This is a genomic window from Aeromicrobium sp. Root236 (assembly GCF_001428805.1).
Classification (GTDB): Bacteria; Actinomycetota; Actinomycetes; order Propionibacteriales; family Nocardioidaceae; genus Aeromicrobium.
Genome location: NZ_LMIS01000001.1, coordinates 2,957,698 through 3,013,915, shown reverse-complemented (window position 1 = coordinate 3,013,915; position 56,218 = coordinate 2,957,698). Strand labels below are relative to the sequence as shown.

Below are 56,218 nucleotides of genomic sequence, written 5' to 3'. Positions count from 1 at the left end.
GAACGCGAAGCACCAGGCGATCGACTGCACGTTGTCGGGGTCAGCCTTGTCGGGCGCGCTCGGCTCGCCGGTCTCGGCGCGCGACTCGGTGCCCACGACGTACGCCGTGCCGGTCAGCGGCAGCAGGTCGCCGGTCTCGGTCGCGTCGAGCACCATCGCTGCCTCGACCACGACCTCCTCGCCGGTGTGGAGAGGCGCCAGCGTCACCGAGCCGACGACGTCGTCGGACACCTCGGCGGCCACCGGGGCGTACGGCTGGAGGATCGTGAGCCGGCCGCTCGACAGGTGGGGCGCCAGCATCTGGGTGATCACCGCGAGCGCGACCCGCGGCTCGTGGCACAGCCTGCTGACGCGACCCCGCCCGGGGTTGAGCTGGAGGTCTCGCCGGGCGAGGTCGGTCAGCGGATAGTGGTCGCGGTAGTAGCGACGGATGCCCTCGCGCAGCGCTCGGTAGCCGGCGGTGACACCGAACTGCTCGACCCAGATGTGCTCGTCGGGCGGCACACCCTGGGAGGTGAGCTGCCCGCCGAGCCATGGGTACTGCTCGGTCAGCACGACGCGCTGGCCGCGGCGCAGCACCGCGAGGGCGGCCGCGACGCCGCCGAGCCCGCCGCCGATGACGGCGACGTCGGTGTGAAGAGTCCTCATGCCCGCTGGACCAACGTCTCGCCGAGCTCGAGCTGGCCGGGCAGCAGGCGCTGGGTGTCGAGGCCGGACCACTCGTCGGACGGTGTCGTGACGAGCTGCTGGAGCAGGTTGAGCGCCTCAGCGGCGACCTGCTGGCGCGGCACCTGGAAGCCCGACAGCGGGTGACCGTTGGCGCGATGTCCCCGCACCTCGCCGAGCGCCGTCAGCGACACCTGCTCGGGCGCGGCGATCCCGGCCTTGCCGAGGGCGAGCGCCACGTCCTCGGCGAGGAACGCGTCCTCCGCGAACACCAGGGTCGCGCCGGTCCGGGCCAGGTCGTCGACGATCGTGTCCACACCGTCGACCAGCGTGAAGCGCGGGCCACCGGACGCGTTCGAGGCGTGGATCTCCTGGAGGCGGTCACGGGCCGTGGGGCTGTTGCGGCCGCGATGCACGTAGAGCGCCTCGCGGTGTCCGAGGTCGGCGGCGCGCGCGATCAGCTCGGCGGTGAGGCTGACGTAGTCGATGCCGACGTACGGCACCTTGGCCGTGGTCTCGTCGCGGCGGCCGACGGCGACGAACGGGAACTCCTCGTCGACGAGCCGCTTGAGGTCGTCGCCGTCCATCTGCTGACCCAGCAGGATGCAGCCGTCGGCCAGGCGCAGCCGGGTCTTGCGGTGGAACAGGCTGCGCGTGCCGTCCTCGACGGGTGAGCTGGTGAAGAACAGCAGGTCACAGCCGACCTGCTCGGCGGCCCGCTCGAGCCCGTTGAGCAGCGGACCGTAGAAGTCCATGCTCTCGGGCGACAGCGCCGCCTCGTACGTGAAGACGCCCATGATCTGGTTGTCGAGGCCGGCGAGGCGGCGGGCGGCCGGATCGGCGACGTAGGTCGACTGCTCGATCGCCCGCTTGACCCGCTCACGGGTGGCTTCGGGGATGCGCACGTTGGAGCCGTCGCGGTCGTTGAGGACCATCGAGACCGTCGTCTGACTGACCCCCGCGATGCGGGCGATCTCGCGCTGCGTCACGTTGCGCGCCTTGGGTGCCATGCCGTTCCCATCCCTCGTCCGTACGAATAGGCCGAGACGCTAATACGTATTTTCAGATCCCGCAACCCCCTTGACACATTCCTGTAACCCCGCGCAGCATGGCACCCACGCTCATCGCTAATAGGGATTATCAAATGGGCGCGGAACGGCAGGCCTTCCTGCCCTCAGGAGATGATGATGACGTCCGAGACCCCTCGATCCCCCATGTCCAGACGCGGCTTCCTCGGCGCGACGTTCGCCGCCGGGGTGCTCCTCGCCGCCGAGCCGAGCCGGGTCGTCGCGGCCACGGCGGCGGCCGGAGACGTGACCCTCAGTGCGAGCGGGGTCAGCATCCTCGCGAGTCCCGGTGGCCGCCTCGCGATCCGCGACGCGGCCGGAGTCGTCCGCTCGCAGGGCTCGAAGTTCCAGGTCAAGGACAGCGCCGCCGGTGTCCAGATCTCGACCGGTGGCACGCCGAGCCTCGTCACGCTGGCGGACGGCACCCGGGCGATCCGCATGGACTACGTCATGCCGGCGACGGCCGGCGCCACGACGGTCTACGGCCTGTTCTGGGTGTCGACCAACCACGTGCACCTCGAGTGGCACACCACCGGTCCCTCAACCCTGGTCCCCGACGGGTTCCTGTTCAGCCGGGCCATCGCCGGCGCGACCGAGCCCGACCGGTTCGTCCCGATCACCGAGTGGGTCCGCGACACCGGTGGCGGCATCCCGTACGAGGACACCGTCGGCATCGCGCACGCGTCGACGTGGGGTGCGCTGCACGGCATGTTCCTGCTCGAGCGGTCCAAGCAGGACTGGACCAACGCGACCTGGATCCACTGCTCGGCGAAGCCGCAGGCCGACGGCAGCCTGCTCAGCCAGGCCGACTTCTACTTCAGCGAGACCCGCCCGTCGGCGACGGCCGTGATCGGCACCAGCCGCGAGCTCGGCGTCGAGCTGTGGACCGACCGGGACTTCAACATCTGGGACGCCGCAGGTCAGACGATGTCGGTCACGGCTCTCGTCGCGAACGGCAGCTCGAGCGCCCGCAATGTCGTGCTCTCGTGGTGGGTCAAGGACTTCAACGGCGCGACCCTGAAGACCGAGTCGGTGACGGCGCCGGTCTCCGCAGCCTCGACCTGGGAGCACACCTTCACCCTGCCCGCGCCCGCCTACGGCATCTCGGTCGCCGAGGTCACCGCCGCGAGCGGTGACGACGAGGCGTTCGCGCGCACGAACCTGACGGTGCTCCCGCCGGCGGACTACGCGGCGGGCGAGCAGAGCATGTTCGGCATCGCCAACTACCCCTGGCTGCAGGTGCCGTCGGCGACCGCCCTGCTCGACCTGTGGCAGAAGGTCGGCATCAACTGGGTCCGCATCTCGTACGCAGGAGGGCCCGGCCTGCCGCCGTCGGCGTTCGACCAACGCGGCATGCTCCACAACATCGAGCTCCAGCCGAGCCTCGACGTCACCGACGCGGTCGCTGCCCAGTGGGCGGCGGACAAGCTCGCTGTGGCCGTCGCCGCCGGTGCGACGTACTTCGAGGTCGGCAACGAGCTCAACCGGCCATTCAACACCGGCGTCGCCGCCCAGGCGTACATCGACAAGGCCCTGCGACCGGTCGTCGAGCGCCGTGCCGCGACCGGCGCGGACATCAAGATCCTCAACAACGGCCTCGCCGGCATGGACAAGCCGTGGTTGGAGAACTTCCATGCCGCCGGCGGCTGGGACCTGATCGACGGCTTCGCCTATCACCCCGGCCGCGGCAACTTCACGCCCGACTACGACCCGCCCGAGCCGTACGACGCCACGAGCGAGGGCCGCTACTGGAACTTCGCAGGCGGCCTGCGCCAGCTCAAGGCGCTCATGGCGGACTACGGTGAGAAGGAGATCTGGCTGACCGAGGCGTACGCCTGCACGCGACCCAACGGGTGGTGGAACGACACCTATCGGCACGCCGCCGAGAACGTCTTCCTGACGCTCGCTCTCGCCAAGGCCGAGGGCATCCGCAACGTGTGCTGGTACCAGTTCCACGACAGCGTGCTGGGCAACGCGCAGGCCGCCGACCCGGACAACGTCGAGTACCACTTCGGCCTGATGAACCGCGACGTCAGCGCCAAGCCGTCGCTGCTGGCGTACGCCACGGCGGCGCGGACGTTCGACCAGGCGACCTACCTCGGACCTCTGGCGTTCGACGACGCGAAGACCAAGGGGCTGGTGTTCGACACCCCCGACGGTCACGCCGCAGTGCTGTGGAACCGCGCCGACGGCTACATCCTCAACCCCGACCACGAGCCCTCGCCCGAGCGCAACTTCCCTGCGCCGGAGGTCTGGGTCGATCCGTGGCCGACCAAGACCAGCCTGACGGTCGCGACGTCGGGCACGAGCGCGACGCAGGTCGACGCGATCGGGCAGCGGACCTCGCTCGCGGTGACGAACCGCCGCACCACCCTGACGCTCGACGGCGCCCCACGGATCATCTACGGCCTGGAGCTCTCGGGCAACGGCACGGTCAAGAAGGGCGGAGTCTTTCGCCTGAAAGATCGAAAAGGGGCTTGAGGCTGACGGTCACAGGGACGCGGCGGCCACCGACGTCGAGCTGGTAGGTGCCGGCTCGCACGTACGCAGCATCGGCGGTCGCGCCGTCGGGGGCGTGCACCCAGGCGAGACCGACCCCGGCGCCGACGGTCGCACCCCACGCACCGGACGTGGCCTGGCCGGCGGCGACCCCGTCACGTACGAGCAGCTCACCGCCCCAGGCCATGACCTCCGGGTCCTCGAGGACGAACGAGACGAGGCGGCGTGACGGTCCGGCAGCCTTGGCCTTCTCGACGGCGGCACGGCCGAGGAAGTCGATGTCGGTGCCGAGCTTGCAGGTGAAGCTCAGCCCGGCCTCGACGGGATCGACCTCGGGCGTGAGCTCGCGGCCGTACGCGCGATAGCCCTTCTCGAGGCGCATCGACTCGATCGCGTAGTAGCCGGCGTCGACCAGCCCGAGTTCGCGGCCGTCCGCCTTGAGGACGTCGTAGAGCTGCAACGCGTCGGGGGTGCGGACGTACAGCTCCCACCCGAGCTCGCCGACGTACGTGATGCGGGTGGCCCGCACGGTGATGCCGGCGAGCTCGATCTCGCGGCTGGCACCGAACGGGAACGCGTCGTCGCCGACGTCGGACTCGGTGAGGCCGGCCAGCAGCTCGCGCGAGCGCGGTCCCATGAGACCGAAGACGGCCAGTCGGTCGGTCACGTCCTGGATCTGCGCGTCGAGCCCGGCCGGGATGTTGCGCCGGATCCAGTCCTGGTCGCGCTCCGTCGTCGCCGAGCTCGCGACGAGGAAGAACTCGTCGTCGTGCACCCGGGTCACCGTGAGGTCCGACTCGTAGCCGCCGCGCTCGTTGAGCAGGGCGGTGTAGACCGTCTGGTCGGGTGCGACCGCGACGTCGTTGCTGCAGATCCATTGCAGGGCGGCCTCGGCGTCGGCGCCGTGCACGACGTACTTGGAGAACGACGACTGGTCGAAGATCGCCACGGCCTCACGGCAGGCCCGCTGCTCGGCCGCCGACCACGGCAGCCAGTTCTGCTTGCCCCAGGCGTACTGGATCGCCGGGTCCACCGCGGGCGGGGCGAAGAAGTTGGCACGCTCCCAGCCCATCTTGCTGCCGAAGCCGGCGTTGGCGTCGGCGAGGCGTTCGTAGACCGGCGAGGTCCGCAGGGGGCGCGCGGTGTCGTACTCGCGGTTGGGCCACGGCACGGCGTAGTGGAGGCCCAGCACCTCGGTGACCCGGGCGCGCAGATAGGCCTTGTCGTTCTGGAACGGCGCGAACCGGCGGATGTCGACGGCCAGCAGGTCGACCGTCGGCTCGCCCTCGAGGATCCACTCGGCGAGCGCCCGCCCCGCGCCGCCGGCCGATGCGATGCCGACGGAGTTGAAGCCGGCGCCGACGAAGAACCCTCGCACGGAAGGCGCCTCGCCGAGGATGAACTGGTTGTCGGGCGTGAAGCTCTCGGGACCGTTGTAGAACTTGCGGATGCCGGTGTCGTGAAGGGCGGGGATCCGTTCCAGGGCGCTGTCCATCAGGATCTGGAAGTGGTCCCAGTCCTCGTCGAGCAGCTGGAACTCGAACGGGTAGGGGATCTGGTCGGGTGCGACCCACGGCTTGGCCTCGGGCTCGAAGCCGCCGACGACGAGCCCGCCGACCTCCTCCTTGAAGTACGTGTAGCCGTCGGGGTCGCGCAGGATCGGCAGGTCGGGGCGGACGCCGTCGATCTGGTCCGTCACGACGTAGAAGTGCTCAGCGGAGTGCAGCGGTACGGCAACGCCGAGCTGCGCCGCCAGGTGGTGCGCCCACTGGCCGGCGCAGTTGACGACGATGTCAGCCTCGATGTCGCCCTGGTCCGTCCGGACGCCGGTGACCGCGCCGCCGTCGACGAGGACCTCGGTCACACGTACGTGCTCGACGACAGTGGCTCCTCGTTGCCTGGCGCCCCGAGCCAGCGCCTGGGTCAGGTCGGTCGGGTTCGCGGTGCCGTCGCCGGGCAGCCAGATGCCGCCGACGAGATCACCGGTCTCGAGCAACGGGTAGCGCTCGCCGGCCTGCTCGGGCGTGAGCAGCTCGCACTCCAGGTCGTACGCCGCGGCGGTGGCGACCGTGCGGCGCAGCTGCTCCATGCGGTCCTCGGTGCGGGCGACCGTGACGCCGCCGCACCGCTTGAAGCCCGAGCTCAGCCCGACCTCGTCCTCGAGCTGTTCGTAGAGCGCCGCACTGTACTGCACCAAGGTCGTACCGGCCTGCGTCGCGCGGAGCTGGCCGACCAGCCCAGCGGCGTGCCACGTCGTGCCCGAGGACAGCTCGCCCTGCTCGAGCAGCACGACGTCGCTCTCGCCGGCCTTCGTCAGGTGGTAGGCGACGCTCGTCCCGACGACGCCTCCGCCGATGATGACGATCCTGGCCCTGCTGGGGACGCTCATCCTGCCGCCGCCTCCAGCCAGGTGCTGAACTCCCGGCTGCGGAAGTCGGCAACCGCCTTGTCGAACCGCTCCTGGCCCCAGCCGTGGAAGTCGAAGTCGTCGTCGTTGGTCGCGGCCTGGATGAAGCCCCACAGCGACCAGCCGTAGCGCGACACCGTCGCCTGCAGCCGGGCCCGCGCGACCAGGGCCGGGTCCTCGTGGCCGACGTACGCGGTGACGAGCTCGGCAAGGTGGTCGTCGTCGAGCTCGCACTCGGTCCAGGAGTTGCCGAGCTCGAAGTAGGCGTCGTTGTTGCCCGCGTAGTCGTAGTCGATCAGCCAGATCCGGTCACCGTCGTCGACGATGTTGCCCGCGAGCAGGTCGTTGTTGCACGGCACCGTCGGCAACGGCCGCGACGCGAGGGCGCCCTGGATGCGCAGGAAGTCCGCGCCGTACGAGACGTAGTCGTCCGGGATCGGGAAGCCCTTCGTCACGCACGTACGCAGGTAGGTCGGCTGGCGGACGAACATGTCGAAGTCGGTCGAGAAGCGGGGCCCGGAGTGCAGCATCCTGATCGCGGCCGCGACGCGAGGGATCGTTCCCGGCGTGCGGAGGTCGGCGTTGACGTAGCTGCGACCGCCCACGTACCCGATGACCAGGACGCCCAGGTCGGGTCGGTAGTCGACGAACGGCGCACCGGCTCCGGACGCCTCGGCCGCCTTGGTGTTGTAGGACTCGGCCTCGCGGTCGATCCCGAGCAGCGAGCTGTCGCTGCGCGCAAGGCGTACGACGTACTCACCCGTGGGTGTCGTGACCTTGAGGTTCTGGTTGGTCAGGCCCCCTGACAGCTCCTCGACGGTCCGCGGGGACTCGGCGAGCACTGGCACCTGGTCCAGCACCGCATCGATGTCGACCATCCCCAAACCCTACCCGCGGGCCCGGCAAAAGGTCTAGACGGATCGCGCTCGTCGGCCCGGCGTGGCGCCGAGCCGTCAGACCGGCTCGATGTTGAGCTCGGGGACGGAACCGGGGTCGATGCCGGTGTTGAGGCTGATGCGGGTGCGATCGGGGCGGTAGCGGTCGTGGGCGTACTCCACCGGTGTGCCCGTCACGGTCGACGCCTTGCGGGTCACGAGCATCAGTGCCGAGCCCGGCTCGACCTCCAGCAGCCCCGCGTGCTCCGGCGTCGAGATCTCCGGCTCGAGCCACTCCTTGGCCTTGTGCGGTGCCAGGTCGTAGTGCTGGCGCATCAGCCCGTACAACGACCCCGTGAGCCCGTGGTCGAGGAACCCCGGAAAGAGGTGAGCCGGCAGGTAGGTCTCCTCGAGCGCCAACGGCACCCGGCGCGCAGAACGTACGCGGACGACCTCGATGACGTCGCGATCGCGACCGAGCTCGAGCGCGGTGGCCATCTCCGGCGAGGCCGTGACGATGCCGGCCCGCACGATCCGGGCACCTGCGCGTACGTTGGCTCGGCGCATGAGCTCGGTAAACCCGGGCAGCCCGCTGAGGTCGACCTCGATGCGAGGCTCGCGGACGAAGTTGCCGCCCGAGCGGCCGCGACGGCGCTCGATGTAGCCCCGGGCCTCGAGCGATCCGAGCGCCTGCCGCAGCGTCATGCGGCTCACGCCCAGTCCGGCGGCCAGCTCCTCCTCAGGCGGGAGCTTGTCGTCAGCTCGCACCTTGCCCGACCCGATGCGACCGAGGAGCCAGGACGCGATACGGGCGTGTGAGGGACCATTGTCCGTCATCGCCGAGAGGTCGGGCTTGTCGCCCAACGCCTCGTCATCGACTTGCAAGGTCCTCACACGCCCGACCGTATCGCGCCGTGACTAGTCGTCGAACGCCTCCACCACCGCGGTGTCGATCGTGTGCTTGGGACCCGTGAACCACTTCTTCGCCGAGGCGTGCCACCAGACAGTCAGCAGGATCAATGCTCCACCGGTCAGGATCGGGGCGTAGTTCACGAACTTCCACGAGAAGCCCTCGTGCCCGGGGATCGCCAGCGGCGTGAACGGCAGGACGAAGTAGACACAGATGATCGCGATCTCCGCGACCGCCACGAGGTTCATCCACTTGTACTTGTCACCGTTGTTCCAGCTGCCGACCTGGAACGAGTCGCCCATCTTCCAGCGCAGCCAGATCGGGATCAGGAAGGCGAGGTAGAGCCCGATGACCGCGACCGAGACGACGGCGTAGAAGGCGATCGGCAGGATGATCGGATCCTTCGCGGTGCCCGTGTTGACCTCGATGAGCGCCGGCAGGGTGATGAGCGCACCGATCACCGAGACGAACATGACGGCGTTGGCCGGCACCTTGGACGCCGAGACCTTCGACCAGATGCCGGAGCCGGGGATCGCACCGTCGCGACTGAACGCGAACGTCATGCGCGAGGCGCTCGTCAGGCAGGCGACTGTGCAGAAGAACTGACCCGCCGTGGAGATGATCAGGATGATCGCGTGCCACGGACCGTCCGGAAGTGCCTGACTGAAGATCGTGTCCACTGCCGATCCGCCCGCGTTGATCGCGTCCGTCACACCTTGCGGCTCACCCACCGCGAACAGGAAAGCCAGGAGGAGCAGCCAACCGCCGATGGCCGAGTACGCGATCGAGCGCCAGATGCCCTTTGCGGCACCCTCGGATGCTGCCTGCGTCTCCTCGGAAAGGTGGGCCGAGGCGTCGAACCCGGTGATCGTGTACTGCGTCAGCAGGAATCCGAGAGGCAGGACGAGGAACCAGAAGTGCGCACCGTGCGTCGCTCCACCGTCGTAGCCGGAGTTGTTGATGTGCCCTGACACGACCCAGTCGAGGGACTGGTGCGCCTTCGGCACGAACACGAGGATCCCGATCACGAGGGCGACGCCGAACACGTGCCACCACACCGAGATGTTGTTGATGATGGCCATCAGGTGACCGCTGAAGATGTTGAGCAGCGCGGCCAGGACGAGCAGGATGACGAACAGCACGAAGACCCGCTTGAGGCTGTAGTCCTCCGCCCAGGAGTCGCTGATCGTGCTCAGGGTGATGTCGAGGAACGTCGCACACCCGTACGCCACGGATGCCGTCACGGCGATCAGGCCGATCAGGTTGAGCCAGCCGGTGAAGAATCCTGCTGCAGGTCCGCCCATCTTGGACGCCCACCAGTAGATGCCGCCCGACGTCGGGTAGGCCGAGACGAGCTCCGACATCGTGAAGCCGATGATGAGGATGAACAACGAGATGACCGGCCAACCCCACGTGATGGCGATGGGACCACCGTTGCTCCACGCCTGGCCAAAGGTCGTGAAGCAGCCCGCGAGGATCGAGATGATCGAGAAGGAGATCGCGAAGTTCGAGAAGCCCGACCAGGAGCGGTCGAGCTCCTGCTTGTAACCGAGCTCCGCAAGGCGCTTCTCGTCCTCGTTGAGGGGAATCTCTGACATGTGACGCACCCAACTCTCAGAAGAAGTTGGTGCATGCTAGCGCGGGTCAGAGGTATGAATCTAGACCTTTGTTGCTTTCGTTCTCAGGTGTTCACACGACGGAAATCGAACGCGACTTCGCCGACGTCAACTCGATTCGTCGTCGCGTGCCTTGTCGGCCTGCGCCCGCTTGAGCTCGTCGCGCTCGCCACGGAGGCGCTTGACCTCGTTCTTGCGGTGCTTCATCTGCATGCTCGTCCCGGTGATGACCAGCGCCAGCAGCGCGCCGGCGATCACCCCGCTCAAGGTCCCGGCGCGGAAGCCTGGCGCCTCGACGTCGAAGATCCGCTCCCCCGCGTGTGCGGCCTTGCTGTTGCCCGCCACGACCGAGAGCGTCAGCCAGTTGGGCGCCGCGAGCAGCAGCGCCATCACCACGACAACGATGCGCCACGACCAGCTGAAGAAACGCCGGCGGATCTGGAAGAGCAGCAGCAGCGGAACGAGCGTGAACACGAATCCGTAGAACAGCCCCCACAGCGTGCCCTTGGTGAGGCTGTCACCGACCTGGTCACCCACCCGGTGGGCCCACCACCGTGGGAAGAACGCCGCCGAGATCCGGAAGCCGATGTACGCCACGACGAGCAGCACGATCGCCAGGACGATCCGCTTGACCCAGGTGCCCGGCGCGATGTCGGGCTGCTCCCGGATCTTGCGATCGAGTGCGTCGTCCTCATGGGGCTCGTTGGTCGCCGCCGACTCGTCCTGGGTCATGGCCACATCATGGCAGTGCGGAGCGTTCCCTGCCCATCATCGGAAGGCGTCGGACATGGCCTGCCACTCCTCGGCGTCGACGACGCCGTCCTGCGTCAGCCCCGCCGAGGCCTGCAGCTTCTCGACGGCCGCCCGGGTCACCGTGCCGAAGTAGCCGTTGCGGTCCGCGCTCGGCATCCCGAGAGCGGTCTGGAGGAACAGCGACGCCCGGCCGACGTACCCGGGCTTGATCGTGCTGCCGGAGTAGTTCTCGACGCCGTACGCGACGGCCTCGCTGCGCGTGATCCCGGCCAACGCGTTGTACGTGACGCTGCCCGGGCTCAGCGACGCCCAGGTCGGCTGGTCGAGGGCTCCGGTGTACGGGATGTCGTGGGCCGCTTGATACTTCCGCACGGCGGTCCAGGTGGCCGCGTCGAACGTCGAGGTCTTGGCGACCTTGAGCAGGGTCTGCGCCTTGGCGACGGTGGCCCCGGTGTGCCCGTACGCCCGGTCGCCCAGCGAGGTCTTCTTGAGCAGCGACGAGGCCTTCTGGCACGCGCCGAAGCGCGGTGTGCTGGTGCGGGCGGCGTACGTGCCGGTGAAGCGGATGCACGGACCGAGGTCGATCGCGCCGACCTTGCCGGTCCAGAACGAGGTGTTGCCGCGGGCACCGTTCCAGCTGAACGAGATGTGCACGTGGTCGGTGTGGTCCGAGCTCGCCCGCCAGCCGTCCGCGGCGCGGTAGATCGCCCAGATCTTCTTGTTGTAGATGATGTACATGATGCCGAGGCGCCGGGCGTTGCGACCGTTGTTGGCCGTCGCCCAGCCGATGAAGTTGGCCGCCGCGGCGCGTTCGCTCGTGTCGCCGACGTCGACCATCCAGTCCCACGCCCGGCCCTCGCTGTGCTCCGAGACGCCCTCGGTGCAGCCATGACTGATCGCCCCGGCGCCACCCTCGCCGTACGTCGCGAGGACCAGGGCACGCAGCTTGGTGACTCCCGGGAGGTCGATCGGGCTGCACGAGACCTGGGGCAGGTAGGGCGAGGCCGGGTCGAGCTCCGCCGGCAGGGTCACCGGAGCCTGCAGGCCCTTGGGACTCGACGGCAGCGTGATCGGTGGATCGCCGGCCACGGCGGGCGACGCCAGCAGGGCGAGCACCGCGACGCACGAGGCGAACACGACCAGCAACCTGCGCATCGTCTCCCCCGATCTCCGGACCCGCGTTCCATCATGCGTCGCATCCGTCCCGTGTGTCACTCAAACCGCGGAATCCTGCCGCGCGGGCGCCAGGAACGCGACGACCACCGCCGTGACGGCGACGATCGCCGCGGCGATCAGCAGCGCGCCGCCGATGCCGTCGACGAACGCGTGCTGTGCGGCCGACACGAGCTGCTGGCCGGCCGCTCCCATCTCGTGCACGTGGGGCGACTGGGTGAACGCGATCGAGCTCTCCGCACCCTCCGCCACGGCCGGCGGCAGCCCGTGAACGGCTTCGGTCATGCCGTCGCGGTACTGCTGGTTGAGGACGCTGCCGAGGATCGCGATGCCGAAGGCACTGCCCAGCTCGCGGGCCGTGTCGTTGACGGCGGATGCGACACCCTGCTTGCTCTCGGGCAACGACTCGGTGATGGCGGTCGTCGCGGGCGTACCGGCGAGTCCCATGCCGGCGGCGAACAGCACCAGGCCGAGGGCGAACGACCAGTACGTCAGGTCGGCGCCCACCTGCGAGACGACCATCAGCCCGCTGGCCGTGAACAGCAGACCGAGCGGAGCGAGCCGGCGGAACCCGACCTTGTGCGCGATACGGGGCGCGTTGCGGGCGAGCGGGATCATGACGACGGGCAGCGGGAGCAGGGCCACGGCGGCCTCGAGCGGCGAGCGCCCGACGACGAACTGCAGGTACTGGATCACGACGAAGAACAGGCCGAACGTCGCGAAGAACTGCACCATCACGGTGAGCGACCCGGCGCTGAAGCTGCGGTTGCGGAACAGCCGTGGGTCGAGCATGGGCTGATCGATCAGCAGCTCCCACACGACGAACCCGACGAGGCCGAGCACGCCGATCGCGAGACCACTGAGGGTCAGCGCGTCGCCCCAGCCGCGGTCGGACCCCTCGATGATCCCGAAGACCGTGCCCGCGACAGCCACGAGCGACAGCAGCGCGCCGACCAGGTCGAGCCGCGGCGGGTCCTCGTCGACCGAGCTGGGCACCACGACGAGCGTGCCGAGCAGGGCGAGCGTGGCGAGGGCCACGTTGAGCCCGAAGAACGAGCTCCACGAGTAGAACTCGAGCAGGATGCCGCTGCCGAAGAGGCCCAGCACCGCGCCACCGCCGGCCATGCCGACCCAGACGCCGATCGCCTTGCCCCGTTGCTCGACCGGGAACGACGTCGTGATGATCGACAGGGTCGTCGGCATGATCGCCGCGGCACCCATGCCCATCAGGGCTCGCAGCGCGATCAGCTGCCCCGGGTCGCTCGTGAGCATGCCGAGGCCGGCGGCGATGCCGAACACGGCCAGCCCTGCAGCGAGCAGCTCACGGCGACCGAAGCGATCCCCCAGCGCGCCGGCGAACAGCAGCAGCCCGGCGAAGACGACGGTGTACGCGTCGACGATCCAGGTGATCTCGGTCTGGGTGGCGCCGGTCTCCCGCGCCAGGTCGGGCAGGGCGACGTTCAGTCCGCTGACAGCCGACACGACGGTCATCAGCGCGAGTGAGACGACGGCGAGCACCGGGCCCGTCCGTACGCGGGTCCCGTTCCGGGTGTCGTGGGTGGTCATGGCGATCTCCTCAGATGAATTCTACGTTCGATGAATTGTTATTCATCAGGTGTTGAATTGTCAACCGCGGGACGACATTTCACCCTGTCCGGGCGACCGAGTAGGTTCGTCGTGTGCGTATCGCGACCTGGAACGTCAACTCCATCCGCAGCCGCATCGACCGGGTCACCGGCTGGCTCGAGCGCAACGACATCGACGTGCTCGCCATCCAGGAGACCAAGTGCCGCGAGGACCAGTTCCCCGGCCTCGAGCTGTCGGCGATGGGCTACGACTACGCCCACTTCGGGCTCAACCAGTGGAACGGCGTCGCGCTGATCTCGCGGGTCGGGCTCGACGACATCGCCACCTCGTTCGCCGATGACCAGCCCATGTTCGGCGATCCCGAGATCGTCGAGGCGAGGTCGATCGGCGCGACGTGCGGCGGCGTGCGCGTGTGGAGCTTCTACGTGCCCAACGGCCGCACGCTCGACGACCCGCACTACGTCTACAAGCTCGCGTGGCTCGAGCGGCTCCGGCTCGCGTCGATCGACTGGCTCGCCGACAACCCCCAGGGTGAGATCGCCCTGACGGGTGACTGGAACGTCGCCCCGCAGGACGAGGACGTCTGGGACATGACCAGGTTCGAGGGCCACACCCACGTCTCCAAGCCCGAGCGTGACGCGTTCCAGGCGATCCTCGACGCCGGCTACGCCGATGTCGTACGCCCGCACACGCCCGGCGAGTTCACCTACTGGGACTACCAGCAGCTGGCATTCCCCAAGAAGCGCGGACTGCGCATCGACTTCATCCTGGCCTCGGAGGCCCTGGCGGCCCGCGTCGACCGGGCCTGGATCGACCGCGAGGAGCGCAAGGGCAAGGGCGCCAGCGACCACGCCCCCGTCGTCATCGAGGTCTCCTGACCATGCGGCTCGGCATACGCACGACGGGCCGGCGCGTGCGGGCCCGACTTCGGCGCCGCGCCCGCGAGCGTCATCCCGAGCGGTTGCGGCTGCTGGTGCCCGACCTCCGCGCCGCGTCGGCCGCCAACCGGATCGGTGCCACCCGTACGCTCCTCGACGCCGCGCTCGCGACCACCGATGCCAGCGGTGTCGACCTCGACGTGCTGCTCGACGCCGGCTACACCGCCGACGTGGCGCACGAGATGCGGCGCATCACGGCGTACGTCCGAGAGCACGGCGACCAGGCCGCACGCACGAGCGCCTCGCAGTTCCCACGACTGCCGTCCCTTCTCGGCACCCTCGACGGCCCGCGCGAGGACCTCGAGCAACGGCTCGACGCCTGGGCGCAGACGCCGGCCGACCGCGTGCTGGCCTTCAAGGTCGCGCTGGCGATGAAGCTGTCGCCGGCCCTCGTGCTGCTGGCGCCGCACGTGACACCGGCCGACCTGACCGTCCCGCAGCTGTCGCGCGCCGCCCTCGCCCTCTGGCGGGCCGGCGCCAACGATCGCGGCCTCGAGCTGGCTCGGGCCGTCCCGCCCGGCAGCACCGCCTCCGCCAAGCGCGCCCGCATGGTGACCGGCGAGCACGAGTCGTTCGCCCTCATGGAGTCCGGCTGGACGGTCCCGCCGCGGCGCGACGACGGGCCGGTCTACCCGCCTCAGGCCGGCTCGGTCCTGCACGTGCTCCACAACTCGCTGCCCTACCGGCGCACCGGCGCGGCCAATCGGACGCAGGGACTCCTGTCGGGCCTCGTCCGCGAGGGCTACGCGATCACGGGCGTGACACCCCCCGGCTTCCCCTACGACGACCTCACCGGTGAGGCAGCCCGCGCGGTCGTGGCCCGCCACGAGATCGATGGCGTGGTCTACCAGCACCTCCTCAACGACGGCGTCGTCCTGCCGCGTTTCCCGGTGCAGGAGTTCATCGCCACCTACTCCGCCGGCATCATCGAGCACGCCCGCAAGGAGTCGGCCGCGCTGATCCACGCCGCCAGCAACTCCTACAACGCACTCTCCGGGCTGACCGCCGCCCGCGAGCTCGGCATCCCCGCGATCTACGAGGTGCGTGGCCTCTACGAAGAGGTGCGGCGGTCCAAGAACCCCGCGCACGCATCGACGCCGCAGTACGCGTTCGCGAGCCACCTCGAGACCCTGGCGGCGACCGAGGCCGACCACGTCATCGCCATCACCGACGGGCTCAAGGACACGCTGGTCGGTCGTGGCGTCCCGGCCGACTCGATCACGGTCGTGCCCAACGGCGTCGACACCGAGCGGTTCCGCCCCCTGCCGCGCGACGACGAGCTGGCCCGCCGCCTCGGCCTCGAGGGCAAGGTCGTCATCGGCTACCTCGGCTCCCTCAACTGGTACGAAGGCCACGAGCTGCTCTTCGAGGCGTTCGCGACGCTCCACGAGCGGCACCCCGACGTACGCCTGCTGGTCGTCGGCGCCGGAGCACGCCTCGACCACCTCAAGCGCGTACGCGCCAAGCTCGGCCTCGAGGACGAGATCCTGATGCCCGGCAGCGTGCCGTTCGAGGAGATCGAGTCCTACTACTCGATCGTCGACATCGCACCGGTGACCCGGCTGTCGTCCCCGGTGACCGAGACCGTCTCGCCGCTCAAGCCGTTCGAGGCGATGGCCATGGGCAAGGTCGTGGTGTCGTCCGACGTGGCGATCATGACCGAGATCGTCGACGACGGACGGACGGGGCTGTTGTTCCGCAAGGAGGACGCCGCCTCGCTCGTCGAGACGCTCGAGCGACTCGTCACCGACCCGGAGCTGCGGGCCCGGCTCGGGTCACAGGCTCGCGAATGGGTCGTCGCCGAACGCGACTGGCGGATCCTCGCCGGACGCGTCGCGGGCGTCTACCGGGCGCTCGGCATCGAGCCCGGACCGATCACCCAGCGCGTGTAGCATCGTGAGTCGGCCCGGGCGCGAGACGCCGGCCCCGTGACGTTGCCAGACCACCACAGATTGGATCGGACGTGACCCTTCGTTCCCGGCTCGGCCTCGTGCGACTTCGTCGGCAGATCGCCGCACATCTCGACGGCCATCCCGACTCGGACGGCAGCCAGCTCACGGAGTGGGCCAGCCGCGGCGAAGGGCATCGCGAGGCCGTACGCCGCGAGACCGAGACGTACGCCGCGAAGCACCTGTCCCTCCACACGTTCCAAACGGCCGAGGCGCTCCTGACGCCGCTCGCCAACCGGCAGACCATCGCCCGGCTCGCGGCCCAGCTCAAGGCCGCACAGCCGCGGCTGCTCTACCCCTATCTCGCCGACATCAAGGTCGGCATCGCCGTGCGGCAGGCCGTCGTCGGCGCCATGGCGTGCGACGACTTCACCGACGCCGACCTCAACGTCCTCTACGACGGGGCGCACGCGCCGCTCAAGCCCGAGTACCTGCGCATGGTCCACGACTTCGTCAGGGAGCACGCTGCGGACTCGGTCGCCCAGGTCGTCCCGGCGCCGGCCCGCATCGACCGCCTCCTCGAGCTGTTCGAGTCTGACCTGACCTCCCGCACCGCCGACATCGCCGCGTGGGCCCAGACGCCCGACGAGCACCTCTTCGCGTTCCGCACGGCGATCACGCTGCGCGACCCTGCCCTGATCGAGCACCTGCGCTCGACGATCGACATCGAGCAGCTCACCGACCGGCAGAAGTCCCGCGCGGCCTCGCTCCTGTGGCGCGGCGGCACCGAGGAGCTGGCGCTGCCGTTCGCGCGCGCGGTCACCGCAGGCGGCAACAGCGGCCGGCGCGCGCGGGCGATCATCGACGAGTACGAGTCGTTCGACTACATGGATTCCGGCTGGACCCCGCCGGCCCTCAACCCGACGCCGCTCTACACGCCCACGCCGCGCTCGATCCTCCACGTGCTCCACAACTCCCTGCCCTACCGCACGACGGGCTCGGCCAACCGCACGCAGGGGCTGCTGGCCGGACTTGCCGGCAACGGCTACTCGATCTCGGCGATCAACCCGCCCGGATTCCCGTACGACGACGTCCCGCCCGACAAGCGCGACACGATCAAGGCCGACTTCGAGGTCGGCCCCGTCCGCTACCACAACCTGCTCAACGGCGGAGAGGTCATCCCGCGCTTCCGCCTGGGTGAGTTCCTCGACGCCTACACGGCCGGCATCATCGAGCAGGCGCGGCGCGACCAGGCCGCCCTGATCCACTCGGCCAGCAACGGCTACAACGGACTCGCCGGCACGGTCGCCGCGCGCACGATCGGCATCCCCAACATCTACGAGGTGCGCGGCCTCAACGAAGAAGGCCGCCGCTCGCGCGACGAGCACTACGCGACCACCCGCCAGTACGCCTTCGCGCACCACCTCGAGACGCTCGCAGCCAACGAGGCCGACCGCGTCATCGCGATCACCGAGGGGCTCCGCAACACCCTGGTCGAGCGCGGCGTCGACCCGGCCAAGATCATCGTGGTGCCCAACGGCGTCAACACCGAACGTTTCGGCCCCCTGGAGCGCGACGAGGAGCTGGCCCGCCAGTACGGCCTCGAGGGCAAGCTCGTCATCGGCTACATCGGCTCGCTCAACTGGTACGAGGGCCACGACCTGCTGTTCGAGGCGGTCCGCCGGCTCCGGCCCCGCCACCCCGACATGCGAGTCCTGATCGTCGGCGGCGGCCAGGAGTACGAGCACCTGCTGGCCCTGCGCAGCGAGCTCGGGCTCGACGACATCATCGTGATGACCGGCCGCCTGCCGTTCGAGCAGGTCGAGGCGCACTACTCGCTGATCGACATCGCGCCGATCACGCGCAGCTCGTCGCCCGTCACCGAGTCGACGTCGCCCCTCAAGCCGTTCGAGGCCATGGCGATGGGCAAGACCGTCATCTCCTCCGACGTCGCGGTGATGAAAGAGGTCTTCAACGGCGACAACGGCCTGCTCTACACCAAGGACGACGCCGACTCGCTCGAGAGCGTGCTCGAACGCGTCCTGCTCGACGAGTCGCTGCGGACCCGCCTCGGCGAGGGCGGTCGCTCGTGGGTCATCGCCGAGCGCGACTGGCGCACCCTCGCGGCGCGCGTGGCCGCGCTCTACGCCGAGCTCGGCGCCGGCTGAGCTGCGTCAGCCACGACGCAGGATCTCGGTGCCCTTCTCGGTGTCGTAGTGCTCGCGGACGAGCTCGGGGTGCGCCTCGAGCCAGCGATCGACCATGATCTGCTCGTCCTCACGGATGAAGTCGTCGACGACGACCGAGACGGTCGGGGCGAGCCGGTCCCACAGCTGAGGGATCGCCGGCAGGCGCGACAGCGGACCCGACGAAGCGGGAGGCCCGTCGACGAACAGCACGCCGATGTCCTGGAGGTCCTGCACCGCCGCCGGGTCGTACCAGGGCTGCGTGTCCTCGCCTGACGTCACGTCGACCAGGGGCGCCACGCGGGCAGAGGCGATGTGGTCGACACCGTGGAGGCGCAGCAGGCGGTTGGTCTTGCCGGCGTACTCCTCCTCGTGGTCGAGGGCCACGACCCGGGTGTCGAGACCGCGCTGCTTGATCGCGAGGGCCATCCAGAGCGTCGAGACGCCACTGCCGCACTCCACGACGAGCGTGGGCTTGACGACGAGCATCTCCTGGACCAGCAGCACGAGGGCGTCCGGCGACACCGCCCACAGGCGCATCGGCGGGACGGCCGCGTCGACGTCGACCATCTCGAACAGGTTGATCGTGGCCTGGACCTGCTCGAACTGCCGGCGCGAGACCGCATTGAGCTCGCGCAGCATGCCGAACTTCTTGGGGTCCTTGGTGCCCTCCTCCATGCGCTTGAGCCGCTTGAAGGTCCACTGCCCGTGGTCGCGGATCGACTTCAGTGACTTCAGCTCGCGGTTCTGCGACCGCACGCCCTGCTCGAGGCGGGAGAGACGATCGCCCACCCGACGCTGGTGCTGCTCGTTGCGCAGCAGCAGGACGACCAGCAGCGACGCGATGAGTGCCCCGAGCGCGGCGAGCAGGCTCTCGCCCCATGGGTCGACGAGCACGATCGCCAGCACCACCGCGACCGCCACGGCGACACCCAGGACGGCGAGCCTGGTGGTGCGGGACGCGCCCCCGAACGACGCCATCAGGCGGTCTGGCTGGTCAGCGCGGCGCTGATGACAGCGGCGATGCGGTCACCGGCGTGACCGTCCCAGAGGGGCGGGGTCACACCGTTCGACGTACGCGTGCCGTCGATGACGGGCTCGAGGCTGGCGAGCAGGTCGTGCTGCGTCACGAGCTGGTTGGTGCCGTGGGTGATCGTCACCGGGCGCTCGGTGTTGGGCCGCAGCGTGAGACACGGGATGCCGAGCATCGTGGTCTCCTCCTGCACTCCGCCGGAGTCGGTGATGACCGCGAGGCTGCCGCGCACGAGTCCCATGAACTCGACGTAGCCGAGCGGCTCGATGACCTTGACCGAGTCGTGGTCCATCAGGCCGGCCGCCTCGAACGCCGCGCGCCCACGCGGATGCAGCGGGATGACGACGGACGTGCGGTCGGCGACCTCGTGGAGCACCTTGACGATGGCCGCGGCCTGCGCCGGGTCGTCGACGTTGGCCGGCCGGTGCAGCGTCGCGACGATGTAGTCGCCCTCGAGGCCGAGGTGCTCGCGTGCGACCTCGGCGTCGAACTTGTCGAGGTTGGCCAGCAGCGTGTCGATCATCGGGTTGCCGACGAAGTGGATCTTGTCGGCGGCCACACCCTCGGCGCCGAGGTGCACGTTGGCGTCCGGGCTGGTCGTGAAGAGCAGGTCGGCGAGGCTGTCGGTGACGATGCGGTTGACCTCTTCGGGCATCGTGCGGTCGAAGCTGCGCAGGCCGGCCTCGACGTGCGCAACGGGGATGTGGAGCTTGGCCGCCACGAGCGATGCCGCGACCGTGGAGTTGACGTCGCCGTAGACCACGACGAGATCGGGCCGCTCGGCGATGAACATGTCCTCGAGCTCGGTCATGACCTTGGCGGTCTGGTGCGCGTGCGATCCGGATCCGACTCCGAGGTTGACGTCGGGCTCGGGCAGGCCGAGCTGCTGGAAGAACACCTCGGACATGACGGGGTCGTAGTGCTGCCCCGTGTGCACGAGCACCTGACGGATGCCGAGTGCGTCGAGGGCCCGGATCACCGGAGCCGCCTTGGGGAAGTTGGGACGCGCACCGGTCACGTGGACGACGTGGGGCACAGACGACAGGCTCATGCAGCTCTTCCGGTTGGTGGCGTACGTACGCCAGCAAGGGTATCGCCGTGCCGCGCCCCACGCCGTCGCGGACCCGGCGGCACAGGCCGGGTCCGGTATATTCCGGGTGGATCGGCCGCGGCGACCACGCCTGGTGGCCGGCCGACCTCGACGCACGGACTGGAGTGGATCCGACGGTGCCCGGCACGACGCCCTCGACGCTTCCCTCGTGGCAGGCGGACCTCGCCGAGGCCCGCATCGTGACGCCCGGGGCGGTGGCCAAGCTCGCGTTGCGCTACGAGCACAGTGGCGTGGACGAGCTGCTCGCCCATCTCGCCTCCGGAGGCACCGCGAGCCTCCAGCAGATCCTCGACCGGGCCGCTCATCCCGCAGCCACCAGCGGCACCGAGTGGCTCAACGCCCCGGGCCTGTACGCCCTGGCGCTCCACACGATCGGGGCAGCCGGCGACGAGGCAATCGGCCGGGCCGCGGACCTGTTCGCCCTGGCGCGGAGCGTGGCCGCCCGCACCGGGGCCACGCTCGAGCACGCCGACCTCGACCTGCAGACGACGCTGCGCGCCGGTCGTACGGAGCAGGCCCGCGAGCTGATCGCGGCGGGCACCGCCGATCAGTGGGTGCGGTGGGCGGCATCGGCCGACCTGGTCAACCCGTTCGGCCGCGGCGCCGACCCGGCGAGCTGGCTCGACGTCTTCAACCAGCCCTTCGTCGAGCGCGGGCTCGCACCCGTCGCGATCGGCGACCCGGCCGCGCCGTTCGACAGCCTCACGACGTCCGGCCCCGCCGTGGCCGGCACGGTCAACGGCCCGCTGGTGACGATCATCGTCTCGGTGTTCAAGCCGACCGAGAGCCTCCTGGCCGCCGTCGGCTCGCTCGCCGCCCAGACCTGGCGCAACCTCCAGATCGTCATCGTCGACGACGCCAGCCCCGAGGAGCACACCGCGGTCCTGGATAGCGCCCGGGCGCTCGACCCCCGTGTCGAGTACGTCCGCATGCCGGCGAACGGCGGCGCCTACCGCGCACGCAACGCCGGGATCAGCCACGCGCGCGGCGACTTCGTCGGGTTCCAGGACGGTGACGACTGGTCGCACCCGCAACGGATCGAGCGGCAGATGCGCGCCTTCACCGGTGACGTCGTCGCGACCCTGTCCAACGCCGTCTGGCTCTACGACGACCTGCAGATCACCGTCCCGGGCGCGGCCCCGTACGCCCGCATCGCCCCGTCGTTGATCCTGCGCCGCGACCCGGTGCTCGAGCGACTCGGCCCGTTCGACGAGATGCGGCGGGCAGCCGACACCGAGTTCATCGAACGGCTGGCCGCCGTCTACGGCCGCGCCGCCGTCGTCACGGTCGACGAGCCGCTGTCGCTCTACCAGCTGACCCACGGGTCGCTCTCGCGCGGCGACTTCCGGCTCGGCTGGCGGCGCGACGCCCGGGTCTCCTATCACTCCGCGTTCCGCCACTGGCACCGCCAGATCGCGTCCGGTACGGCAGCACCGGTCATCGAGTCCGACCAGGGCCGGGCCTTCGCCGCACCGCCGGAGATCGAGGGCACGAGTCATCCGGCGACGCTCGACGTCGTGGTCCTCGCCGACTTCCGGCCCCGGATCAGCCAGGCGACTGGCCTGCCCGCCGAGATCAGGGCGCTCGCGGCAGCAGGGCTCGAGGTCGGGCTCGCCCGGGGCGAGGCACTCCGGCATGCGGCGGTCGCCCGCGCCTACCCGGATGCGGGCATCCAACAAGTCGTCGCCGACGGCCACGCGGCATGGCGACCGCTCAGCGCCGAGATCACCCCCCGCGTCCTGCTGGTGCGCGACCCCGACCTGCTCGCCCTGCCACGGGCGGCCGACCGCGTACGGATGCGCCCCGAACGCGTCCTCGTCACGGCCGACCGGCTCCCTCAGCCCGACGGCCGGCCCCGGATCTCGTACGACCCGGTGCAGGTCGAGCGCGTGACCCGCGAGCAGTTCGGCTGCGACGTCGAGTGGCTGCCGGCCACGGCGGCGGTGTCCGAGGCGCTCGCTGCCGCCGGCGCCATGGGGCATCGTCACCCGCCTCAGCGGCTCGATGTCGCGCCCGTCCGCCGCTTCCCGCAACGCCTGACCTCCGTGCCGCCGGTCATCGGCGTCGTCGACAGCGGGCGGTTCGGAGCCGATCGCGTGGATCCGTCGGCGCTCGCCGTCCTGCCGACCACGACGGCGTTCGACGTGCGCATCCTCGAGCCGTCAGGCCGGCCGCGCACGGGCGCTGCCGCCGCATGGCTGGGGATCGACCAGGCGCTGCTGACCCCGGACGAGTTCTTCGACCAGTGCGACTTCATCGTCGGCCTGCCGGCCCGGGTCCACGGCACGGTGCTGACCCGACCGGTCATCGACGCCATGGCGCACGGCTGCGTCCCGGTCGTCCATCCCGGCGTGCGGGCGGTCTTCGGCGACGCCGTGGCCTACTTCGGCGAGCGCAGCATCGCCGACATCGTCTCGGAGCTCTGGGACCCGTCACGCTACGCGGCGGCACAGCGATCGGCCGTCGAGTTCTGCCACAATGAGATGTCCCCCGAGGCGTTCGCCGGGGCGGTCCAGCGGATCACAGGCACGGAGCTCTCATGACGAAGTCGACGACGCGTGCGGATCTGCTGGCGCGACTTCCCGCGGTCGTCGCCCGACTCGTCCTGCCGACGGCGGTTGCCTCAGCGGCGCTGGTTGTCATCGGTCTCGTGGCGGTCCTCACCGATCACCACGGGTTGGCGCTCGCCGCCGTTCTGCTCATCCAGGCGGGCGTCGTCCTGATGGGCGTGGCGCACCACCTGGCGACAGCCGGGCTGGAGCAGCGCCTCGCCCAGCGCCTCGACCAGGCCAGCGCACGACAGCTGGCCGACCTCGCCCGCACCCGTCACGCCCTGTTGTCGGCCCGCGACGACGCGGCCGAGCAGCGATGACGGGACAGGCGACGACTCGGCGATGAGCCCCGCCGGTCCAGCGACCTCCCGACCGGTCGCGGCGAGCATCCACGGTCTTGAGCTGTCAGTGGACGGCACGCGCCTGCACGTGACGGGGACCTGCCGACGCGACGCGGCCGAGGGCGCGCACCCCGCCGACGACGTCGTACGTCTGCACCTGGCCGACGCTTCGGGCCGTCGCCGCCTGACCGTGGACACCGTGCCCGCCGCACGGTTCGAGAACGGGGCGCGGCGGTGGACCGGGTTCACCGCCGAGGTGCCGGTCAGCGACATCCCCGACGGCAGCACGTACCCGACACTCGAGGTCGTCTCGTCGCACGAGCCCGCCGTCGAGGTGCCGGCCATGGCGTCCGACGGCATGGTGGCGTCGTCCCGTCCACTGGTGTCCGGTGTCCGCAGCATCCAGGGCGTGCCGACCCGCGACGACCGCACCGAGCTGGTCGCCGGGCGCACAGGTGCGACCCGGTGGGCCATGGCGCGCCGTGACCTCGGCGACCTGGTCCGGCGCCGACCGTTCGCGCGGGCGCGCATCGCCCGGTTCGTCACCCGCCCGCTCGTCCCTCGAGGTCCGATATGGCTGTTCGGCGAGCGCGCCGACACCGCCCGCGACAACGGCTTCCACGCCTTCGCCCACGTGTGTCGGGAGCGGCCGGACGTGCGCGCCTACTACGTCATCGATCCGGCGAGCGACCAGCGCGTTCGCGTCGCCGCGCTGGGCCGGGTCGTCGCACACTCCTCGTGGCGGCATCGCGTCCTGATGCTGCACGCCGAGGTGCTCGCCAACGCGTACTCGATCAAGCACATGCTGCCGCGGCAGTGGGATCCCACCGCGTACGTGCGAGGCCTCGCGTGGCGGACCGGCGCGTTCAGGGTCTACCTCAAGCACGGCATCAACCTCAACACCACGGAGCTCCGCCGGCGGATCGGCGGCTACGACCTCTACCTCACCGCCACGCCGGGCGAGACCGCTGCGGCCCGCGAGACCTCGGGCTACGACCGCCAGGTCGTCGAGACCGGACTCCCCCGCTACGACGCGCTCGTGCCCGCGCCCCGCAGCCGGACCATCCTGTTCATGCCGACGTGGCGCCTCTACCTCGCCCCGAAGCTCTTCAGCGGATCCGCCAAGGGCAGCGTCCCCTTCGAGGGATCGACCTATCAGCGCTTCGTCGTCGACCTCCTGACCAGCCCCCGGCTGCTGCACCTGCTCGACGAGCACGATCACCGGCTGCAGCTCCTGCCGCACTACAACCTCCGCGACCACCTCGCGGACGCACCCGTGGCGAGCTCCCGCGTCGAGGTGCTCGACGGTGCCGCGGCCGACATCCAGGACGTGCTCCGCGCGTGCGACCTGCTGGTCACCGACCACTCGTCGGTGCAGTTCGACGTCGCCTACCTGGGCACCCCCGTGGTGTACGCGCAGTTCGACGAGGAGGAGTACCGCGAGCGGCACGCCGCGCCGTCCTGGTTCGACGTCGAGCGCGACGGCTTCGGGCCGGTCGTCCACGACCTCGAGGCGACGATCGACGCGATCGCGCACTACCTGGACCGTGACTGCAGCCGCGAGCCCGACTACGACGCACGCGCGGAGCGTACGTTCACCCACCGGGACCGTGACAACTCACGGCGTACGGTCGAGGCCATCGAGGCCCTCACCCAGCGGGGAGATCAGCGGGCGCCGAACGCCCCGGACGTCGCCTTGTAGAGGCGCTCCGCCAGCTGCGGCTCCATGCTGTCGATGTAGGACCGCGTGATGTGCGAACCCTGCCGGTAGACGAGCACGTTGCCGATGATCGGCGCGCAGCGATCCTTGTCGGGGCAGACCAGGTCGCGCATGTCGAGGGTCTTGACCGCGGGGACCTGCTTCATGGCGGCCAGCGCCGTGGGCGCGCCCGAGCCCGAGATGCCCTTGGCCTTGTCGAACGCGCAACGGTCGAGGTGATCGAGGTTCTGGGCCACGCACTCATAGACCGGGCCGCCGGTCGGGTTGGGGTTGTCGAGCATCGCGATCAACGGGATGCCGGCATCCGTGATGGTCTTCCAGTAGCGGGCCATGCCGTCGGCCATCGCCTCGATGGTGGGACGCGTCGAGACCGAGCCGCCGACGGGAATCGCGGCGGCACGACCGTGCGAGGTCAGCACGAGGTCCGGCTTGAGCTCGAGGATCTTCTTGAGCGCCGCCTTGCCCCAGGCGCGGCAGTCGCTCCAGAGCTTGCCGCCGGTCGTGACCATCGTGTCGGTGAAGGGGCAGGCCGACTTGGTGATCGTCACGACCTTCCAGCCCTCGCGCTTGCCCAGGTCGTTGAGAGCGGTCTCCCACTGGACCATCTTCGAGTCGCCGACGATCGCGACGACCTTGTTCGACGACGTGTCGCCGAACTCGCAGAGCTTGGGCTCGGAGATCCCGTCGCGCACCTGGCAGTCGGGCTCCTCGGTGTAGAGCGGCGGCCGGTCGTTGCCGGCGTCGACCGGGAGCGGCCGCATCCGGTCGACGTGCGTGAGGTCGCTCCAGACCACGTCCTTGTTGCCCGGATCGGTGAGGGCCGCGGCACCGGGAGCCTGTGCGACGGTCGCCTCGTGCAGGCCGCTCTCGGCCGATGCGCTCAGGCCGATGCTGACGAGCACGCCGGCAGCGGTCAGCGCGGCGCCCAGGGCCAGCGCCCGGCCGGTGGGCTTGAAGAACGTCCCGAAGCGCACCGGGTTCTCGATGTAGCGGTGGCAGAGCCAGGACGGCACGATCGACGCGATCATCAGGAGCACGGCCCAGCGGACCTGCATGTCGGGGAACTTGGCCTGCGCGGCGACCAGGATCGGCCAGTGCCACAGGTAGATCGAGTAGGAGAGCCCGCCGATCCACACCATCGGCGGCAGGCTCAGCAGTCGCTGCGGCGACCTAGGCGTCCGGGTGATGCCGCTGGCGATCACGAGCGCCGCACCGACCGTGGGCACCAAGGCATTGGCCCCGGGCCAGGTCGTGCTGCTGTCGAAGACCAGCACGGCGTACGCGATGAGGGCCAGGCCCAGCCAGCCGCCCGCAGCGAGCAGGACGGACGGCAACCGTGCGACCCGTGCCGATGCCAAGGCCAGGAGGGCGCCGAGGCCCAGCTCCCAGACGCGCGTCGTCGACACGAAGTAGGCCGTCGCGGGGGTGCTGGCGGTCTGCGCCACCGACCACACGAACGACGCCACCGTGATCACGCCGAGGGCGACGAACGCGCCCTGCTTCCACCGCTTGGCCGCCAGGACGCCGATCGCGAGCATCAGCAGCGGCCAGACCAGGTAGAACTGCTCCTCGACCGCGAGCGACCAGTAGTGCTGCACGGGCGACTGGCCGATGTCCTCGGCGAGGTAGTCGACGCCTCGGGCGGCGAGGCGCCAGTTGACGACGTAGAGCGCAGCGGCCTTGATGTCGCCGCCGAAGTCCGGGCGCTGGGTGATGGGCAGGTAGACGTACGTGACGATCGCCGAGAACAGGAGCACCGTGGCCGAGGCCGGCAGCAAGCGCTTCATGCGACGGGCCCAGAAGTTGCCGATGCGTACGCGGCCGGTCCGCGAGACCTCGCGGGCCAGCAGCCCGGTGATGAGGAACCCGGACAGCACGAAGAAGACGTCGACGCCGACGAAGCCACCCGCGAACCACGAGACCCCGGCGTGACCGACCAGCACCGACCCGACGGCGATCGTGCGGATGCCCTCGATGTCGAGCCGCAGCATCCGGCCGTGGTCGGGCTTCGTCAGCTCCGTGCCACTGGAACGGTGCAGAGCGGTCGTCATGCGTCGATCCTCTGGGCTCGGGAACGGTCGGGGCGGTGGCGTGCCGGGCGGGCCGCGTTTCGCCTCGACGGACACTGCCACGCCAGCGAAAGGGCCTCGGTCAGGCTACCCGATGCCCACCAGCCCGCCGTCTGGCGCGTGCGAGGGCCGTGACCGCCGTCACGGCGCGGGGCGACGCGCCCTCGAGGCCCCGGCCACGGTTGGTAGCCTCCATTGGTGCACATCTCCGTCATCGGCTGCGGCTACCTCGGTGCCGTCCACGCGGCTTGCATGGCCACGCTCGGCCACGACGTGACCGGCTTCGACGTCGACACCGCCAAGATCGACGCGCTCCAGCGCGGCGAGGCGCCGTTCTTCGAGCCCGGCCTTCCCGCCCTGCTCTCCGAGGCCATGGCCACCGGACGCCTGTCCTTCTCGACCGACCCCGCGTCAGTCCAGGGCGCCACCGTCCACTTCGTCTGCGTGGGCACCCCGCAGACCGCCGGCAGCGACGCGGCCGACATGACGTACGTCGACGCCGCCTTCACGGCCCTGCTCCCCCACCTCAACGACGGCGACCTGGTCGTCGGCAAGTCGACGGTCCCGGTCGGCACGGCCGAGCGCCTCGCCGAGCAGCTCGCTGCGGCTCCCCAGTCGGCGACGCTCGTGTGGAACCCCGAGTTCCTCAGAGAGGGCTTCGCGGTCAAGGACACGCTCCACCCCGACCGGGTCGTCTACGGCGTGCCCGACGGCCCGGCCGGCGAACGCGCCACACAGGTGCTCGACGAGGTCTACGCGGCTCCGCTCGCCGACGGCACGCCACGCATCGTGACCGACTACGCCACGGCACAGCTCGTCAAGGTCGCCGCGAACTCGTTCCTCGCGACCAAGATCTCGTTCATCAACGCGATGGCCGAGCTGTGCGAGGCCACGGGCGCCGACGTCACCCAGCTCGCCGACGCGATCGGCCACGACGCCCGCATCGGACGACGCTTCCTCAACGCCGGCCTGGGGTTCGGCGGCGGGTGCCTGCCCAAGGACATCCGCGCGTTCATGGCGCGGGCCGACGAGCTCGGCGTCGACCAGGCCCTCAGCTTCCTGCGCGAGGTCGACGCGATCAACGCCCGCCGGCGTGAGCGCATGGTCGCGCTGGCGCAGGACGAGCTCGGTGGCTCGGTCTCGGGCCGCCGCATCGCCGTGCTCGGCGCCTCGTTCAAGCCCAACAGCGACGACATCCGCGACTCACCGGCGCTCGACGTGGCCGCGAGCCTCGACGAGCTCGGCGCGCACGTCGTCGTGACCGATCCCGAGGCCAACGCCAACGCCAAGGCGCGGCAGCCCCAGCTCACGTTCGCCCCGTCGGCCGAGGACGCCGTCGCGGGCGCCGAGCTGGTCCTCCTGCTCACCGAGTGGCAGGAGTTCGTCGACCTCGACCCCACCGCCCTCGGCGCGCTGGTCGACTCCCGGAGGATCCTCGACGGACGCAATGCGCTCGACCCGGCGGCCTGGCGCGCGGCCGGCTGGACCTACCGGGCGCTCGGCCGCGGCAAGCACTGACGCCGACTGGGCATTGCCGTGAATTTCAGTCCCTGTGACCCGCTGCGGTAATCTTCGGCAGGCACCACGCACCCCACCTGAAGGAAACGACCTTGTCCATCGACATGGCAATCATCGGCCTCGGCTACGTCGGGCTTCCGCTCGCCCAGCAGGCTTCTCGCTCCGGGCTCCGCGTCGCCGGATTCGACGTCAACGGTGCGATGGTCGAGTCGCTCAACAGCGGCACGAGCCACATCGACGACCTGACCGATGCCGACATCGCCGAGATGATCTCGCTCGGCTTCACCGCGACGACTGACGAGGCCATCCTCGCGGAGGCCGACGCGATCGTCATCTGCGTGCCGACCCCGCTCTCGGTCGAGGGTGAGCCCGACCTGGGTGCGGTCATCGCCGCCACCACGACGATCTCGCGCCAGCTCCGCAGCCAGCACCTCGTGGTCCTCGAGTCGACGACCTACCCCGGCACGACCGACGAGGTCGTCCGCCCGATCCTGGAGAAGACCGGCCTCGTCGCCGGCGTCGACTTCCACCTCGCCTTCAGCCCCGAGCGCGTCGACCCGGGCAACCCGACGTACGGCATCGCCAACACGCCCAAGGTGGTCGGCGGTCACACGCCGGAGTCGACCGAGGTCGCCGCAGCGTTCTACGGCCGCTTCATCGAGACCGTGATCCCCTCCAAGGGCACGCGCGAGGCCGAGATGACCAAGCTGCTGGAGAACACCTACCGGCACATCAACATCGCGCTGGTCAACGAGATGGCGCAGTTCTGCCACGAGATGGACATCGACCTGTGGGAGGTCATCCGCAACGCGGCGACCAAGCCGTTCGGCTTCCAGGCCTTCTTCCCCGGCCCCGGCGTCGGCGGGCACTGCATCCCGATCGACCCCAACTACCTGTCCTACAAGGTGCGCGCGACCCTCGGCCGGCCGTTCCAGTTCGTCGAGCTGGCGCAATCGATCAACCTGCAGATGCCGGCGTACGTCGTCGAGCGCGTCATCGACCTGCTCAACGACGAGGGCAAGGCGCTGCGCGGATCGACGATCCTGCTGCTCGGCGTGACCTACAAGCCCAACATCGCCGACCAGCGCGAGTCGCCCGCGACCGCGCTCGCGCAGCTGCTGCTCGACAAGGGCGCCAACCTCGTGTTCCACGACCCGCACGTCGAGACCTGGACGCCCAACGGGGTCAGCGTGACCCGGGCCGACGACCTCGACGAGGCGCTCCGCTCGGCCGACGTGTCGGTCCTGCTGCAGAACCACAAGCAGTACGACCTCGACGAGATCGCCTCGGCGGCCAAGTGCCTGTTCGACACCAAGGGCGCGACGGACGATCCCAAGGTCGCTCGCCTCTGACCCGCACGCACGACCGGCCCTGACGCTCTCGCGTCAGGGCCGGTTGTCGTTGGTGGGTGCTCAGCTGCCCCAGGTCGGCCGCAACGGCCAGTCGGCGTTGCCCTGCGCGTCGGTCTTGACCGCGAGGACGTGGTGCAGCTCGATCTCGTTGCGCTCGAAGGCGAGCCGCGAGCCGGCCATGTAGATGCCCCAGACCTTGGCGCGGCCGATGCTGACCTCGCCCAGCGCCTCGTCCCAGTTGTCGACGAGGTTGTCGCACCAGCCCTTGAGGGTCATCGCGTAGTGCTCGCGGAGGTTCTCGACGTGGCGCACCTCGAGCCCGGCATCCTGCGCCGCGACGGTGATGCGGCCGACGCCGGTCAGCTCGCCGTCGGGGAACACGTAGCGGTCGATGAACGCACCGGTCGACATGGTCTTGTTGTGCGGCCGCGTGATGCAGTGGTTGAGCAGCCGGCCGCCGACCTTGAGGTGGTCGTGGAGGAACCCGAAGTACGCCGGGTAGTTGCGGACGCCGATGTGCTCGGTGAGGCCGATCGAGCTGATCGCGTCGAACTCGGTCTCGGTGACGTCGCGGTAGTCCATGAACCGCACCTCGGCCAGGTCGTCGAGGCCCTGACGCTTGATCTCCTCCTGGGCCCAGGTGGCCTGCTCGCGGGACAGCGTCACGCCGAGCACCTTGACGCCGTAGTGCTTGGCGGCGTGGCGGACCATGCCGCCCCAGCCGCAGCCGATGTCGAGCAGCCGCTGGCCCGGCTTGAGGTCGAGCTTGCGGGCGATGAGGTCGTACTTCTCGTACTGCGCCTCCTCGAGCGTCGAGTCGAGCCTCGGGAAGACGGCGCACGTGTAGGTCATCGATGGGCCGAGCACGAGCTCGTAGAAGCGGTTGGAGACGTCGTAGTGGTGGTGGATCGCCTCGGCGTCACGCTTCTTGTTGTGCCGCAGGCCCTCCATCGCACGGCGCCACTTGGGGAGGTGCTCCTCCGGCGGCGGCGGCGGGGGCTTGAGGTTGCCGAACCCGAGGCTGCGGACGATCTGCACCATCTCGGCGGCCGACGGCACCTTGAACTTGAGCTGGCTCATGATCAGGACCATGGCGTCGTAGGGGTTGCCCGGATGAACACCCTCGAGCTCGAGGTCACCCGAGACGTAGGCCCGGGCGAAGCCGAGGTCGCCGGGCGCGGTCATCAGGTAGGACAGGCCGCGCTCGTTGACGAGTCGCAGCTTGATGGGGGCGTCCTCCGGTCCAGCCACGCTGCCGTCGAAGGCCTCGAAGCGGAACGGCAGGCCGTCCTTCATGAGCCGGCCGAGCGCATCCGCGATCGACAGTCGTACTCCCACGTCTGTGGTCATGAGTTCCTCACCGCTTTCTCGTACAGGGTGCTCAGTCTGCCCTCGGGGTCGTATCGCCCTCGGGCGGCGGCGAGCACCTCGCCGCCGTACATCTGCTCGAACGTCTCCTGGTCGTAGAACGCCTCGGAGTAGAGCGACTTGTGCCCGCCGAGGCTGTGCACGAAGTCCTCGATCTTGCGGTTGACCATGCCCTCGGGTGAGCCGGCCGGCACCTCGACGGTGCCCCAGAACCCGGCGTTGACGTAGGTCTCGCCGGGCGTCAGCGGGTAGACCGGCCACGGCCGCGTCGTACGCAGGGGGCACAGCCACACGGGGCGCATGCCGACCTCGGCGTCGAACCACTCGAGGAACTCCGGCAGCCGGTCGACCGGGACCTCGACGTCCTGGATGACCCGTTCGCGGCCCGGCACCTTCTTGATGCGGTCGAGAACCTTGCTCAGGCCGATCTTCTCGTCGAGCCCGACGAGCCGGTGGTAGACGTCGCTGCGGCGCCACCTGGTCGGCCAGACCTTGCGGACCCACTTGTTCTGCGCGCCGAACGCCCCCGAGCACCAGAACCAGTCGGTGTCCCAGCGCCAGATGTAGTCATTCATCGTCAGGGCGTCGGTCTCGCGGGTCTGGATCGACCGGTAGTAGATCTGCTGGCCGGTGTAGTCGCTGACCGTCTGCGGCGTGTCGGTGAAGTGCGCGAGCGTCAGGTAGATCTCGTCGGGGCTGAAGGCCGTGCCGTCGAGGCCGTCGACGCGCTCGCCGTGCCACTCACCCGTCTCGGCGATGACCTCGATCGCCTTGACCGCTGCTGCCGCGTCAGCCACCTGCACGTGGCGAAGGGTGACGAACGGCGGGACCTTCTCGAGCTTGATCGTGAGTCGTGTGGCGTAGCCGAGGCTGCCGTAGGAGTTGGGGAACGCCTCGAACAGGTCGGCGTGCTCGCCCTCGGGCGCCGCCGTCACGATCTCGCCGGAGCCCGTGAGGATGTCCATCTCGAGGACCGACTCGTGCGGCAGCCCGCTGCGGAACGACGTGGACTCGATGCCCAGGCCGGTCACCGCGCCGCCGAGTGTGATCGTGCGCAGCTGCGGGACGACGTAGGGGATGAACCCGTGCGCCAGCGTCTCGGCGACCAGCTGCTCGTAGGTGCAGATGCCCTGCACGTCGGCGGTCTGCGCCTCGGGGTCGATCGCGATGACGCCGTCGAGGCCGCTGACGTCGAGGCCCGGAGAGTCGTTGCCCTGGCGCGGACGGAACAGGTTGGACGTCTTCTTGGCGAGGCGTACGCGATCTCCTGGAGCTATGCGCGCGTACGACGCCAGCAACCGATCAACGGCTTCCCCGTGGGCCTGCCAACCTTTCACGTGTTTCAGGTTAGACCCGGTCGACGACATCGCGCGTCGTAGGTCGCCCTAAGAGACAGCCAGATACCTGATCGCGGCGGCGTAGCCCTCCAGGCCCATGCCGACGACGACCGCCGCGGCGATGTCGCTGAGGTAGGACGTGTGGCGGAACGCCTCGCGGGCGTGCACGTTGCTGAGGTGCACCTCGACGAGCGGAGCGCTGAGCTGGCTCGCCGCATCACGGACGGCGACCGAGGTGTGGGTCCAGGCGCCGGCGTTGAGGATCACCGGCGAGCCCGCGTCTGCGGCGTCGTGCAGCCAGCCGATCATCTCGGACTCGGTGTCGGTCTGGCGTACGTCGACCTCGACGCCTGACTCCTTGGCGACCTCTTCGCAGCGGGCCACCAGGTCGGCGTACGTCGCGGTGCCGTAGACGTCGGGCTCGCGCACGCCGAGACGGCCGAGATTGGGGCCGTTGAGGACGAGGACCGTCATCCGTGTCACCTCTGCAGTTGCCAGATCAGCGCGGTTGCGGCGCTGGACGCCCTCAGATCGTACTCACCCTCGTCCGTCAGCCGGGCCTCATCGCCCTCGGTGAGCGTCGCGTCGCCCACGACGAGTGATCCCTCGGTGACGTGCACGAGGCTGCGGCGGGCGGCGGGGACCGTCACGGACTGGCCGGCGGTCAGGCGTACGACGAACAGCTCGGCGGACGTGTGGACGTCGACCGTCGGGGTCAGCTCGCCGGGCCGCGGGTCGACGTCGACCTGCGCGTACTCCGGCTCCGCGTCGTGGTCCGAGCTCAGCATCATCTGCACGAAGACCAGGGGCTCGTCGTTCGACGCGTTCTGCTCCGAGTGCTGGACACCGGTGCCGGCGCTCAACCGCTGCGCGGTGCCCGGGGTGATGATGCCGCGGTGGCCCGTGCCGTCCTCGTGCTGCAGCGCGCCCTCGAGCACCCAGGTCACGATCTCGACGTCGGCGTGGTGGTGCAGCTCGTAGCCGCGCCCCGCATCGATGCGCTCGGTGTTGATCGCGATGAGCGGGCCGAAGCCGACGTTGTCCGGGTCGTAGTGCCGCCCGTACGAGAAGCTGTGCCACGTGGTCACGCCGTCGCCGTCGGTGCGGAAACGGTTGTCGGCGCGGCGGATCTCAGGCATAGCCCAGCTCGTGCAGTCGGTCGTCCTCGATGCCGAAGTGGTGGGCGATCTCGTGCACCACGGTGATGCCGACCTCCTCGACGACGTCCTCCTCGGTGTCGCAGATCGCCAGCGTCGGGTTGCGGTAGACGTAGATGCGGTCGGGCATCACCCCGCCGTACGACGTGTCGCGCTCGGTCAGCGGGATGCCGTCGTAGAAGCCCAGCAGCGTCGGATCGTCGGCAGGGGCGTCGTCCTCGATGAACAGCACGACGTTGTCGAGCAGCGCCGCGAGCTCGGGCGGCACCGCGTCGAACGCCGCCTCGACCAGCTCGGCGAAGCGATCCTCGCTGACCTCGATCATGCCTCCATCCTGCCTGATGCGGTTTGGGCGGCACATCCTTCACCCACTATGCTGAACGGGTTTTCCGGCCCCCATCGTCTAGCGGCCTAGGACGCCGCCCTTTCACGGCGGTAGCACGGGTTCGAATCCCGTTGGGGGTGCCACAACAGCTCCAAAGAGCAGCACCACGCTGGTTGAGGTGCGGAGGCCGCCAGCGGCCGAAGCCTCGAAACCAGACGCCGCCCTGTGCCCATACGCGGCAGCCACGGGTTCGAATCCCGTTGGGGGTGCGAGCACCACGCTGGTTGAGGTGCGGAGGCCGCCAGCGGCCGAAGCCTCGAAACCAGACGCAGCCCTGTCTCACGGCGGCAGCTAGGGGTTCGTCACCCATGCTAGGGAAGGATCCAGAGCTCCCGGCCGGATTCGAACCGGCGTCTTCGGCTTTGCAGGCCGCTGCCTCTCCACTCGGCCACGGGAACGGGCACCGACCCGAGCTCAGCCGATGGCGGCGAGCTGGGCTCGGGTCGGAACGAAGGGACTGAACCGCAGCGTCATCCGCGCCTCCGCTGGCGTGCGGTCGCCCTTGCGGTGGTTGCAGGGTCCGCACGCCGCAACGGTGTTCGTCCACTCCCACAGACCTCCCCGCGAGGCGGGCAGGATGTGGTCGACAGTCTCGGCCCGGCGACCGCAGTAGGCGCACGTGTGCCGGTCGCGGCGCAGCAGGTTAGAGCGCGACCAGGCTCCGTCGCGGTAGAGCCACGTCGTCACGACATAGCGCACGAGACGAATCACGGTCGGCCACGGATGTGGGCCGATCATGCGATCGACCCGACCCTCCTCGACCGTCGCGACCTCCCGGAAGAGCATGCGGACGGCGTGCTTGAAGGGCACGCTGCCGAGCCGCTCGTAGGAGGCGTTCAGGAGCGCCACGTCAGTACTCACCGTCAACCTCCTTTCCGAAGTCATGGGTCGATCGGGTGAATGTGCCCCCACCTGGACTCGAACCAGGCTGCCCGGCTTCGGAAGCCGGACGGTAGGTCCGCTACTGGAGGCTGGGTGTCCGACCGGAATTGAACCGGTACCGCCTCCGTCACAAGGAGGCGTGCTGCCTTTACACCACGGACACAGCACGCTCGGGAGGAATCGAACCTCCGTCTCCGGCTTCGTAGGCCGGCGTCGTGTCCCCTGGACCACGAGCGCAGGTGGCTGCTGGGAACAAGTCCCTGTCGCGCGCAGCCAGCACGGTCAGGCAACGGCCATCTTGGACGGCCGCCCCCGACGCTTGACGCCGTTCTGCGGCACGCCCTCAGCGAAGAGAGCGCCGCCCCAGACCCCGGACTCGGCCCGCGCCACGGCGATGGTGAGGCACAGGTTCCGCACCGCACAGTCGTCACAGATCGAGACGGCGACAGCGAGGGCGTCGTCGTCGGTCGGGAAGAACACGTCCGGATCGATGCCGGCACATGCCCAAGCCACGTCCGGCGTCGGGTGCTCGTACGCACCGTTGACCGCCGTGGTGTTCAGGATCAGCGCGTACGCGTCCTCCGTCCGTACCTTCTTCATGTGCCGTCACCTCCTTTCTGTTGTGTTGTCTGATGAAGAGTGGTTGCGGGACCACGAGTCGAACGTGGACCGTCGGGCTCATGAGACCCGTGGCGTCGCCTGACACCCGCATCGGCGCTTCTCTCGGCACCTGTATCTGGACATGCAAAAGGGCCGCCCCAAGGAGGTGTCTGCCTCGCTGGAACGGCCCGCATGACGGGTGCGAAAGGCACCTACATGGGCAGCTCCTGGACGAACGACAGCCGCGCGTGGCAGCCCTCATTCGTCGCCAAGGCAGCGGATCCGAATCGCTTCGGCATGGCAGCACGAAGCGCACGAAGCGCACGATCGGCGGTCAGGCCGGTCGCGCCGTCATGGCTGCGATACGTACTCATCGGTGGTGCCTCTCATGTCGGGGGCGTCGGTGCCCTCTGGATCAACGGTAGGGGCTGACCGACGATTCCTCCAAGCGAATTAATCGCCCGGCCCCTCGGCCCTCTCGACGGCGCACCTGGGCTCAAGGAGTGACAGGATGCGAAGCGTGCCGAACTGGGTGGGGATCGCAGGCGTCTGCGTGGCCAGCCTCCTGGTCATCTGGCTGGCGATGCTGGCGATCCTCTGGCGCGTGAAGCCCGACGAGCTGACCGTGCGGGACGCGGCGCGGCTCGTGCCCGACCTGCTACGACTCGTCAAGCGCCTGGCGGGCGACCGGGGCCTCCCGCGCGGGATTCGCGTACGCCTGGTCCTGCTCCTCGGCTACCTCGCGGTGCCGATCGACCTGGTCCCCGACTTCATCCCGGTCCTGGGCTACGCCGACGACATCGTCATCGTCGCGCTGGTGCTCCGCTCAGTCGTACGCGCCGCCGGTCCCGAGGCGCTCGAACGGCACTGGCCGGGTACGCCGGAGGGCCTGCAGGTCGTACGCACACTCTGCCGATAGCGATCAGGTGCTCGAGGCCGGCGCGCCCGGCATGACGAGCCGGACGCCCTCCCCCGGAGCCCAGCCGTCAGGGATGTCGAAGTGTGAGAGGTCGATCGACGGTGCTCCGTTGGTGCCCGAACGCCCGTCGTGGTCCGTCGTCTGGCCCAAGGGCGACCACGGCATGGGGTTGATGACGAAGGCCAGGGCGATGAGGACCAGCGCGGCGACGATCGCCAGGCCCCGTGCGTAGTCGCGAAGTGCCTCGTCCATGGTGCCTCCTGATCGGGGCCACGCACGTACGCCGCCCCACGCCCCCGAGGCGCACCGCGTAGACATCTCTACCGGCACCAACGACCTGAGCGCTCAGGCGTTATCCGGTCGCCGGGCGCAGGTCCGTGGGACCCTGTTCCGGTGAAGGTCATCCGCGCGCAGCTCTTCGACGTCTCCCAGGCCGCTCCCCTCTTCGCGGCGTACCGCGAGTTCTACGGCGAGCCGTACGACCTGGATGCTTCGGCGTCGTTCCTGGCCAGCCGGCTGGCGCGCGACGAGTCGATCGTGCTGATCGCGCAGGACGACGACGGCGTGGCGGTCGGTTTCAGCCAGATCTACCCCGCGTTCTCGTCGACCCGACTGGCCCCGATCTGGATCCTCAACGACCTGTACGTCTCAGAGGAGGCACGCGGCACGGGCGCCGTCGACGCGCTGCTCGACACCGCGGCGACCTTGGCCGTCGACGCCGGCGCGATCGCGATCGAGCTGTCGACCGCGCACACCAACCTTCGCGCGCAGGCTGTCTACGACCGCAGCGGCTACCAGGCCGACACCGTCTACAAGCACTACGAGAAGCCGCTGCCCTGACTCAACGCTGGGCGACGTGGACGACGAGGTTCACCACCACTGCGAGCAGGACCGTGCCGAGCACGTCGAGGTTGACCCGGCGATGGCTGACCACCTCGGCTCCACGGGTGGTCGTGCGCTCGATGAGGCTGAACATCACGCCGAGCACGCCCGCGGACACCAGGACCCAGAACGCCGGCTGGGTGTCACCGCCGTTGACGATGGTGAGGATCAGCGCCACCACCGCGGTCGCGAGCGTCTTGGTCCCGTAGATGAACGAGCGGGTGCCGATCGGGCGGTCCGCCACGGAGTCGGGCTCGTCCGGCGTGTGGATCTCGGCCATGCCTCGAGCCTAATGCGCCAACTCCACCCCCGCGCGGTGTGTGACATGGCACTGTGTCGCCATGCTTCGTGAGCCCGACTGGTCGTCGGTCGTCGACCTCGTGCAGCGATCCGTCGACTCCGGAGACGAGATCGGCGCCGGCGTCTCGGTGTGGCACGGCCGCGAGCAGGTGCTCGACCTCGCGGTCGGCACCCGCAACGACAGCGGCGACCGGTGGCAGGTCGACACGTTGGTCCACACGTACTCGGTGGCGAAGCCGTTCGCCGCTCTTGCCGCCCTCACCGCGGTGGCCGACGGTGCGATCGGGCTCGACCAGCCGATCGCCGACGTCTGGCCGGCGTTTGCCTCGCACGGCAAGGGCACCACGACCCTGCGCCACGTGCTGTCGCACCAGTCCGGCCTCTACGCGTTCCCGCCGGCGGCCTCGACGATCGACCCGCTCGACGGCGAGGCGCTCGTCGAGGCGCTCGCCGACGCCGTGCCCCTGCACGCTCCCGGCGAGGGCATCGCCGAGCACGCACTGACGTACGGGCACCTGCTCCACGGCGTCGTGCAGAAGGCGACCGGCGAGAGTCTGGTCGACAGGTTCGCCGGCCTCGCCACGACGTACGACTGGGACCTGCACCTCTCCGTGCAAGACGCCGACCTGCCGCGCGTCGCCGACCTGGCGTACCTCGACCCCGGCTGGGCCGACGGCTACCTCACCAGCCCGAACGACGCACTGACCGCCTCCCTCGACCGACCAACAGGTCCGCTCGACGTCGACCTGGTCAACAGCGACCGCTGGCGTACGGACTGGTTCCCCGCGATCGGGCTGCACGCCACGGCGTCGGCGCTCGCCGGGTTCTACGCCGGCCTGCTCGACCCCGACGGCCCGGTTGCCCAGCGGATCGGGCCCGAGCTGCTGCGGGAGTACACCTCGGTGCAGGCGGCCGGTCACGACCTCGTGCTCGACCGCGAGGTGTCGTGGACGTTCGGCTTCCAGCGCGACGACGTCGAGATCGGCATGGGCGGCATCGGCGGCTCGTCCGCCTGGGTGTCGACCGCGAAGGGCTACTCCTGCGCGTACGTCACCCGCGGCCTGGCGACCCACGACCGCGTCGACGCGGTGTGGCACCAGATCGAGAAACTGCTGTGAAGGTCGGCGCGCGCGAGAAGGGGCTGGGCTGGGCCGGAGCCGAGCTCGTGGTGGTCCTCGTCGCGGCGGCCGTGTACGTGGCCACGCTCGCCCAGAGCTCCACGATCTGCACGCTGGCCGGGCCCGGTCCGTCGGTCAGCATTCACCTCCTGGGCAGCGATCCGACGATCCCGGCCACCGGCCAGGCGAAGGTGTGCGGCAAGGATGGCTGCAAGACCGCCAAGCTGCGGTTCCTGCAGGACTGCACCACGACGGACGGCCAGACCCGGTGCCGCCGGATCCTCAGCCGGCGCGACCTGTCCGCGACCGCGGACGTCCCGGACCTGCCGCCGGGCCGACTGACGGTCACGCTGACGGTGACGCAGGCCGGAGCGACCCGGACATTCACCTCCACCGCCACGGCGCGCAGCTACGAGCCCAACGGTGAGGGGTGCGGGACGTTCACGGTCGCCAGCATCACCGTCCCGGCCGAGTCGTAGCCCGGCGACATACTGAAGTGGTGAGCGCCGGACGATATGCCCCTTCGCCGTCGGGAGACCTGCACATCGGCAACCTCCGCACCGCCCTCCTGGCGTGGCTGTGGGCCCGACGCTCCGGGCGTGACTTCCTCATCCGGGTCGAGGACCTCGATCGCGTACGGCCCGGAGCCGAGCAGCGCCAGCTCGACGACCTGCGCGCCCTCGGGCTCGACTGGGACGGCGCACCGGTGCGCCAGTCGCAGCGCCTCGATCTCTACGAAGCCGCGATCGGTCGTCTCGAGGGCGAGGGCCGGGTCTACGAGTGCTTCTGCACCCGCCGGGAGATCCTCGAGGCGCCGACGGCACCCCATCACCCACCCGGCGCCTACCCCGGCACGTGTCGCGACCTGACCGAGGCCGAGCGGGCGGTGCGGCGAGCCGAACGTCCGGCCGCGCTGCGGCTCCGCAGCGAGGTGGCGACGTTCACGGTCGCCGACAAGCTGCACGGCACGTACGAAGGGGCGGTCGACGACTTCGTGCTGCGACGGGGCGACGGCGTGCCCGCCTACAACCTCGCCGTCGTTGTCGACGACGGCGCGCAAGGCGTCGACCAGGTCGTACGCGGCGACGACCTGCTGGCCTCGGCACCGCGTCAGGCCTACCTGGCGACGTTGCTCGGCACGGCCCCGCCGACGTACGTCCACGTGCCGTTGGCGCTCAACCCGGCGGGTCAGCGACTCGCTAAGCGGGACGGAGCGGTGACGTACGCGGAGCTCCGCGACGCCGGCGTCGACGTGTTCGCCCTCATCGCGGACTCCGTCGGTGCCACCGGGAGCAGTCCACGCGAGCTGCTGGAGTCGTTCGACCCTGCGGCGCTGTCCACGCAGCCGTGGGTCTTCGATCCGCCGGTCAGTTCCGGTCGATGAACGCCTCGAGGAGGTCACTGATCGCGTCGGGCTGCTCGATCGTGCTCGAGTGACCCGCGTCCGGCACGATCTCGAGCTGCGAGCCGGGGATCAGCTTGTGGATCGTCTCGGCCTTGGCGACGGGGGTCGCTACGTCGTCGGCGCCCACGACGACGAGGGTCGGCGCCGTGACGTTGCCCAGCTCGTCGGCGATGGGCTCACGGTCGGTGACACCGTAGATCGCCTGCTTCATGCCTGATCGCTTCGCGGCCTTGACCTCGTTGAGCCACGCCTCGACCTGGGGCTCGGACTCGGGGCTCTTGAGGTACGTCGGCCCGAACAGGAGCGGCTTGACCCGTGACGTGACCGGGCCGAGGCCGAACAGGCCGTAGATCTTGGCGAGCAGCCGGTACTGACCGACCTTCTCGGGGTCCTCGGGACCAGCACTCGTGTCGATCAGGCTCAACGAGCGGATCAGCTCCGGACGCCGGGCGGCCAGGCGCATGCCGACGAACCCGCCCATCGACAGCCCCACCCAGTGCACCTTGCCGAGGGCCAGCTCCTTGATGATCGCCGTCGCGTCGTCGGCCAGCGTGTCCATGTCGTAGCCACCGGATGCCGCGGGCGACCGGCCCTGTCCCCGCCAGTCGATCGTCACGCAGCGGTAGCGCGGCGCCAACCGCTCGACCTGGTCGTCGAACATCCGGCCGCTGAACAGCAGGCCATGGCCGAAGACCACGGTCGCGGCGTCAGGCCGGCCGACAGGTGCCTCGGTGTCCTCGATGTTGATCTGTGCGCCGTTGACCTCGACGAGTGCCATGCAGACCTCCTGTTTCCGTCCCCGAGCATGGCAGTGGAGGCCACGCGACGCCAGAGCGGATCCGCGGTGCTACTTGATCGTGACGGTGATCTTGTTGGACCACTTCTGGCGGGTGTCGGTCGAACCGAGGTACTTGAACTTGAACGTCCGCTTGCCCTTGGCGAGTCCGACCAGGTGCACCGTGCGGCTGCCGTTGGTGAATCCGACCGCGGAACGGATCTTCTTCGTGCCGAGGTAGAGGTCGAACCGGCCACCCGCGTTGGGGATGCCGTACTGCGCGGCGCTGACGGACAGCGTGAGCGTCGCCTTGCCCTTGGCCGGCGACGTGCCCTTGATGCGGGCGGACGGGTAGACCTTGATCTTGGTCAGGTTGACGCCGGTGACCGTCTGCCCCGGGGTCGCCACGTCGAACGTGACGTGACGGGTCGGCGGCGCCACGTCCTCCTCGAACACCGCGAACGCGGTGTGCTGGCCGACCGCGAGGCCGGAGAGCCGGAACCCTCCGTCGAGACCCGTGACCGCGAACTGGATCTGGTCGAAGAACGACGGGTCCGGGTCCTCAGGGAACGTGCCGTCGCCCGGCAGCGAGAGCACCTCGACGTTCTTCAGCTTTCGACCCGACGGGGCGGTGACGGAGCCTTCGGCGTGGGACGCCTGCTGCACCACGATGTCGCCCAGCGCGTTCGCCCCGGCGACGATCGTCACCTGCTTGGTGGTCGTCGCGTACTCCGAGTTCTCGTCGTCGTCGGAGATCTCGATCGTCCACGTGCCCGCGGTGAGATCGCTGTCGGAGCCCGAGCTGAAGAGGCCGCCGTTGCGGGTCGTCCCGAGGTAGGCGAAGTCGTCATCGCCCTTGTATGCCACCACGCTCAGCCCGCGGACCCCCACGCCTTCGGTGTCGACGACCCGGCCCGAGGCCGTGGCACTCGTGGCGGCCTGCGCCGAGGCAGTGACGAGGCCGGCAGCAGCCAGTGCGAACGCCGCGACCAGGGCGGCCAGCAGACGAAGATGACGGGACATGTGTCCTCCGATGTATTGCGACAGTGCGTCAGCGTATCCGCCCGAACGCCGCGTGCGCGGACGTTTCACGAAACTCGTGATTGACAAGTTTGTGAGTCATCACTAACTTAATCTCCATGTCACCCGCCACGCGTATGAAAGCCGAGGATCGCAAGGTCCTGATCCTCGAGGCAGCGATCGAGGAGTACGGCCGCTCAGGCATGCACGCGACCTCGACCGAGGTCATCGCCGAGCGCGCCGGGGTGTCGCAGCCCTACCTGTTCCGGCTGTTCGGCACCAAGGCCGGGCTCATCGGCGCGGCGATCGAGCACCACACGCTCAAGCTCCGCCAGACGTTCCGGGAGGCGGCGGAGAACCGCGAGCCCGGCACGTCACCCCTCGAGGCGATGGCGATGGCCTACATCGGCTTCATGAACGACGACGTCAACTCGATGCGGTGCCAGCTGCACACCTGGGCGGCCGGCTCCGACCCCGCGATCAAGGACGTCGCCCAGCGGACCTACCGCGAGATCTGGCAGGACATCGCCGCCCTCAGCGGCGCGACAGCGGACGAGGTCCGCGACTTCATGGCACAAGGGATGCTGCTCACCGTCGTGGCAGCGCTCGACCTCACCGAGCTGTACGGCGACCCGCTCGCCGTCGCAAAGGAGTTCTGATGTTCAGTGCACTCGGCCGCCTGGCCAACACCCACCCGCGCCGCGTGCTCGGCGTGACCGTCCTGTTCTTCGTCATCGCCGGTGTCCTCGGCGGACCCGTGGCGGGACTGCTCAACAGCGACAACGACTCGTTCTCCGACACCGGCGCCGCGAGCGCCCAGGCGATCAACCAGATCGAGAAGGCGGCCGGACAGGACGCCGCACCCAGCCTCATCGCGCTCGTGGACGTCGACGACAAGATGGCGCTGAAGGAGACCAGCGCCATGCTCCGCGACGACGCGTCCGTGGCGCAGGTCGTCGGCGGGCCCGACAAGGGGCCGCAGTTCCTCTCCAAGGACGGCACCAAGACCTACTACGCCGCGATCTATCGCTCCGGCGTCGACGCCGACAAGACCACCGAACGGCTGCGCGACGAGCTCGGCCGGATCAAGGGCGTCCGGGTCGGCGGGTTCGGGCCGGCGTACCAGGAGGTCAACGAGCACGTCGAGGACGACCTCGTGACCGCCGAGCTGATCGCCTTCCCGCTGCTGTTCCTGGTCTCGCTGTGGGTCTTCCGGTCCGCTGTCGCCGCGCTGCTCCCGCTGCTCGTGGGTGGCCTGACGATCGTCACCTCGCTGCTGATCGTGCGCGGCATCAACGAGTTCGTCGACATCTCGATCTTCGCCCTCAACCTCATCACCGGCCTGGGCCTCGGCCTCGCGATCGACTACTCGTTGTTCCTCGTCTCGCGCTATCGCGAGGAGCTCGAACGCGTGGGGCCGGGCGCTGAGGCCGTACGTCGTACCGTCGCCACCGCCGGACGTACCGTCGCCTTCTCCGCGGTCACGGTCGCCGGCGCGGGACTCGCACTGCTGGTCTTCCCGTTGCGGTTCCTCTACTCGATGGGCATCGGCGTGACGGTCGTCGCCCTCGCCGCGGCGGCGGTGTCCCTGATCGTCCTGCCGGCCCTGTTCGCCGTGCTGCAGCACCGGGTCAACGCGCTGGCACCTCGCCGCTGGCGCGAGGCCCAGGTCGCCGAGTCCCGCGCCGAGGTGCAGGGGTTCTGGTACCGCGTGTCCAAGTTCGTCATGCGATTCCCGGTCGGCACGGCGATCGCGGGTGCCGCGATCCTGCTGGCACTGGGCACCCCGTTCCTCGGCGTGAAGTTCACCGGCGTCGACGCCACGGTGCTGCCCGACGGCAGCCCGTCCAAGACGGTCGACACCGTGCTGCGCCAAGACTTCGTCGGGGCCGAGTCCTCCCCCGTCATCGTCGCGGTCACCGCACCGGAGTCGGAGCAGTCCGAGCTCGAGGCGTACGCGTCGACGCTCGGCTCGCTCGACGGGGTCGCTCAGGTCGCCCCGCCGCGATTCCTCGGTGATGACACCTGGCAGCTCGACGTGATCCCGGAGGGCACGACGCTCGACGACAAGACGCTCGACCTGGTCGGAGACATCCGCGACACCAAGGCGCCCGGCGACGTGCTCGTCGGAGGCGCGAGCGCCGAGCAGGTCGACCAGGTCAAGTCGATCGCCGCCAACATCCCGCTGGCGTTGGGCATCCTTGCGGTGCTGACGTTCATCACGCTGTTCCTGATGACGGGCTCGGTGATCCTGCCGATCAAGGCGCTGCTGATGAACGTGCTGACGATCAGTGCGACGTTCGGCGTGCTGGTGCTGATCTTCCAGGACGGCCGGTTCGAGGGCTTCCTCGACTACACGAGCCAGGGCGCGCTGGAGTCGTCGCAACCGGTGTTCCTGTTCGCCGTGGTGTTCGGCCTGTCGACCGACTACGCCGTGTTCCTGCTGACCCGGATCAAGGAGGCCCGCGACGCCGGCGCCGGTGAGCGCGAGTCGGTGGCTCTCGGTCTGCAACGCACCGGACGTATCGTCACGGCGGCCGCGCTGCTGTTCGCGATCGCCCTCGGTGCGTTCGCCACGTCGCAGATCATCTTCATCAAGGAGCTCGGCATCGGCACGGCGCTCGCCGTGCTGATCGACGCGACGATCGTCCGCGCGATGTTGGTGCCGTCGCTCATGGCACTGCTGGGCCGGCGCAACTGGTGGGCCCCGCCGTTCCTGCGCAGGCTGCACGACCGGATCGGCATACGTGAAGGCGGTCCGGCCGAGCTCGACCGCGTCGACGCCTAGGCGTCAGAGACCGGCGGGTCTCGCTCTCCACCCTCCGGAGAGCGGGGCCCGCCCTTCGGTCTGCATCGAGGGCTCAGCCTTGGAGGTAGGCGATCACCGCGAGGACGCGGCGGTTGTTGCTGTCGTCGTCGGCGTCGAGGTCGAGCTTCATGAAGATGTTGCTGGTGTGCTTGCTGATGGCCTTCTCGGTCACGAACAGCGCGGCGGCGATCGCGGCGTTGGAACGGCCTTCCGCCATCAGCCCGAGCACCTCGCGCTCGCGATCGGTCAGCCGGGCGATCGGGCTGTCGGGCTGCGCACGGGCGATCAGGGTCGAGACGACCTCGGGGTCGAGCACCGTGCCGCCGCCAGCAACCGTACGGACGGCGTCGACGAACGTCGTGACATCGGCGACGCGGTCCTTGAGCAGGTAGCCGACCGCGCCGTCGCCGCTGCCGAGCAGCTCGCGGGCGTACAGCTGCTCGACATACTGCGACAGCACGAGCACGGGGAACCCCGGCCGCTCGGTGCGGGCGGCGATCGCCGCGCGCAGGCCCTCGTCGGTGAACGTCGGCGGCATGCGTACGTCGACCACGGCGATGTCGGCGTCGTGCGTGCGGAGCACCTCGCTGAGCTTCTCCGCGTCCTCGACGGCCGCCACGACCTCGAAGTCGTACGCCTCGAGGAGCCGGGTCAGGCCGTCCCGGAGGAGGGCGAGATCTTCGGCGATGACAACGCGCACGGAACCTCCAGGGTGACCACGGTCGGCCCCCCGACGGGACTGACCACGTCCATCGTGCCGTCAAACGCCCCCAGCCGTCGCGCGACCCCCGCAAGACCGGTGCCGGAGCTCACCGACGCGCCGCCCTTGCCGTCGTCCTCGACGACGACCTTGAGGGCCTCACCGTCGTGGGTGACCTCGATGGTGGCGCGCGTCGCGTCCGAGTGCTTGCCGATGTTGGCGAGCAGCTCGCTCGTGGCGAAGTAGAGGGCCGACTCGACCGGTGCAGCCGGGCGCCCCGCGAGGTTGATCATGACCGACACCGGCAGCGACATGTCGAGGGCCAGCGCCTGGATCGCACCGGCCAGGCCGCGGTCGGCCAGGACCGGCGGGTGGATCCCACGGACCACCGAGCGCAGGTCGCCCAGCGCCGAGGTCGTCACGGCCCGGGCCTCTGCCAGCATCGCGGCGGCGCCTTCGGGGTTCTTGGCCAGCATCTCCTCGGCCATGCCGAGGTTCATGCCGAGGGCCACGAGCCTGGCCTGCGCGCCGTCGTGCAGGTCCCGCTCGATGCGGCGCAGCTCGGCGGCGGAGTGGTCGATCGTCTCGGCGCGCGACTGCGACACCTCGGCGACCCGGCGCTCCAGGAACTCCCGCGTGGGCGACAGCATCGCCCGGTCGAGCTCGGCGCGCCAGCGCATCAGCACGGGCAGGAGCCACCACCAGAGGCTGAACGCCACCAGCAGGAAGCCCCACTCGTAGAACGACTCCGCCTGGGTGTCGAGCGTGTAGATCCCGTAGTTCTGGTTGAACACGTCGCTGGGCGTGACCCAGTAGACGAACGGGAAGACGAGGTACCAGAGCACGCCGAGGCCCAGCCCGAACGAGATCCACGCGAGGGCCCAGCCGACCGTGACCGACATGTAGGTCCAGGCGAAGTCGCGCCAGCGAGCCGGGTCGGCGACCCAGCGCTTGAGCAGGCCGAAGCCGGACACCGACTTGGTCGGCAGGTAGGGCCGTTCGATGTGGATGCCGAGGATGCGGCCGGCGAGCCGGCGGTGCACGTTGGCGAGCTGCTGGTTGAGCGGCACGAAGATCAGGAGCAGCGCCAGGCCGACGCCGACGATCGCGACGCCGAGGGCGGTGGTGAGGATGCAGAGGAGCACGAGCGCGGGCACGGCCAGCAGGACGTACGCGACCGACAGGACGCTCAGCTTCAGCCGGCGCGACAGGCCGGCGAAGAACGACTCCCCCTCGAACGGCGAGGTGTCGGGGACGGTGGTGCTCATGACGGGTACTCCGAATCGTGTGGGTGGATCACTCAATCCTCGCGCATCGGCATGTCTCTGACAGTGGACTCAGGCCTACTTCCGATCGGGGTTCCAGCACCATGTCGACGCGGCTCGGGATTCACGAGGCTGGAGGCCACGTCAACCCCGAGAGAAGGACACATCATGTCTTCGAACTCCCCCACCGTACGAGTGGCCCGCTGGAGCGCGACTCACCCGTGGCGCGCGATCGGCCTTTGGGTCGCGTTCGTCGTGTCGGCGATCGCCCTCATGTCCACCGTCCAGACCAAGCAGGTCTCGGACGAGGACTTCCGCGTCGGCGAGTCAGGTCGCGCCGCCGCCATGATCGAGGACGCCGGCCTGGCGGCGAGCCCGACCGAGTCGGTCCTCATCACCGCCCCCAAGGGCAAGCTCGACGCCACCAAGGCTGAGGCCGCGGCGACGCAGTTGTCGAAGGCGGCGGCCGACGTCAAGGGCGTCTCCGACGTCGGGCCACCGATCTGGTCGGAGAAACACGACGCCCTGCTCGTGCCGATCACGATGTCAGGTGACGCCGACGCCGCGGCCGATCATGTCGAGGGACTGCTCGACACGACCGCGAAGGTGCAGAAGGCCAACCCGACGCTCGACGTCGAGCAGGCCGGCGACGCATCCCTCGACGCCGGCATCAACGACAAGGTCTCCGAGGACCTGGCATCGGCCGAGTCGATGAGCCTGCCGATCACGTTCCTGATCCTCCTCATCGCGTTCGGAGCGTTCATCGCGGCCGGCATCCCCGTGCTGCTGGCGATCACCTCGGTCTTCACGGGCCTCGGCCTGTACGCCCCGGTGTCCTACCTCGTGCCGGACTCGGGCACCGTCGCCAACGTCGTGCTGCTGATCGGCATGGCTGTCGGGGTCGACTACTCGCTGTTCTACCTCAAGCGTGAGCGCGAGGAGCGTATGCGCGGACGGTCCACCGTCGACGCGATCGAGATCGCCGCGGCGACCTCCGGCCGTGCCGTCGTGGTCTCCGGCTTCGCCGTCGTCGTGTCGATGTCCGGCCTGTTCATCACCCGTGAGCCGGTCTTCAGCGCGCTCGCCGTCGGCTCGATCCTCGTGGTCGTCGTCGCCGTGATCGGCTCGCTGACCGTCCTGCCGGCCCTGCTGGCCAAGCTCGGTCGCTGGGTCGACCGTCCCCGCATCCCTCTGCTGTGGCGCCTCAACCGCCGCATCGGGACGGGTGGCATCAGCGGCCGCCTGATCCGTCCGGTGATCCGCAAGCCCGTGGCCGCAGCGGTCATCTCCGGCGGCGTCCTGCTGGCGCTCGCAGTTCCCGCGTTCGGCATGAAGATGCACCAGGGCACGATCGAGACGCTGCCGCAGGACATCCCCGCGGTGAAGGCGTACCAGCGCATGCAGGAGAGCTTCCCGACGCAGCGCCCGGGCATCGACGTGCTCGTGCACGCCGGCAAGGGCAGCACCGACGCGGCCCGGTCCGCACTCGAGTCGGTCCAGGCCGCCGCCGTGGACGCCGGTATCGCCACGGCCGCCGACGACGGCATCACGGTGTCGAAGGACGGTCGTACGGTCGAGCTGTCGATGTACGCCACCCACAACGAGGGCGACGCCCGCAACGACGCCGCGATCGAGAAGCTGCGCGACTCGATCGTGCCGCGTGCCACCGACTCGCTCGACGGTGTCACCACGGCCGTCGGTGGCGGCGTCGCCGAGGACTACGACTACGAGAACCAGCCGTCGACCCTCCCCTGGGTCATCGCGTTCGTGCTGATCCTGACGCTCGTCATGATGGGCTGGACGTTCCGCAGCGTGACGATCGCGATGCTCACGACGGTGCTCAACCTGCTGTCGGTCGGCGCCGCGTTCGGTGTCCTGACGCTGGTGTTCCAGCACGACTGGTTCAACGGCCTGCTCAACTACGAGTCCTCAGGATTCGTCGTCGACTGGATCCCGCTGTTCTGCTTCGTCGTCCTGGTCGGCCTGTCGATGGACTACCACGTGTTCGTCCTGAGCCGGGTCCGTGAGGGCCTCCGCAACGGGCTCCCGTACGACCGAGCTGTCGAGTTCGGCATCCGCGACACGGCCAGCGTCGTCACCAGCGCGGCGGTCGTGATGGTCTCGGTGTTCGCGGTCTTCGCGACCTTGAGCATGCTCGAGATGAAGCAGATGGGCATCGGCCTCTCGGTCGCCATCTTGATCGATGCGACGCTCGTACGCCTCGTGCTGCTGCCGGCGCTGCTGCTCAAGCTGCGCGGTCGGCTCGAGCGCCTCGGTGAGGTCAAGAGCGCCGAGGACGCGTACGCACCGAAGCCCGCGCTCGTCTAGGCGGGGCAACACGAACGGCCCGGTCACCTCGTGGTGACCGGGCCGTTCGTGTGGTGCTTGGGCCTAGATCAGGCCCTTGCTGGTCAGCCACTCCTTGGCCAGCACTGCCGGGGCGGTCTTGTCGGCGCCCTGGTTCTTGCTGTTGAGGTCGAGCAGGTCGGCCGTCGTCAGCTGCGCCGAGATGCTGTCGAGGATCTTCTCGACCTTGTCGGACGCCTTGTCGTCGTTGATCAGCGGGATGACCTGCTGCGCCGCGATGAGGTTCTTGGGATCCTCGAGCGTCACGAGCTTGTTGGCCAGGATCGACGGCGTCGTGGAGTAGATGTCCGCGACGTCAACCTTGCCGTCGAGCAGCGCCTTGAGCGTCGCCGGTCCGCCGCTGTCACTGATCGGCGTGAACTTGACGTCCTTGATCCCGTAGACCTTCTCGAGGCCCGGGATGCCGTAGGGACGGGTCTTGAACTCGGAGTTGGCGCCGAGCTTGAGGCCGTCGACCTTGGCGAGGTCGCCGATCGTCTTGACGCCGTTCTTGGCGGCGAACTCCGGCGTGACGTTGAGCGAGTCCTTGTCCTCGGCCTTGGCGGCGTCGAGCACCTCGAGGTTGTCGGGCAGTGCGTCGTCGAGGGCCTCCTCGATGTCGGCCTCCGAGGTGGCGGTCGCCTTGGGATCCAGGTAGGACAGGAGGTTGCCCGAGTACTCCGGCAGCAGGTCGATCTCGCCGTTCTTGAGCGCAGGGATGTAGGCCTCACGGGCGCCGATGTTGAGCTTCTTCTTGACCTTGACGCCCTTGGCCTCCAGTGCCTGGGCGTAGATCTCGGCGATGATCTCGTTCTCGGGGAACTTCGCCGAGCCGACCGTGATGGTGTCGGACTCGGACTTCTTGCCTGAGGTCGGGTCACTGCTGCCGCACGCGGCCAGCGAGAGGCCGAGGGCTGCCGCGACGGCAACCGCCGCGGTCTTCTTGTGGATGGACATTCTTCTCCTTGGGGGTGGGGTCATGCGGACGTTGGTACGAGGGAAGGGCGGGAGCGAAGGGCGAGGCGTTGGACGCCGGCGAGCAGTCCGTCGAGCACGAGCGCGAGTGCCACGACGATGACCGACCCGCCCGCCATCTGGGCGTAGTCCTGCACGGCCTGACCGTCGATGATGTAACGGCCGAGACCGCCGAGGCTGACGAATGCGGCGACCGTCGCGGTCGCCACGACCTGCAACGTCGCCGACCGGATCCCGCCCACGATCAGCGGAAGCGCCAACGGCACCTCGACCTTGGTCAGGATCTGCCACTCCGTCATGCCCATCGCCCGGGCGGCATCGATCGTCTGGCGGTCCACGGACTCCAGGCCTGAGTAGGCGCCGGCCAGAAGCGGCGGGATCGCCAGCACCACGAGCGCGATCAACGCGGGAGTGAGGCCGATTCCGGTCTTGAGGACGATGAGGGTGAGGAGGCCCAGCGTGGGCAGGGCACGCAACGCACCCGTGAGCGCGACCGCCAATGAGCGGAACCGTCCCGTGTGGCCGATCCAGAGGCCCAGCGGGATCGCGATGGCCGAGGCGATGGCGACGGTCTCTGCGGTGTAGCCGACGTGCTCGACGAGCCGGTGCGTGATGCCGTCATCACCGCTCCAGTGCGCCGAGTCGGTCAGCCAGTCGACCGTCTGCGACAGGACACTCATACGCGACCACCCCGCAGGTGCTGGGCGAACGACATGAACGGTGTGACGGGGCTGCGAACCGTGCGGCTCGCAGAAGCCCAAGGCAGGAGGATGCGGCCCAGCACGACCAAAAGCAGGTCGAAGAAGAGGGCGACGACCACGGTTGCACCCACGCCGATGAGGATCTCGGTCATGAAGTTGCGGTTGTAGCCGTCGGTGAACAGCGAGCCGAGGCTGCTGACACCGATCAGGGCGCCGACGCTCACGAGGCTCACCGTGCTGACCGACACGACCCGCAAACCGGCCAGCAGGACGGGACCCGCCAGCGGCAGCTCGACCCGGAACGCGCGCTGTGCCGAGGAGAACCCGGCCGCGGACGCCGAGTCGAGCACCGCCGGAGAAACCGAGCCGAAGGCGTCGGACGCAGAACGGACCATGATCGCGACCGCGTAGATCGTGAGCGCGATGATGACGTTGACCGGGCTCAGGATCCCGAGGCCGACGATGCCGGGGATGATGACGAACAACGGCAGCGACGGGATCGTGTAGAGGACGCTGCCTGCGCTGAGCAGCGTGCCGCGAAGCCGGGGGTGGCGGTTGGCGTACCAGCCGATCGGGAGGGCGATGACGAAGCCGAGCACGATCGGGACAGCGCTGAGCCACACGTGCCGCAGCGTCAGCGACCACACGTAGTCGAAGTTGTCGAAGAGCCAGGTCATTCGGACAGGACTCCCGCGGGCTTGCCCGTCTCGTCGACCACGATGCGGGTGCCGTCGCGCTCCTCGACGTGCAGCTTGCGGTGGCCCTTGTCGAGCCCGATGAAGCTGCGCACGAAGTCGCTGGCGGGATCGGCGAGAATCTCGGCCGGGGTGCCGACCTGAGCGATCTCGGCGCCCTTCTTGAGGATCACGACCTGGTCACCCAGCAGGAAGGCCTCGTCGATGTCGTGGGTGACGAACACGATGGTCTTGTCGAGCTCGCGCTGCAGGCGGAGCAGCTCCTGCTGCAGCTCGTCGCGCACGATCGGGTCGACGGCACCGAACGGCTCGTCCATCAGCAGGATGTTGGGGTCGGTCACCAGGCCTCGCGCCACGCCGACGCGTTGCTGCTGTCCGCCGGAGAGCTGGCTGGGATAGCGGTTGGCCAGCGACGAGTCGAGGCCTACCGTCTCGAGCACGGCATGCGCCCGGTCGTGGGCTTCCTTCTTGCCGACCCCGTTGAGCCGCAGCACCGTGGCCACGTTGTCGATGACCTTGCGGTGCGGCAGGAGCCCGGCATGTTGCATCACGTAGCCGATGCTGCGCCGCAGCTGGACCTTGTTGCGGGTCGCGATGTCGACGTCGTCGATCAGCACCTGGCCGTGCGACGGGTCGACCATGCGGTTGACCATGCGCAGCAGCGTCGTCTTGCCGCAGCCGGAGGACCCGACGAACACGGTCGTCGTGCGCGACGGGAGCTGGAGGCTGAAGTCCCCGACCGCCTCGGTGCCGTCTGCGAACGTCTTGCCGATGGAGCGGTACTCGATCATGCGGTCCTCCGCGTTTCGCGATAGGTAGGCATTGAACTGGGCAATCGGGCTTCGGACAGTCTGGCGTGAATCCACCCCGGGCGGCAATCGGGAGCCGCATTCATCTCATGACGAGACGGTGACACCGACCACCGTCTCGACCGGAGTGGGACCCGCCGTGACCGGCAAGCCAGCCGCCCGCCACGCATGGGTGCCACCCACGATGTCGGTGGCCGGAAGACCCAGGGACACGAGCGCGGACGCCGCAAGGGACGACGTGTAACCCTCGGTGCAGACCACGATCCACTCCTGTCCGTCATGTGCTTGGGGCAGGCTCGCACCCGAGGCCGGGTGCAAGCGCCACTCCAGATGATTGCGCTCGACTATGACAGAACCGGGAATCTCCCCATCTGATTCCCGCTGCCACGCAGGACGGATGTCGACGATCAGTGCGCCGGCGGCCACCCGGGCGTGCGCCTCGAGCGGTTCGAGACGCGCCAGGGCACCGCGTGCGGACTCCAGCAGGTCGTCGACGGACGCGTACGTCGTCATGACGCCTTCCTCAGCGACGGGGCCGGCGCCTCGGGGTCGTCGGTCCACATCGAGGCCAGCTTGGTGAGCTGGTGGCCGTCGACGTCGTAGTAGTTCATGAGCGACAGCGGCGGTGAGTACGCGTGCACGCTGACGGCCGTCTCGGTCCGTACGTTGCGCACGTCGTGGACGTAGTGCTCGCCGAAGATCACCGAGTCACCCTCGCCGCGCACCGTCTCGGCCAGCACCTCGGCACCGGGTGTCCACACGGCCTCGCTGAGCTCGCCGCTGACGACCGTGAACGACCCCGACGAGCCGCCGTGGTCGTGCAGCTGGGTGCCCTGGTCCGTGGTCCAGCTGATGAGCCACACGTCGACCTGCTCGTCGCATCGCAGCCTCACGTGCCACCGGCTCTCCGCGTCGGCGTGGACCTCGTAGAGGCCAGCGCGTACGTCCTCGGCGACCGTGCTCGTCAGGGCGGCGAGCTCGGCCAGCGACAGGGGTGCGTCGGTCGTGGGGCGAGCAGTCATGACGCCATACAAGCGCGGATCCTCGGCCCGGAACGCCATGTTCACAGCGTGGACCACGGTCGCCGATCGCTCGGAAATGCGCTACGCCGCACCACGGCTAGGCTGGTGAGAGTGCCTCGGGGGCACGTCGCGCGCCGCCCGGCGCCGACAGGGAGGACACCTCATGAAGTGGCTCGTCATCATCGCCATCATCGTCATCGTCGTGATCGGCATCCTCTGGCTGCGCACCGTCAGGCAGGGCCCGGACACTGTCGACTCGCAGCGTCCGCACCGCCTCGACGACTCCGTTGCGCCGAGCGGGGATGCCGACAATCCCCTGCCACCGGGTGGTCAGGCCGTGGCCGGAGGCGCCACCGGCGGCCCTCCGATCGACCCGCCGTCGAGCGCCACCTGGGCGACCGAGGAGGCCGGCCCGAGCGAGTCCGGACCGGGTGAGGATCTGCCGCCCTCGGAGACCCATCCGAACGCCTGACCCGTTTTGTTCGCGGGGGTGCCCGTACGTTACAGTTGCGTGCGCGGTTCACCCGCGTACAGCAAGGCCCCGTGGCGCAGTTGGTTAGCGCGCCGCCCTGTCACGGCGGAGGTCGCCGGTTCGAGTCCGGTCGGGGTCGCCAGCTGAACGAAACCCACGCACCTGAGTCCAGGTGCGTGGGTTTTTCGTTGCTGCCGATTTCAACCGCGCCGGGGCGGTGCGATAAGGTGATCGTCGCTCGTTCGCGGGCACGGCCAGGTAGCTCAGTTGGTACGAGCATCCGCCTGAAAAGCGGAGGGTCGCCGGTTCGACCCCGGCCCTGGCCACGAAAAATACGGGTCTGCGAGGTACGAGCAGGCCCGTATTTTCGTGGCCTGTGGTTGGCGCGAGAGACGGTGGGCCTGGGGGTCCCCCCTGCTCGGAGCGGCGCGCTCCACCGGCCAGCGCAAGCGCACCGAAAACGCGCGCGCCGTGCAGAGCTTGGGGGAGTCGACCCCGGCCCTGGCCACGAAAAGTACGGGTCTGCGAGGTACGAGCAGGCCCGTTTTTTCGTGGCCTGCGGTTGGCGCGAGAGACGGTGGGCCTGGGCCCTGGCCACGACACATGTGTCTTCCCTGCTCGCTAGCTTGAAGCCTGTGACGGACAAGATCGACTTCAAGAAGACTCTCGACGCCTATCAGGCCAAGCGAGGCGAGTTCCGGGTCGTGGACGTGCCCGACCGTCGTTATCTCATGGTTGATGGCCACGGCGACCCCAACAGCTCACCGGCATTCACCGATGCGATCGAGTCGCTCTACCCGGTCGCCTACAAGCTCAAGTTCGCCAGCAAGCGCGAGCTCGGCCGCGACTACGTCGTGCCGCCCCTCGAAGGGCTGTGGTGGGCCGACGACATGGACTCGTTCACCGTCACACGCGACAAGTCGCGCTGGGACTGGACCCTGCTCCTGATGGTGCCCGACTGGATCGAGGACGAGCTGTTCGCGGCGGCCGTCGAACAGACCAGGGCGTCACGACCGGCGCGCCTGGACGACGTACGCCTCGAGGTCTTGTCCGAAGGGCGCTGCCTGCAGACCCTGCACGTGGGCTCGTTCGACGACGAGGCCGAGGTGCTCGACCGGCTGCACCACGAGGTCGTCCCCAGCCACGGCATGCGCCTCTCGGGCAAGCACCACGAGATCTACCTGAGCGACTTCCGCAAGGTCGCCCCCGCGAAGCAGCGCACGATCCTGCGCCAGCCGGTGGCCGCTTCGGCGTGAGACCTGCTCTGGCCGCTGCCCGACCGGGGCGCCAAGGCCTACGCTTCGGGCATGAGCCGGATGGTCCAGGTCGCACAGCACCGACGACCTCGAACGCGCCGCGGCGTTCTACGAACAGCTCCTCGGCCAGCCGCCGACGGCCACGTTCGACCCGCCGGGCCTGGTGTTCTTCACGCTCGGCGACACCCGGCTGCTGCTCGAGCAGGGTGCACCGTCGGCCACGATCTACCTGGAGGTCGAGGACGTACGCGCGTCGATCGACGACCTGCGTGCACGCGGGGTGACGGTCGAGGGCGAGCCGCACGTCATCTTCCAGCACACCGACGACTCGCTGGGCCCCGCCGGCACCGACGAGTGGATGGGGTTCATCCGCGACTCGGAGGGCAATCTCGTCGGCCTCGTGAGCCACAGCCCCACGGGCCAGTGAACCCGTCCTAGGCTGAGGGGCATGGACCTCGGACTTCGCGATCGCGTCTACCTCCTCACCGGTGCTGCCAGCGGGCTGGGACTCGCCACCGCCCAAGCGCTCGTCGAGGACGGCGCACGGGTGGTCATCTCGTCACGCTCGCAGGAGCGGGTCGATCGCGCGGTCGCCGAGCTCGGTGAGCTGGCGGTCGGCGTGGCGGTCGACAACGCCGATCCGACCGCCCCCGACCAGCTCGTCCGCGCGGCCCGCGAGTCGTTCGGACGCCTCGACGGCGCCCTGATCAGCGTCGGCGGTCCGCCTGCGGGACCGATCCTCGAACGTACGGAGGACG

General features: G+C 69.4%; 52 protein-coding genes, 6 tRNA genes and 1 pseudogene (2 of these 59 running past the window's edge). 24 read left to right on the top strand and 35 right to left on the bottom strand.

Annotation, left to right across the window (positions count from 1 at the left end):
- Both ASE12_RS15155 and ASE12_RS15150 read right to left on the bottom strand, forming a co-directional pair.
- Nucleotides 1-648 carry the beginning of an FAD-dependent oxidoreductase gene (locus tag ASE12_RS15155; RefSeq protein ID WP_056402377.1) on the bottom strand. Its footprint begins 957 nt before the window's first position, so the window shows 648 of its 1,605 coding nt (coding positions 1-648); it begins with the start codon at nt 646-648; its stop codon lies off the left edge, out of view.
- The gene (locus ASE12_RS15150; protein WP_056402374.1) at nt 645-1,676 is read right to left on the bottom strand and encodes a LacI family DNA-binding transcriptional regulator; all 1,032 of its coding nucleotides are present in this window, start codon (nt 1,674-1,676) and stop codon (nt 645-647) included. The genes ASE12_RS15155 and ASE12_RS15150 overlap by 4 nt, the downstream gene beginning before the upstream one ends.
- A gap of 204 nt (nt 1,677-1,880) precedes the next feature.
- Here ASE12_RS15150 and ASE12_RS15145 point away from each other — a divergent pair, with 204 nt between their 5' ends.
- Nucleotides 1,881-4,214, top strand: coding sequence for a hypothetical protein (locus tag ASE12_RS15145; protein ID WP_200955036.1), 2,334 nt, complete (start codon nt 1,881-1,883; stop codon nt 4,212-4,214).
- On the opposite strand, the gene ASE12_RS15140 is transcribed toward ASE12_RS15145, so the two are convergent.
- The 7 genes from ASE12_RS15140 to ASE12_RS15110 form a co-directional block, all read right to left on the bottom strand.
- On the bottom strand, nt 4,168-6,621 hold the full coding sequence (locus ASE12_RS15140; RefSeq protein ID WP_056402373.1) for an FAD-dependent oxidoreductase: 2,454 nt from the start codon (nt 6,619-6,621) through the stop codon (nt 4,168-4,170). The genes ASE12_RS15145 and ASE12_RS15140 overlap by 47 nt on opposite strands.
- Nucleotides 6,618-7,517 carry a phosphotransferase gene (locus tag ASE12_RS15135; RefSeq protein WP_056402371.1) on the bottom strand — a complete coding sequence of 300 codons (900 nt, stop codon included), beginning with the start codon at nt 7,515-7,517 and terminating at the stop codon, nt 6,618-6,620. Before ASE12_RS15135 ends, ASE12_RS15140 begins: the two co-directional genes overlap by 4 nt.
- Nucleotides 7,518-7,592: 75 nt before the next feature.
- The gene (locus tag ASE12_RS15130) at nt 7,593-8,408 is read right to left on the bottom strand and encodes a GntR family transcriptional regulator (RefSeq protein WP_082582308.1); all 816 of its coding nucleotides are present in this window, start codon (nt 8,406-8,408) and stop codon (nt 7,593-7,595) included.
- Nucleotides 8,409-8,432: 24 nt separating this feature from the next.
- Nucleotides 8,433-10,022, bottom strand: a complete 1,590-nt coding sequence (locus tag ASE12_RS15125; RefSeq protein ID WP_056402366.1) for an amino acid permease — start codon at nt 10,020-10,022, stop codon at nt 8,433-8,435.
- Nucleotides 10,023-10,148: 126 nt separating this feature from the next.
- Entirely contained in the window at nt 10,149-10,772 is a 624-nt protein-coding gene (locus ASE12_RS15120) for a hypothetical protein (protein WP_056402364.1), read from the bottom strand.
- A 36-nt stretch (nt 10,773-10,808) separates the two neighbouring features.
- Nucleotides 10,809-11,948 carry a peptidoglycan-binding protein gene (locus tag ASE12_RS15115; protein WP_056402362.1) on the bottom strand — a complete coding sequence of 380 codons (1,140 nt, stop codon included), beginning with the start codon at nt 11,946-11,948 and terminating at the stop codon, nt 10,809-10,811.
- A 60-nt stretch (nt 11,949-12,008) separates the two neighbouring features.
- On the bottom strand, nt 12,009-13,532 hold the full coding sequence (locus ASE12_RS15110) for an MFS transporter (protein WP_056402359.1): 1,524 nt from the start codon (nt 13,530-13,532) through the stop codon (nt 12,009-12,011).
- A gap of 113 nt (nt 13,533-13,645) precedes the next feature.
- On the opposite strand from ASE12_RS15110, the gene ASE12_RS15105 reads away from it, so the two are divergent.
- The 3 genes from ASE12_RS15105 (at nt 13,646) to ASE12_RS15095 (ending at nt 18,548) form a co-directional block, all read left to right on the top strand.
- Entirely contained in the window at nt 13,646-14,431 is a 786-nt protein-coding gene (locus ASE12_RS15105) for an exodeoxyribonuclease III (RefSeq protein WP_056402356.1), read from the top strand.
- A 2-nt stretch (nt 14,432-14,433) separates the two neighbouring features.
- The gene (locus ASE12_RS15100; protein ID WP_056402353.1) at nt 14,434-16,383 is read left to right on the top strand and encodes a glycosyltransferase family 4 protein; all 1,950 of its coding nucleotides are present in this window, start codon (nt 14,434-14,436) and stop codon (nt 16,381-16,383) included.
- A gap of 71 nt (nt 16,384-16,454) precedes the next feature.
- Nucleotides 16,455-18,548: a glycosyltransferase family 4 protein gene (locus ASE12_RS15095; RefSeq protein WP_056402351.1), complete on the top strand. Its 2,094-nt coding sequence runs from the start codon at nt 16,455-16,457 to the stop codon at nt 18,546-18,548.
- Nucleotides 18,549-18,554: 6 nt separating this feature from the next.
- Here the strand turns inward: ASE12_RS15095 and ASE12_RS15090 are convergent, their stop codons facing one another.
- The gene (locus tag ASE12_RS15090; protein WP_056402347.1) at nt 18,555-19,547 is read right to left on the bottom strand and encodes a class I SAM-dependent methyltransferase; all 993 of its coding nucleotides are present in this window, start codon (nt 19,545-19,547) and stop codon (nt 18,555-18,557) included.
- Nucleotides 19,547-20,650 carry a non-hydrolyzing UDP-N-acetylglucosamine 2-epimerase gene (wecB, locus tag ASE12_RS15085; protein WP_056402344.1) on the bottom strand — a complete coding sequence of 368 codons (1,104 nt, stop codon included), beginning with the start codon at nt 20,648-20,650 and terminating at the stop codon, nt 19,547-19,549. The genes ASE12_RS15090 and wecB overlap by 1 nt, the downstream gene beginning before the upstream one ends.
- 47 nt (nt 20,651-20,697) lie before the next feature.
- Between wecB and ASE12_RS15080 the strand changes: the two genes are divergently transcribed.
- Genes ASE12_RS15080 through ASE12_RS15070 form a run of 3 tightly spaced genes read left to right on the top strand, consistent with a single transcriptional unit; the run spans nt 20,698 to nt 25,305 of the window.
- Nucleotides 20,698-23,253 (top strand): glycosyltransferase family A protein, encoded by a 2,556-nt coding sequence (locus ASE12_RS15080; RefSeq protein ID WP_157412964.1) that lies wholly within the window; start codon nt 20,698-20,700, stop codon nt 23,251-23,253.
- Entirely contained in the window at nt 23,250-23,582 is a 333-nt protein-coding gene (locus ASE12_RS15075; protein ID WP_056402337.1) for a hypothetical protein, read from the top strand. Before ASE12_RS15080 ends, ASE12_RS15075 begins: the two co-directional genes overlap by 4 nt.
- Nucleotides 23,583-23,604: 22 nt before the next feature.
- Nucleotides 23,605-25,305, top strand: a complete 1,701-nt coding sequence (locus ASE12_RS15070; protein WP_157412962.1) for a CDP-glycerol glycerophosphotransferase family protein — start codon at nt 23,605-23,607, stop codon at nt 25,303-25,305.
- Here the strand turns inward: ASE12_RS15070 and ASE12_RS15065 are convergent.
- Complete coding sequence (locus ASE12_RS15065) at nt 25,269-27,374, bottom strand: acyltransferase family protein (protein WP_056402334.1); 2,106 nt, start codon at nt 27,372-27,374, stop codon at nt 25,269-25,271. The genes ASE12_RS15070 and ASE12_RS15065 overlap by 37 nt on opposite strands.
- Before the next feature lie 216 nt (nt 27,375-27,590).
- Between ASE12_RS15065 and ASE12_RS15060 the strand changes: the two genes are divergently transcribed.
- Nucleotides 27,591-28,910 (top strand): UDP-glucose/GDP-mannose dehydrogenase family protein, encoded by a 1,320-nt coding sequence (locus ASE12_RS15060; RefSeq protein ID WP_056402330.1) that lies wholly within the window; start codon nt 27,591-27,593, stop codon nt 28,908-28,910.
- Between the two features lie 92 nt (nt 28,911-29,002).
- Nucleotides 29,003-30,262, top strand: a complete 1,260-nt coding sequence (locus ASE12_RS15055; RefSeq protein ID WP_056402327.1) for a nucleotide sugar dehydrogenase — start codon at nt 29,003-29,005, stop codon at nt 30,260-30,262.
- Nucleotides 30,263-30,322: 60 nt separating this feature from the next.
- Here ASE12_RS15055 and ASE12_RS15050 read toward each other — a convergent pair whose 3' ends face one another.
- From ASE12_RS15050 to ASE12_RS15030, 5 genes are read right to left on the bottom strand one after another with little or no spacing between them, the layout of a single operon-like run.
- A complete protein-coding gene (locus tag ASE12_RS15050; RefSeq protein WP_056402325.1) occupies nt 30,323-31,612 on the bottom strand; it encodes a class I SAM-dependent methyltransferase in 1,290 nt (429 codons plus the stop codon).
- Nucleotides 31,609-32,967 carry an FAD-binding oxidoreductase gene (locus ASE12_RS15045; RefSeq protein ID WP_157412960.1) on the bottom strand — a complete coding sequence of 453 codons (1,359 nt, stop codon included), beginning with the start codon at nt 32,965-32,967 and terminating at the stop codon, nt 31,609-31,611. The genes ASE12_RS15050 and ASE12_RS15045 overlap by 4 nt, the downstream gene beginning before the upstream one ends.
- A gap of 48 nt (nt 32,968-33,015) precedes the next feature.
- The gene (gene aroQ, locus ASE12_RS15040) at nt 33,016-33,441 is read right to left on the bottom strand and encodes a type II 3-dehydroquinate dehydratase (RefSeq protein ID WP_056402320.1); all 426 of its coding nucleotides are present in this window, start codon (nt 33,439-33,441) and stop codon (nt 33,016-33,018) included.
- Nucleotides 33,442-33,446: 5 nt separating this feature from the next.
- A complete protein-coding gene (locus tag ASE12_RS15035; protein ID WP_056402317.1) occupies nt 33,447-34,106 on the bottom strand; it encodes a pirin family protein in 660 nt (219 codons plus the stop codon).
- On the bottom strand, nt 34,099-34,449 hold the full coding sequence (locus ASE12_RS15030) for a metallopeptidase family protein (RefSeq protein WP_056402314.1): 351 nt from the start codon (nt 34,447-34,449) through the stop codon (nt 34,099-34,101). The genes ASE12_RS15035 and ASE12_RS15030 overlap by 8 nt, the downstream gene beginning before the upstream one ends.
- 67 nt (nt 34,450-34,516) lie before the next feature.
- Between ASE12_RS15030 and ASE12_RS15025 the strand changes: the two genes are divergently transcribed.
- A tRNA-Glu gene (locus ASE12_RS15025) sits at nt 34,517-34,592 on the top strand.
- Nucleotides 34,593-34,836: 244 nt separating this feature from the next.
- Here the strand turns inward: ASE12_RS15025 and ASE12_RS15020 are convergent.
- The 6 genes from ASE12_RS15020 to ASE12_RS20125 all read right to left on the bottom strand — a co-directional run bounded on the left by ASE12_RS15020 (nt 34,837) and on the right by ASE12_RS20125 (nt 36,365).
- Nucleotides 34,837-34,907 (bottom strand) — tRNA-Cys (locus ASE12_RS15020).
- Between the two features lie 16 nt (nt 34,908-34,923).
- Nucleotides 34,924-35,370 (bottom strand): HNH endonuclease, encoded by a 447-nt coding sequence (locus ASE12_RS15015; protein WP_235508923.1) that lies wholly within the window; start codon nt 35,368-35,370, stop codon nt 34,924-34,926.
- A 113-nt stretch (nt 35,371-35,483) separates the two neighbouring features.
- A tRNA-His gene (locus ASE12_RS15010) sits at nt 35,484-35,554 on the bottom strand.
- A gap of 2 nt (nt 35,555-35,556) precedes the next feature.
- Nucleotides 35,557-35,628 (bottom strand) — tRNA-Arg (locus tag ASE12_RS15005).
- Between the two features lie 45 nt (nt 35,629-35,673).
- Nucleotides 35,674-35,991, bottom strand: a complete 318-nt coding sequence (locus tag ASE12_RS15000; RefSeq protein ID WP_056402308.1) for a WhiB family transcriptional regulator — start codon at nt 35,989-35,991, stop codon at nt 35,674-35,676.
- Nucleotides 35,992-36,203: 212 nt separating this feature from the next.
- Nucleotides 36,204-36,365 (bottom strand): hypothetical protein, encoded by a 162-nt coding sequence (locus ASE12_RS20125; protein ID WP_157412958.1) that lies wholly within the window; start codon nt 36,363-36,365, stop codon nt 36,204-36,206.
- A 146-nt stretch (nt 36,366-36,511) separates the two neighbouring features.
- Between ASE12_RS20125 and ASE12_RS14995 the strand changes: the two genes are divergently transcribed.
- Entirely contained in the window at nt 36,512-36,910 is a 399-nt protein-coding gene (locus ASE12_RS14995) for a YkvA family protein (RefSeq protein ID WP_235508922.1), read from the top strand.
- A gap of 3 nt (nt 36,911-36,913) precedes the next feature.
- On the opposite strand, the gene ASE12_RS14990 is transcribed toward ASE12_RS14995, so the two are convergent.
- Entirely contained in the window at nt 36,914-37,162 is a 249-nt protein-coding gene (locus ASE12_RS14990; protein ID WP_056402302.1) for a hypothetical protein, read from the bottom strand.
- Nucleotides 37,163-37,303: 141 nt separating this feature from the next.
- On the opposite strand from ASE12_RS14990, the gene ASE12_RS14985 reads away from it, so the two are divergent.
- Entirely contained in the window at nt 37,304-37,750 is a 447-nt protein-coding gene (locus tag ASE12_RS14985) for a GNAT family N-acetyltransferase (RefSeq protein ID WP_056402300.1), read from the top strand.
- Nucleotide 37,751: 1 nt separating this feature from the next.
- Here ASE12_RS14985 and ASE12_RS14980 read toward each other — a convergent pair whose 3' ends face one another.
- Nucleotides 37,752-38,072 (bottom strand): hypothetical protein, encoded by a 321-nt coding sequence (locus ASE12_RS14980; RefSeq protein WP_056402297.1) that lies wholly within the window; start codon nt 38,070-38,072, stop codon nt 37,752-37,754.
- Nucleotides 38,073-38,133: 61 nt separating this feature from the next.
- Between ASE12_RS14980 and ASE12_RS14975 the strand changes: the two genes are divergently transcribed.
- Genes ASE12_RS14975 through gluQRS form a run of 3 tightly spaced genes read left to right on the top strand, consistent with a single transcriptional unit; the run spans nt 38,134 to nt 40,594 of the window.
- Nucleotides 38,134-39,210: a serine hydrolase gene (locus tag ASE12_RS14975; RefSeq protein ID WP_056402294.1), complete on the top strand. Its 1,077-nt coding sequence runs from the start codon at nt 38,134-38,136 to the stop codon at nt 39,208-39,210.
- A complete protein-coding gene (locus ASE12_RS14970; RefSeq protein ID WP_056402291.1) occupies nt 39,207-39,689 on the top strand; it encodes a hypothetical protein in 483 nt (160 codons plus the stop codon). Before ASE12_RS14975 ends, ASE12_RS14970 begins: the two co-directional genes overlap by 4 nt.
- 20 nt (nt 39,690-39,709) lie before the next feature.
- Nucleotides 39,710-40,594: a tRNA glutamyl-Q(34) synthetase GluQRS gene (gluQRS, locus tag ASE12_RS14965; RefSeq protein WP_056402287.1), complete on the top strand. Its 885-nt coding sequence runs from the start codon at nt 39,710-39,712 to the stop codon at nt 40,592-40,594.
- Here gluQRS and ASE12_RS14960 read toward each other — a convergent pair.
- Both ASE12_RS14960 and ASE12_RS14955 read right to left on the bottom strand, forming a co-directional pair.
- Nucleotides 40,578-41,393: an alpha/beta fold hydrolase gene (locus ASE12_RS14960; RefSeq protein ID WP_056402284.1), complete on the bottom strand. Its 816-nt coding sequence runs from the start codon at nt 41,391-41,393 to the stop codon at nt 40,578-40,580. The genes gluQRS and ASE12_RS14960 overlap by 17 nt on opposite strands.
- A gap of 69 nt (nt 41,394-41,462) precedes the next feature.
- Nucleotides 41,463-42,413 (bottom strand): hypothetical protein, encoded by a 951-nt coding sequence (locus ASE12_RS14955; RefSeq protein ID WP_056402281.1) that lies wholly within the window; start codon nt 42,411-42,413, stop codon nt 41,463-41,465.
- A gap of 116 nt (nt 42,414-42,529) precedes the next feature.
- On the opposite strand from ASE12_RS14955, the gene ASE12_RS14950 reads away from it, so the two are divergent.
- On the top strand, nt 42,530-43,069 hold the full coding sequence (locus tag ASE12_RS14950; protein WP_056402279.1) for a TetR/AcrR family transcriptional regulator: 540 nt from the start codon (nt 42,530-42,532) through the stop codon (nt 43,067-43,069).
- The gene (locus ASE12_RS14945) at nt 43,069-45,198 is read left to right on the top strand and encodes an MMPL family transporter (protein WP_082582305.1); all 2,130 of its coding nucleotides are present in this window, start codon (nt 43,069-43,071) and stop codon (nt 45,196-45,198) included. The genes ASE12_RS14950 and ASE12_RS14945 overlap by 1 nt, the downstream gene beginning before the upstream one ends.
- 73 nt (nt 45,199-45,271) lie before the next feature.
- On the opposite strand, the gene ASE12_RS14940 is transcribed toward ASE12_RS14945, so the two are convergent.
- Together ASE12_RS14940 and ASE12_RS14935 are read right to left on the bottom strand one after the other, a co-directional pair.
- Nucleotides 45,272-45,919: a response regulator transcription factor gene (locus ASE12_RS14940; protein WP_056402275.1), complete on the bottom strand. Its 648-nt coding sequence runs from the start codon at nt 45,917-45,919 to the stop codon at nt 45,272-45,274.
- Nucleotides 45,871-47,187, bottom strand: coding sequence for a sensor domain-containing protein (locus ASE12_RS14935; RefSeq protein ID WP_056402272.1), 1,317 nt, complete (start codon nt 47,185-47,187; stop codon nt 45,871-45,873). The genes ASE12_RS14940 and ASE12_RS14935 overlap by 49 nt, the downstream gene beginning before the upstream one ends.
- 165 nt (nt 47,188-47,352) lie before the next feature.
- Between ASE12_RS14935 and ASE12_RS14930 the strand changes: the two genes are divergently transcribed.
- On the top strand, nt 47,353-49,512 hold the full coding sequence (locus ASE12_RS14930) for an MMPL family transporter (RefSeq protein ID WP_056402269.1): 2,160 nt from the start codon (nt 47,353-47,355) through the stop codon (nt 49,510-49,512).
- Nucleotides 49,513-49,575: 63 nt separating this feature from the next.
- Here the strand turns inward: ASE12_RS14930 and ASE12_RS14925 are convergent, their stop codons facing one another.
- The 6 genes from ASE12_RS14925 to ASE12_RS14900 form a co-directional block, all read right to left on the bottom strand.
- Nucleotides 49,576-50,487 carry an ABC transporter substrate-binding protein gene (locus tag ASE12_RS14925; protein ID WP_056402267.1) on the bottom strand — a complete coding sequence of 304 codons (912 nt, stop codon included), beginning with the start codon at nt 50,485-50,487 and terminating at the stop codon, nt 49,576-49,578.
- Between the two features lie 20 nt (nt 50,488-50,507).
- Nucleotides 50,508-51,185: an ABC transporter permease gene (locus tag ASE12_RS14920; protein ID WP_056402264.1), complete on the bottom strand. Its 678-nt coding sequence runs from the start codon at nt 51,183-51,185 to the stop codon at nt 50,508-50,510.
- Nucleotides 51,182-51,883 carry an ABC transporter permease gene (locus ASE12_RS14915; RefSeq protein WP_056402261.1) on the bottom strand — a complete coding sequence of 234 codons (702 nt, stop codon included), beginning with the start codon at nt 51,881-51,883 and terminating at the stop codon, nt 51,182-51,184. The genes ASE12_RS14920 and ASE12_RS14915 overlap by 4 nt, the downstream gene beginning before the upstream one ends.
- A complete protein-coding gene (locus ASE12_RS14910; protein ID WP_056402259.1) occupies nt 51,880-52,692 on the bottom strand; it encodes an ABC transporter ATP-binding protein in 813 nt (270 codons plus the stop codon). The genes ASE12_RS14915 and ASE12_RS14910 overlap by 4 nt, the downstream gene beginning before the upstream one ends.
- A 105-nt stretch (nt 52,693-52,797) precedes the next feature.
- A complete protein-coding gene (locus ASE12_RS14905; protein WP_056402255.1) occupies nt 52,798-53,223 on the bottom strand; it encodes a rhodanese-like domain-containing protein in 426 nt (141 codons plus the stop codon).
- On the bottom strand, nt 53,220-53,732 hold the full coding sequence (locus ASE12_RS14900) for a cysteine dioxygenase family protein (RefSeq protein ID WP_056404875.1): 513 nt from the start codon (nt 53,730-53,732) through the stop codon (nt 53,220-53,222). The genes ASE12_RS14905 and ASE12_RS14900 overlap by 4 nt, the downstream gene beginning before the upstream one ends.
- Before the next feature lie 163 nt (nt 53,733-53,895).
- Here ASE12_RS14900 and ASE12_RS14895 point away from each other — a divergent pair, with 163 nt between their 5' ends.
- The 6 genes and pseudogenes from ASE12_RS14895 to ASE12_RS14870 all read left to right on the top strand — a co-directional run.
- Complete coding sequence (locus tag ASE12_RS14895; protein WP_056402252.1) at nt 53,896-54,204, top strand: hypothetical protein; 309 nt, start codon at nt 53,896-53,898, stop codon at nt 54,202-54,204.
- 65 nt (nt 54,205-54,269) lie between these two features.
- A tRNA-Asp gene (locus ASE12_RS14890) sits at nt 54,270-54,346 on the top strand.
- 110 nt (nt 54,347-54,456) lie between these two features.
- Nucleotides 54,457-54,530 (top strand) — tRNA-Phe (locus ASE12_RS14885).
- A gap of 309 nt (nt 54,531-54,839) precedes the next feature.
- A complete protein-coding gene (locus ASE12_RS14880) occupies nt 54,840-55,460 on the top strand; it encodes a GyrI-like domain-containing protein (RefSeq protein ID WP_056402247.1) in 621 nt (206 codons plus the stop codon).
- A gap of 139 nt (nt 55,461-55,599) precedes the next feature.
- Nucleotides 55,600-55,887 (top strand): annotated as a pseudogene (locus tag ASE12_RS14875) (VOC family protein); the annotation flags it as partial.
- A gap of 21 nt (nt 55,888-55,908) precedes the next feature.
- Nucleotides 55,909-56,218, top strand: the beginning of a protein-coding gene (locus ASE12_RS14870) for an SDR family oxidoreductase (RefSeq protein WP_056402243.1). Its footprint extends 446 nt past the window's final position; 310 of the gene's 756 nt are visible here — the first part of the coding sequence; its start codon is at nt 55,909-55,911; the stop codon falls past the right edge of the window.

Excerpts from the sequence above, each read along its gene's own strand:
- ASE12_RS15150 (WP_056402374.1), bottom strand. The coding sequence starts at position 1,676 with ATGGCACCCAAGGCGCGCAACGTGACGCAGCGCGAGATCGCCCGCATC.
- ASE12_RS15145 (WP_200955036.1), top strand. The coding sequence starts at position 1,881 with ATGTCCAGACGCGGCTTCCTCGGCGCGACGTTCGCCGCCGGGGTGCTC.
- ASE12_RS15140 (WP_056402373.1), bottom strand. The coding sequence starts at position 6,621 with ATGAGCGTCCCCAGCAGGGCCAGGATCGTCATCATCGGCGGAGGCGTC.
- ASE12_RS15135 (WP_056402371.1), bottom strand. The coding sequence starts at position 7,517 with ATGGTCGACATCGATGCGGTGCTGGACCAGGTGCCAGTGCTCGCCGAG.
- ASE12_RS15125 (WP_056402366.1), bottom strand. The coding sequence starts at position 10,022 with ATGTCAGAGATTCCCCTCAACGAGGACGAGAAGCGCCTTGCGGAGCTC.
- ASE12_RS15120 (WP_056402364.1), bottom strand. The coding sequence starts at position 10,772 with ATGACCCAGGACGAGTCGGCGGCGACCAACGAGCCCCATGAGGACGAC.
- ASE12_RS15115 (WP_056402362.1), bottom strand. The coding sequence starts at position 11,948 with ATGCGCAGGTTGCTGGTCGTGTTCGCCTCGTGCGTCGCGGTGCTCGCC.
- ASE12_RS15110 (WP_056402359.1), bottom strand. The coding sequence starts at position 13,532 with ATGACCACCCACGACACCCGGAACGGGACCCGCGTACGGACGGGCCCG.
- ASE12_RS15100 (WP_056402353.1), top strand. The coding sequence starts at position 14,434 with ATGCGGCTCGGCATACGCACGACGGGCCGGCGCGTGCGGGCCCGACTT.
- ASE12_RS15090 (WP_056402347.1), bottom strand. The coding sequence starts at position 19,547 with ATGGCGTCGTTCGGGGGCGCGTCCCGCACCACCAGGCTCGCCGTCCTG.
- wecB (WP_056402344.1), bottom strand. The coding sequence starts at position 20,650 with ATGAGCCTGTCGTCTGTGCCCCACGTCGTCCACGTGACCGGTGCGCGT.
- ASE12_RS15075 (WP_056402337.1), top strand. The coding sequence starts at position 23,250 with ATGACGAAGTCGACGACGCGTGCGGATCTGCTGGCGCGACTTCCCGCG.
- ASE12_RS15070 (WP_157412962.1), top strand. The coding sequence starts at position 23,605 with ATGAGCCCCGCCGGTCCAGCGACCTCCCGACCGGTCGCGGCGAGCATC.
- ASE12_RS15065 (WP_056402334.1), bottom strand. The coding sequence starts at position 27,374 with ATGACGACCGCTCTGCACCGTTCCAGTGGCACGGAGCTGACGAAGCCC.
- ASE12_RS15050 (WP_056402325.1), bottom strand. The coding sequence starts at position 31,612 with ATGACCACAGACGTGGGAGTACGACTGTCGATCGCGGATGCGCTCGGC.
- aroQ (WP_056402320.1), bottom strand. The coding sequence starts at position 33,441 with ATGACGGTCCTCGTCCTCAACGGCCCCAATCTCGGCCGTCTCGGCGTG.
- ASE12_RS15035 (WP_056402317.1), bottom strand. The coding sequence starts at position 34,106 with ATGCCTGAGATCCGCCGCGCCGACAACCGTTTCCGCACCGACGGCGAC.
- ASE12_RS15030 (WP_056402314.1), bottom strand. The coding sequence starts at position 34,449 with ATGATCGAGGTCAGCGAGGATCGCTTCGCCGAGCTGGTCGAGGCGGCG.
- ASE12_RS15000 (WP_056402308.1), bottom strand. The coding sequence starts at position 35,991 with ATGAAGAAGGTACGGACGGAGGACGCGTACGCGCTGATCCTGAACACC.
- ASE12_RS20125 (WP_157412958.1), bottom strand. The coding sequence starts at position 36,365 with ATGAGTACGTATCGCAGCCATGACGGCGCGACCGGCCTGACCGCCGAT.
- ASE12_RS14990 (WP_056402302.1), bottom strand. The coding sequence starts at position 37,162 with ATGGACGAGGCACTTCGCGACTACGCACGGGGCCTGGCGATCGTCGCC.
- ASE12_RS14980 (WP_056402297.1), bottom strand. The coding sequence starts at position 38,072 with ATGGCCGAGATCCACACGCCGGACGAGCCCGACTCCGTGGCGGACCGC.
- ASE12_RS14975 (WP_056402294.1), top strand. The coding sequence starts at position 38,134 with ATGCTTCGTGAGCCCGACTGGTCGTCGGTCGTCGACCTCGTGCAGCGA.
- ASE12_RS14960 (WP_056402284.1), bottom strand. The coding sequence starts at position 41,393 with ATGGCACTCGTCGAGGTCAACGGCGCACAGATCAACATCGAGGACACC.
- ASE12_RS14955 (WP_056402281.1), bottom strand. The coding sequence starts at position 42,413 with ATGTCCCGTCATCTTCGTCTGCTGGCCGCCCTGGTCGCGGCGTTCGCA.
- ASE12_RS14950 (WP_056402279.1), top strand. The coding sequence starts at position 42,530 with ATGTCACCCGCCACGCGTATGAAAGCCGAGGATCGCAAGGTCCTGATC.
- ASE12_RS14945 (WP_082582305.1), top strand. The coding sequence starts at position 43,069 with ATGTTCAGTGCACTCGGCCGCCTGGCCAACACCCACCCGCGCCGCGTG.
- ASE12_RS14935 (WP_056402272.1), bottom strand. The coding sequence starts at position 47,187 with ATGAGCACCACCGTCCCCGACACCTCGCCGTTCGAGGGGGAGTCGTTC.
- ASE12_RS14930 (WP_056402269.1), top strand. The coding sequence starts at position 47,353 with ATGTCTTCGAACTCCCCCACCGTACGAGTGGCCCGCTGGAGCGCGACT.
- ASE12_RS14925 (WP_056402267.1), bottom strand. The coding sequence starts at position 50,487 with ATGTCCATCCACAAGAAGACCGCGGCGGTTGCCGTCGCGGCAGCCCTC.
- ASE12_RS14920 (WP_056402264.1), bottom strand. The coding sequence starts at position 51,185 with ATGAGTGTCCTGTCGCAGACGGTCGACTGGCTGACCGACTCGGCGCAC.
- ASE12_RS14915 (WP_056402261.1), bottom strand. The coding sequence starts at position 51,883 with ATGACCTGGCTCTTCGACAACTTCGACTACGTGTGGTCGCTGACGCTG.
- ASE12_RS14910 (WP_056402259.1), bottom strand. The coding sequence starts at position 52,692 with ATGATCGAGTACCGCTCCATCGGCAAGACGTTCGCAGACGGCACCGAG.
- ASE12_RS14905 (WP_056402255.1), bottom strand. The coding sequence starts at position 53,223 with ATGACGACGTACGCGTCCGTCGACGACCTGCTGGAGTCCGCACGCGGT.
- ASE12_RS14900 (WP_056404875.1), bottom strand. The coding sequence starts at position 53,732 with ATGACTGCTCGCCCCACGACCGACGCACCCCTGTCGCTGGCCGAGCTC.
- ASE12_RS14895 (WP_056402252.1), top strand. The coding sequence starts at position 53,896 with ATGAAGTGGCTCGTCATCATCGCCATCATCGTCATCGTCGTGATCGGC.